The sequence below is a fragment of the Pseudomonas sp. GM55 genome, from assembly GCF_000282395.1.
GTDB lineage: Bacteria > Pseudomonadota > Gammaproteobacteria > Pseudomonadales > Pseudomonadaceae > Aquipseudomonas > Aquipseudomonas fluorescens_CC.
On sequence record NZ_AKJJ01000036.1, the window covers coordinates 57,672 to 115,056 of the forward strand.

Annotated in this window: 48 protein-coding genes and 4 pseudogenes (2 of these 52 only partly in view); 18 read left to right on the forward strand and 34 right to left on the reverse strand. The window is 58.0% G+C overall.

The window, feature by feature from the left end:
• On the reverse strand, positions 1–736 hold the 5' portion of the coding sequence (locus PMI31_RS07640; protein WP_008017281.1) for a GNAT family N-acetyltransferase. Its footprint begins 137 nt before the window's first position; only the first 736 of its 873 coding nucleotides appear in the window; its start codon is at positions 734–736; its stop codon lies beyond the left edge, outside the window.
• 491 nt (positions 737–1,227) lie between these two features.
• Here PMI31_RS07640 and PMI31_RS31270 point away from each other — a divergent pair.
• Both PMI31_RS31270 and PMI31_RS07645 read left to right on the forward strand, forming a co-directional pair.
• Positions 1,228–1,375: pseudogene (locus tag PMI31_RS31270) on the forward strand (diguanylate cyclase); the annotation flags it as partial.
• A 198-nt stretch (positions 1,376–1,573) separates the two neighbouring features.
• Positions 1,574–2,800 (forward strand): RtcB family protein, encoded by a 1,227-nt coding sequence (locus tag PMI31_RS07645; RefSeq protein WP_008017284.1) that lies wholly within the window; start codon positions 1,574–1,576, stop codon positions 2,798–2,800.
• 514 nt (positions 2,801–3,314) lie between these two features.
• On the opposite strand, the gene PMI31_RS07650 is transcribed toward PMI31_RS07645, so the two are convergent.
• Positions 3,315–4,670, reverse strand: coding sequence for a dicarboxylate/amino acid:cation symporter (locus tag PMI31_RS07650; protein ID WP_008017285.1), 1,356 nt, complete (start codon positions 4,668–4,670; stop codon positions 3,315–3,317).
• A gap of 107 nt (positions 4,671–4,777) precedes the next feature.
• Positions 4,778–5,833 carry a tartrate dehydrogenase gene (locus PMI31_RS07655; protein ID WP_008017286.1) on the reverse strand — a complete coding sequence of 352 codons (1,056 nt, stop codon included), beginning with the start codon at positions 5,831–5,833 and terminating at the stop codon, positions 4,778–4,780.
• Between the two features lie 136 nt (positions 5,834–5,969).
• Between PMI31_RS07655 and PMI31_RS07660 the strand changes: the two genes are divergently transcribed.
• Together PMI31_RS07660 and PMI31_RS07665 are read left to right on the forward strand one after the other, a co-directional pair.
• Positions 5,970–6,893, forward strand: a complete 924-nt coding sequence (locus tag PMI31_RS07660; protein WP_008017287.1) for a LysR substrate-binding domain-containing protein — start codon at positions 5,970–5,972, stop codon at positions 6,891–6,893.
• A gap of 76 nt (positions 6,894–6,969) precedes the next feature.
• The gene (locus tag PMI31_RS07665) at positions 6,970–7,428 is read left to right on the forward strand and encodes a metallophosphoesterase family protein (protein ID WP_008017289.1); all 459 of its coding nucleotides are present in this window, start codon (positions 6,970–6,972) and stop codon (positions 7,426–7,428) included.
• A 94-nt stretch (positions 7,429–7,522) separates the two neighbouring features.
• Here PMI31_RS07665 and PMI31_RS29795 read toward each other — a convergent pair whose 3' ends face one another.
• Positions 7,523–7,936 (reverse strand): hypothetical protein, encoded by a 414-nt coding sequence (locus tag PMI31_RS29795; protein ID WP_008017290.1) that lies wholly within the window; start codon positions 7,934–7,936, stop codon positions 7,523–7,525.
• Between the two features lie 303 nt (positions 7,937–8,239).
• Between PMI31_RS29795 and PMI31_RS07675 the strand changes: the two genes are divergently transcribed.
• Positions 8,240–8,995, forward strand: coding sequence for a tetratricopeptide repeat protein (locus PMI31_RS07675; RefSeq protein WP_043302262.1), 756 nt, complete (start codon positions 8,240–8,242; stop codon positions 8,993–8,995).
• A 16-nt stretch (positions 8,996–9,011) separates the two neighbouring features.
• Here PMI31_RS07675 and PMI31_RS07680 read toward each other — a convergent pair whose 3' ends face one another.
• Positions 9,012–9,350, reverse strand: a complete 339-nt coding sequence (locus tag PMI31_RS07680) for a hypothetical protein (protein WP_008017292.1) — start codon at positions 9,348–9,350, stop codon at positions 9,012–9,014.
• A 316-nt stretch (positions 9,351–9,666) separates the two neighbouring features.
• Between PMI31_RS07680 and PMI31_RS07685 the strand changes: the two genes are divergently transcribed.
• Genes PMI31_RS07685 through PMI31_RS07705 form a run of 5 tightly spaced genes read left to right on the forward strand, consistent with a single transcriptional unit; the run spans position 9,667 to position 14,710 of the window.
• Positions 9,667–11,139 carry a cytochrome c oxidase subunit II gene (locus tag PMI31_RS07685; RefSeq protein WP_008017293.1) on the forward strand — a complete coding sequence of 491 codons (1,473 nt, stop codon included), beginning with the start codon at positions 9,667–9,669 and terminating at the stop codon, positions 11,137–11,139.
• A 49-nt stretch (positions 11,140–11,188) separates the two neighbouring features.
• On the forward strand, positions 11,189–12,964 hold the full coding sequence (gene ctaD, locus PMI31_RS07690) for a cytochrome c oxidase subunit I (protein WP_008017294.1): 1,776 nt from the start codon (positions 11,189–11,191) through the stop codon (positions 12,962–12,964).
• Complete coding sequence (locus PMI31_RS07695; RefSeq protein ID WP_008017295.1) at positions 12,961–13,653, forward strand: cytochrome c oxidase subunit 3; 693 nt, start codon at positions 12,961–12,963, stop codon at positions 13,651–13,653. Before ctaD ends, PMI31_RS07695 begins: the two co-directional genes overlap by 4 nt.
• Positions 13,654–13,659: 6 nt before the next feature.
• Positions 13,660–14,379, forward strand: a complete 720-nt coding sequence (locus PMI31_RS07700; RefSeq protein ID WP_008017296.1) for a heme-copper oxidase subunit III family protein — start codon at positions 13,660–13,662, stop codon at positions 14,377–14,379.
• A gap of 13 nt (positions 14,380–14,392) precedes the next feature.
• A complete protein-coding gene (locus PMI31_RS07705) occupies positions 14,393–14,710 on the forward strand; it encodes a cytochrome C oxidase subunit IV family protein (RefSeq protein WP_008017298.1) in 318 nt (105 codons plus the stop codon).
• Between the two features lie 32 nt (positions 14,711–14,742).
• Here the strand turns inward: PMI31_RS07705 and PMI31_RS07710 are convergent, their stop codons facing one another.
• The 4 genes from PMI31_RS07710 to PMI31_RS07725 all read right to left on the reverse strand — a co-directional run bounded on the left by PMI31_RS07710 (position 14,743) and on the right by PMI31_RS07725 (position 17,389).
• Complete coding sequence (locus PMI31_RS07710) at positions 14,743–15,303, reverse strand: hypothetical protein (RefSeq protein WP_008017299.1); 561 nt, start codon at positions 15,301–15,303, stop codon at positions 14,743–14,745.
• A 194-nt stretch (positions 15,304–15,497) separates the two neighbouring features.
• Positions 15,498–15,788: a hypothetical protein gene (locus PMI31_RS07715; RefSeq protein ID WP_008017301.1), complete on the reverse strand. Its 291-nt coding sequence runs from the start codon at positions 15,786–15,788 to the stop codon at positions 15,498–15,500.
• Positions 15,789–15,942: 154 nt separating this feature from the next.
• Positions 15,943–16,365 (reverse strand): MAPEG family protein, encoded by a 423-nt coding sequence (locus PMI31_RS07720; protein ID WP_008017302.1) that lies wholly within the window; start codon positions 16,363–16,365, stop codon positions 15,943–15,945.
• A 70-nt stretch (positions 16,366–16,435) separates the two neighbouring features.
• Entirely contained in the window at positions 16,436–17,389 is a 954-nt protein-coding gene (locus PMI31_RS07725; RefSeq protein ID WP_008017303.1) for a diiron oxygenase, read from the reverse strand.
• A gap of 199 nt (positions 17,390–17,588) precedes the next feature.
• On the opposite strand from PMI31_RS07725, the gene PMI31_RS07730 reads away from it, so the two are divergent.
• Positions 17,589–18,545 (forward strand): AraC family transcriptional regulator, encoded by a 957-nt coding sequence (locus tag PMI31_RS07730; RefSeq protein WP_008017304.1) that lies wholly within the window; start codon positions 17,589–17,591, stop codon positions 18,543–18,545.
• 160 nt (positions 18,546–18,705) lie between these two features.
• Here PMI31_RS07730 and PMI31_RS07735 read toward each other — a convergent pair whose 3' ends face one another.
• The 7 genes from PMI31_RS07735 to PMI31_RS07765 all read right to left on the reverse strand — a co-directional run bounded on the left by PMI31_RS07735 (position 18,706) and on the right by PMI31_RS07765 (position 28,615).
• Positions 18,706–21,603: a multicopper oxidase domain-containing protein gene (locus tag PMI31_RS07735; protein WP_008017305.1), complete on the reverse strand. Its 2,898-nt coding sequence runs from the start codon at positions 21,601–21,603 to the stop codon at positions 18,706–18,708.
• A 476-nt stretch (positions 21,604–22,079) separates the two neighbouring features.
• Positions 22,080–22,868, reverse strand: a complete 789-nt coding sequence (locus PMI31_RS07740; RefSeq protein ID WP_008017306.1) for an SDR family oxidoreductase — start codon at positions 22,866–22,868, stop codon at positions 22,080–22,082.
• Between the two features lie 43 nt (positions 22,869–22,911).
• Positions 22,912–24,459 carry an amino acid ABC transporter permease/ATP-binding protein gene (locus PMI31_RS07745; RefSeq protein ID WP_008017307.1) on the reverse strand — a complete coding sequence of 516 codons (1,548 nt, stop codon included), beginning with the start codon at positions 24,457–24,459 and terminating at the stop codon, positions 22,912–22,914.
• 64 nt (positions 24,460–24,523) lie between these two features.
• Positions 24,524–25,318, reverse strand: coding sequence for an ABC transporter substrate-binding protein (locus PMI31_RS07750; protein WP_008017309.1), 795 nt, complete (start codon positions 25,316–25,318; stop codon positions 24,524–24,526).
• Positions 25,319–25,364: 46 nt separating this feature from the next.
• Positions 25,365–26,435, reverse strand: a complete 1,071-nt coding sequence (locus PMI31_RS07755) for an isopenicillin N synthase family dioxygenase (RefSeq protein WP_008017310.1) — start codon at positions 26,433–26,435, stop codon at positions 25,365–25,367.
• Positions 26,436–26,449: 14 nt separating this feature from the next.
• The gene (locus tag PMI31_RS07760; protein ID WP_008017312.1) at positions 26,450–27,301 is read right to left on the reverse strand and encodes a sugar phosphate isomerase/epimerase family protein; all 852 of its coding nucleotides are present in this window, start codon (positions 27,299–27,301) and stop codon (positions 26,450–26,452) included.
• 480 nt (positions 27,302–27,781) lie between these two features.
• Positions 27,782–28,615 carry an alpha/beta fold hydrolase gene (locus PMI31_RS07765; RefSeq protein ID WP_008017313.1) on the reverse strand — a complete coding sequence of 278 codons (834 nt, stop codon included), beginning with the start codon at positions 28,613–28,615 and terminating at the stop codon, positions 27,782–27,784.
• A gap of 493 nt (positions 28,616–29,108) precedes the next feature.
• Between PMI31_RS07765 and PMI31_RS07770 the strand changes: the two are divergent.
• Positions 29,109–29,594, forward strand: a pseudogene (locus PMI31_RS07770) (transposase); the annotation flags it as partial.
• Between the two features lie 130 nt (positions 29,595–29,724).
• Here the strand turns inward: PMI31_RS07770 and PMI31_RS07775 are convergent.
• The 10 genes and pseudogenes from PMI31_RS07775 to PMI31_RS07820 all read right to left on the reverse strand — a co-directional run.
• Positions 29,725–29,976, reverse strand: a pseudogene (locus PMI31_RS07775) (hypothetical protein); the annotation flags it as partial.
• A 210-nt stretch (positions 29,977–30,186) separates the two neighbouring features.
• Positions 30,187–30,570, reverse strand: a complete 384-nt coding sequence (locus PMI31_RS07780; protein WP_008017318.1) for a VOC family protein — start codon at positions 30,568–30,570, stop codon at positions 30,187–30,189.
• 81 nt (positions 30,571–30,651) lie between these two features.
• Positions 30,652–31,770, reverse strand: coding sequence for an S-(hydroxymethyl)glutathione dehydrogenase/class III alcohol dehydrogenase (locus tag PMI31_RS07785; RefSeq protein ID WP_008017320.1), 1,119 nt, complete (start codon positions 31,768–31,770; stop codon positions 30,652–30,654).
• Positions 31,771–31,827: 57 nt separating this feature from the next.
• Positions 31,828–32,967 carry an FAD-binding oxidoreductase gene (locus tag PMI31_RS07790; protein ID WP_008017321.1) on the reverse strand — a complete coding sequence of 380 codons (1,140 nt, stop codon included), beginning with the start codon at positions 32,965–32,967 and terminating at the stop codon, positions 31,828–31,830.
• Between the two features lies 1 nt (position 32,968).
• Positions 32,969–34,042, reverse strand: a complete 1,074-nt coding sequence (locus tag PMI31_RS07795; protein ID WP_008017323.1) for an aromatic ring-hydroxylating dioxygenase subunit alpha — start codon at positions 34,040–34,042, stop codon at positions 32,969–32,971.
• 263 nt (positions 34,043–34,305) lie between these two features.
• Entirely contained in the window at positions 34,306–35,427 is a 1,122-nt protein-coding gene (locus tag PMI31_RS07800; RefSeq protein WP_008017325.1) for a DUF2817 domain-containing protein, read from the reverse strand.
• A 70-nt stretch (positions 35,428–35,497) separates the two neighbouring features.
• Entirely contained in the window at positions 35,498–36,265 is a 768-nt protein-coding gene (locus PMI31_RS07805; protein ID WP_008017326.1) for an ABC transporter ATP-binding protein, read from the reverse strand.
• A gap of 27 nt (positions 36,266–36,292) precedes the next feature.
• Positions 36,293–37,006 carry an ABC transporter permease gene (locus tag PMI31_RS07810; protein ID WP_008017327.1) on the reverse strand — a complete coding sequence of 238 codons (714 nt, stop codon included), beginning with the start codon at positions 37,004–37,006 and terminating at the stop codon, positions 36,293–36,295.
• The gene (locus PMI31_RS07815; RefSeq protein ID WP_008017329.1) at positions 37,003–37,692 is read right to left on the reverse strand and encodes an ABC transporter permease; all 690 of its coding nucleotides are present in this window, start codon (positions 37,690–37,692) and stop codon (positions 37,003–37,005) included. Before PMI31_RS07815 ends, PMI31_RS07810 begins: the two co-directional genes overlap by 4 nt.
• Before the next feature lie 137 nt (positions 37,693–37,829).
• Positions 37,830–38,600 carry an ABC transporter substrate-binding protein gene (locus PMI31_RS07820; RefSeq protein ID WP_008017331.1) on the reverse strand — a complete coding sequence of 257 codons (771 nt, stop codon included), beginning with the start codon at positions 38,598–38,600 and terminating at the stop codon, positions 37,830–37,832.
• 210 nt (positions 38,601–38,810) lie between these two features.
• Here PMI31_RS07820 and PMI31_RS07825 point away from each other — a divergent pair, with 210 nt between their 5' ends.
• The gene (locus tag PMI31_RS07825; RefSeq protein WP_008017333.1) at positions 38,811–39,740 is read left to right on the forward strand and encodes a LysR substrate-binding domain-containing protein; all 930 of its coding nucleotides are present in this window, start codon (positions 38,811–38,813) and stop codon (positions 39,738–39,740) included.
• 317 nt (positions 39,741–40,057) lie between these two features.
• Here the strand turns inward: PMI31_RS07825 and PMI31_RS07830 are convergent, their stop codons facing one another.
• From PMI31_RS07830 to PMI31_RS31050, 3 genes are all read right to left on the reverse strand, one after another.
• On the reverse strand, positions 40,058–41,170 hold the full coding sequence (locus PMI31_RS07830; protein WP_338010032.1) for an NAD(P)/FAD-dependent oxidoreductase: 1,113 nt from the start codon (positions 41,168–41,170) through the stop codon (positions 40,058–40,060).
• Between the two features lie 140 nt (positions 41,171–41,310).
• Positions 41,311–42,486 carry a PAS domain-containing sensor histidine kinase gene (locus PMI31_RS07835; RefSeq protein ID WP_008017335.1) on the reverse strand — a complete coding sequence of 392 codons (1,176 nt, stop codon included), beginning with the start codon at positions 42,484–42,486 and terminating at the stop codon, positions 41,311–41,313.
• A gap of 522 nt (positions 42,487–43,008) precedes the next feature.
• Complete coding sequence (locus PMI31_RS31050; RefSeq protein ID WP_008017336.1) at positions 43,009–43,824, reverse strand: hypothetical protein; 816 nt, start codon at positions 43,822–43,824, stop codon at positions 43,009–43,011.
• 630 nt (positions 43,825–44,454) lie between these two features.
• On the opposite strand from PMI31_RS31050, the gene PMI31_RS07845 reads away from it, so the two are divergent.
• The 3 genes from PMI31_RS07845 to PMI31_RS07855 are packed head-to-tail and all read left to right on the forward strand — an operon-like array spanning position 44,455 to position 47,860.
• Positions 44,455–45,552 (forward strand): alpha/beta hydrolase, encoded by a 1,098-nt coding sequence (locus PMI31_RS07845; RefSeq protein ID WP_008017337.1) that lies wholly within the window; start codon positions 44,455–44,457, stop codon positions 45,550–45,552.
• A gap of 60 nt (positions 45,553–45,612) precedes the next feature.
• Positions 45,613–46,668 (forward strand): alpha/beta hydrolase, encoded by a 1,056-nt coding sequence (locus tag PMI31_RS07850; RefSeq protein WP_008017338.1) that lies wholly within the window; start codon positions 45,613–45,615, stop codon positions 46,666–46,668.
• Positions 46,669–46,687: 19 nt separating this feature from the next.
• Positions 46,688–47,860 (forward strand): (R)-mandelonitrile lyase, encoded by a 1,173-nt coding sequence (locus tag PMI31_RS07855; RefSeq protein WP_008017339.1) that lies wholly within the window; start codon positions 46,688–46,690, stop codon positions 47,858–47,860.
• On the opposite strand, the gene PMI31_RS07860 is transcribed toward PMI31_RS07855, so the two are convergent.
• From PMI31_RS07860 to PMI31_RS07870, 3 genes are all read right to left on the reverse strand, one after another.
• The gene (locus tag PMI31_RS07860; RefSeq protein ID WP_008017340.1) at positions 47,848–48,741 is read right to left on the reverse strand and encodes a LysR family transcriptional regulator; all 894 of its coding nucleotides are present in this window, start codon (positions 48,739–48,741) and stop codon (positions 47,848–47,850) included. The genes PMI31_RS07855 and PMI31_RS07860 overlap by 13 nt on opposite strands.
• Before the next feature lie 145 nt (positions 48,742–48,886).
• Positions 48,887–50,026: an ATP-binding response regulator gene (locus tag PMI31_RS07865; RefSeq protein WP_238539271.1), complete on the reverse strand. Its 1,140-nt coding sequence runs from the start codon at positions 50,024–50,026 to the stop codon at positions 48,887–48,889.
• Between the two features lie 30 nt (positions 50,027–50,056).
• On the reverse strand, positions 50,057–54,931 hold the full coding sequence (locus tag PMI31_RS07870; protein ID WP_008017344.1) for a HAMP domain-containing protein: 4,875 nt from the start codon (positions 54,929–54,931) through the stop codon (positions 50,057–50,059).
• A gap of 221 nt (positions 54,932–55,152) precedes the next feature.
• On the opposite strand from PMI31_RS07870, the gene PMI31_RS07875 reads away from it, so the two are divergent.
• Positions 55,153–55,794, forward strand: coding sequence for a response regulator (locus PMI31_RS07875; RefSeq protein ID WP_008017345.1), 642 nt, complete (start codon positions 55,153–55,155; stop codon positions 55,792–55,794).
• A gap of 209 nt (positions 55,795–56,003) precedes the next feature.
• On the forward strand, positions 56,004–56,303 hold the full coding sequence (locus tag PMI31_RS07880) for a hypothetical protein (RefSeq protein ID WP_008017347.1): 300 nt from the start codon (positions 56,004–56,006) through the stop codon (positions 56,301–56,303).
• A gap of 424 nt (positions 56,304–56,727) precedes the next feature.
• On the opposite strand, the pseudogene PMI31_RS29815 reads toward PMI31_RS07880, so the two are convergent.
• Both PMI31_RS29815 and PMI31_RS07885 read right to left on the reverse strand, forming a co-directional pair.
• Positions 56,728–56,880: pseudogene (locus PMI31_RS29815) on the reverse strand (GMC oxidoreductase); the annotation flags it as partial.
• 98 nt (positions 56,881–56,978) lie between these two features.
• Positions 56,979–57,385, reverse strand: partial view of a glycine zipper 2TM domain-containing protein gene (locus PMI31_RS07885; protein ID WP_008017348.1) — the 3' portion only. It continues 52 nt past the right edge of the window; the window shows 407 of its 459 coding nt (coding positions 53–459); the start codon falls outside the window, past its right edge; its stop codon occupies positions 56,979–56,981.

The window sequence follows — 57,385 nt, forward strand, 5'->3', positions numbered from 1 at the left end:
TCTCCGGGGCATCGAGAAACAGCGGGCCACCCGCCGCAAATTGCGCCAGGCGCGCGTAGAGGGCATTGGCTGCCAGGGCGTCATCGGCGAACAAGGGGCCGATCTTGTAGCCTTCCCGGCAGCGCCTTACGACGCCATAGCCGCTTAGCCTGTCCTCGCGCCGGCAACCCACGGCGAGGGCATCGGCCTGGGCTATCCACCCGCTCAGGAAGGTTGCGCGCGCGGCGGGGAAGCAGGTGCGGTCGTAATCGACAACCTGATCGAACGGGAAGGTGGCCAACGGGACGATGTCCTGGTCGTCTGCCTGCGAGGTCGCCGGGTGTTTGGTGATCTCGGCACGAAAACGCATGTTGCGATGGGAGAAGACGAAGCCACCCTTGGCGTAGTAGTCCTGCATCGCGAAGACGCCGTCCATGCCGATGCTCGCGCCTGGGCGCAGGCGGGCGAGGAGTCGCTCGCGGCGTGCGTGCCAGAGGGTATTGCCCAGACCTAGACCGCGATATTCAGGCCGGACGATGAAAAAACCCATGAAACCGAATTCGCCATTGTAGGAGGTGATGGCACCGCCGCCGATCAATTCGCCGCCCCGGGACGCCGCGATGAAGGCGGCAGGGTCCGTAGCCCAGAACAGCTCGGCATCGTGAAAGCCGGGATTCCAACCCTCACGGGCAGCCCAATCGACAAGCTCGTCCAGCTCGGGACGGGTCATGTTGCGTATGACCAGCTGATTCGACACCGCGAAGTTCTCCTCAGTCGCTAATCGAGCATGTGGTCCATTCCCACTCTGAACCCTTTCGGTATAGCTTCAACCCGGGTATTGATCCAGATCGTCATGTCACGTGCAGAACATGTTTGTCGCCATTGTACTGTCCTGAGCGTGACGCCCGGTTGTTGTCAGAGAGGGCGGAACATGCACCTGCAGGAGAGGCCAGACGTTTATTCCGCTCCCGCCCCAAAGCTGCCGGTGGGAACCGGCAGAAACCGGCCAGGAGCGGAAGCGCGGGAAGTTGCATTGCATTTGAGTATCTACGGACTAACCTCACTCACGCCAGGTTACTGGGCAACTGAATTGGGGACGTAAAAACGCCGGTAAGCACGTGGCCCGCCGGCGCAAGGGGTAACCGCTCTCGTCGCAGGAAAATACGGTTGCTACGGATGAATCACGTGCGGGGCATTGCTCGAATCAGAAATCTTGCGACGTTGGGCGCAAGACGATCTCGTTAATGTCTGCACTACCGACAGGTGTTGGGACGAGTGCTTCGGCGCATGGGTGAGGCTGACGACCAGGCGTGGTTGTTTGTGTTAGCGGAGCCAACGCTCCAGCAATTTTCCCTGCGTATTGCCGATGACTTGCCAGAAGATATGCCAGTTCTGAGCTATGCTCATGCGCCTTACACGGATGCCTGTTCGACAGCTGATGATAGTGCTGCCGGCAGACAAGATGGGGAGCTTGAAAATTGTGGCTCCGCGCTTACCAGTGTCCTATCACCAGCAAGCAGGGCGAGCTGGCTTGCCAGCGATAGGGCCCGCCAGAACACTGTAAAATATTCCTGCCCCCGCGGAGGAATCCCCCATGCCAACCCCCACCTACGAACTCCTGGAAGTCCCCGGCGGCAAGCCGATCAAGCTCTGGACCCACGGCGTGCCTGTCGAACCCGAGGCCAGGGCCCAACTGATCGCCACCGCGAAGATGCCCTTCATCTTCAAGCACCTTGCCGTGATGCCCGACGTGCACCTTGGCAAGGGCTCGACCATCGGCAGCGTGGTCCCGACCGTCGGCGCCATCATCCCGGCCGCTGTGGGCGTGGACATTGGTTGCGGCATGATTGCCGCGTGCACCTCACTGACCGCCGCCGACCTGCCGGATAACCTGGGCCGCCTGCGCAGCGCCATCGAGAAAGCCGTACCCCACGGACGCAGCTTCGGCCGAAACAAGCGCGACACGGGAGCCTGGGACAACGTACCCGGCTCGGCGGAGCATGCCTGGAGAGCGCTGGCCGGGCGCTTCAAGGCGATCACCGACAAGTACCCGCGCCTGGAAAAGACCAACAATCGCCAGCATCTGGGCACCCTGGGTACCGGCAATCATTTCATCGAAGTCTGCCTGGATGAAGCCAACCGTGTCTGGTTCATGTTGCACAGCGGTTCACGCGGGGTCGGCAACGCCATCGGCTGCCTGTTCATCGAACTGGCCCAGGCCGACATGCGCCAGCACATCGCCAACCTGCCCCACCGCGACCTGGCCTATTTAGAGGAAGGCAGCCGGCACTTCGCCGATTATGTGGAAGCCGTGGGCTGGGCCCAGGATTTCGCCCGGCAGAATCGCGCCTTGATGATGCACGCGGTCATCGGCGCGGCGCGCCAGGTCATTGCCAAGCCTTTTGATGCAGAACTGGAGGCAGTGAACTGCCACCACAATTACGTGCAAAAGGAGTGGCACTTCGGCAGGGAGGTATTGGTCACCCGCAAGGGCGCGGTGTCGGCGCAAAAGGGTGAACTGGGGATCATCCCGGGCTCCATGGGCGCCAAGAGCTTCATCGTCCGCGGGCTGGGCAACGAGGAGTCGTTCTGCTCCTGCAGCCACGGCGCGGGCCGCGTCATGAGCCGGACCCAGGCGAAAAAGCTGTTCACCGTCGCTGACCAGATCCGTGCCACCGTGCATGTCGAGTGTCGCAAGGACGCTGACGTGATCGACGAAATCCCGATGGCCTACAAGGACATCGACCGCGTCATGGAAGCCCAGCGCGAGCTGGTGGAAGTCGTGCACACCCTGCGCCAGGTGGTGTGTGTAAAGGGATAGTTGAGCGCTGTCTCAGGCGTCCTTCGCAGCAGACAACCGTTACACCTTCCGCACAGGCCCCGGGTACTGCGCGATCATTGCATCAGCCGTCAGCAGCGTTACCCCCTCAACCATCGCCTGCGCCACCAGGATGCGGTCAAACGGGTCCTGGTGTAATGGGATGGACTCGCCCGCTCCGAGGCGTCAATGCGCCACGGTGGCAGTCTAAGAAGCCACCGACAGCGAGGGCGAGTCCATGAAAAGGCCTACGACGGTTAAACAGTCCCTGTCTTGAATCGACCTGTCGGCCTGTACGACGGTGGCGGTCGATCTTGCCAATCTGTTGCGTCGACCGGTTGAATCCACAGCCGTTTGCTGCCCCTCCGCACAGGCAGCAATCGGCCAGAAACAGGCATTCGGTAGCGTCCAGGAAATCAGGGACAATTCATTTGGCATTGCCGGGGACTTCTTTTAACAGGGGTGATGGTGATCCTGTCCATGCCAGGAAAACATCGCTACATCCAGCGCCACACGCTTACGCCCGAGCGGCCTTTTCAAGGCTGGGCAGCAAGGGACTGCCCGTCACTGATGAAGGGGTATGGACAGCATCCACCTGTACAACTTCGGGCTTCTGTTCTTCTACCTCGCCATTGAGCGCCTTGTGCATTTTAACCGTGTCCAGCGCCCCGACCCATTTGGCAATCGCCATGGTGCCGACACCGTTGCCAATGGTATTGGTGATTGCACGAGCTTCCGACATGAAGCGGTCGACACCCAGCAGCAAGACCATGCCCGCCACCGGAATGGTGCCGAGGGATGACAGCGTGGCCGCCAGAATGATGAAGCCGGAACCGGTGACACCCGCCGAGCCCTTGGAGGTGAACATCAGCACCGCCAGCACGATCAATTGATCGGTCAGGGTCAGCGGCGTGTTGGTCGCCTGGGCAATGAAAATCGCGGCGATGGTGTAGTAGATCGCCTGCCCGTCCGGGTTGAAGGTCAAACCGGAGGGAATGATCATCCCCGCGACAGGTTTGGATACGCCGGCCTTTTCCATCTTGGAAATCATCTGCGGCAGCACTGATTCCGAGGAACTGGTGCCCAGCACGGTGAACAGTTCTTCCTTGATGAACTTGAGGAACTTCCACAGGCTGAAACCGCTGTAGCGACAGATCGGCCCGAGCACGAAGATCACGAATACGGCGCAGGTCAGGTACACACAAGCCATCAGCTTGCCGAGCGAGAACAGCGAGCCAAAACCGTATTTGCCGATGGTGAATGCAATGGCGCCGAATGCGCCGATCGGGGCCAGGCGCATGACCATGTTGACGATGCGGAACATGCCCTGCATCAGGCTGTCCAGGGTGTCGACAAATGCTTTGCCGCGCGGACCGACGTGGGCCAGGGCGATGCCCAGCAGTATGGAGAACAACAGGATTTGCAGGACATTGCCCTTGGCGAAGGCATCGACAATGGTATCGGGAATGATGTTCATGACGAAGTCCATGAACGAGGCATGTTTCACCGCGGAGGTGTAGGTAGCCAGGCTGGACGTGTCGAGGGTGGCGACATCGATGTTCATGCCCGCGCCTGGTTTGAACACATCGACCACCACCAGTCCGACCACCAGCGCCAGCGTCGACACCACTTCGAAATACAGCAAGGCGCGAAAGCCGACCCGGCCCAGTTCCTTCATGTTTTCCATGCGGGCGATCCCTGTGACTACGGTCAGGAAGATCACCGGTGCGAGGAGCATTTTGATCAGTTTGATGAAGGCGTCGCCCAAGGGTTTGAGCGCAGCTCCGGTTTCAGGAACGAACACTCCGACAATGGCGCCGAGGATGACCGCAATGAGCACTTGTACGTAGAGTTTGCCTAATATTCTTTTCATGACAGGGCCCTGATTTTTTATTGTTGTCAGGAAATGCCAAGGAGTCGGATCCAGTGATCTGCCCCTTGGCGTTGTGCCGCAGTACTACTTTGAATCGCTGAAAAACATCAGCGGTTGATCAACGCGATGACCGCATCCGTGATCTGGCGGGTGGTAGCCGTACCGCCCAGATCAGGGGTATGCAGACCGCTTTCGGTCACGGCTTCGATGGCTGACATCAGCTGTTTGGCCGCAGCGGCTTCGCCCAGGTGTTCGAGCATCATTGCCGCCGTCCAGAAGGTTGCAATCGGGTTGGCTACACCTTTACCGGTGATGTCGAAAGCCGAGCCGTGGATCGGTTCGAACATCGAGGGGAATTTACGCGACGGGTTCAGGTTGGCGGTCGGTGCGATGCCCAGACTGCCGGACAACGCAGCGGCCAGATCGGACAGAATGTCAGCGTGCAGGTTGGTGGCGACGATCACGTCCAGGGTCGAGGGTTTGAGCACCATGCGCGTGGTCACGGCGTCCACCAGCTCCTTGTCGATCTTCACGTCCGGGAAGTCCTTGGCCACTTCGTAGAAGATCTCGTCCCACAACACCATGCCGTGACGCTGGGCGTTTGACTTGGTGACCATGGTCAGGTGTTTGCGCGGGCGGCTTTGCGCCAGTTCGAAGGCAAAGCGGTGAATGCGCTCAACTCCTGCACGGGTGAATACCGACACTTCAGTGGCAACCTCTTCCGGCAGGCCCCGGTGCACACGACCGCCGTTGCCGGAGTACTCGCCTTCGGAGTTTTCTCGCACCACCACCCAGTCGATCCGGTCACCGTTGAGCAGTGGGCTTTTCACCCCTGGCAGCACGCGCGCCGGACGCACGTTGGCGTACTGATCGAAGCCCTGGCAGATCGGCAGGCGCAGACCCCACAGGGAAATGTGATCCGGTACGTTGAGCGCTCCCACGGCACCGAAGAAAATCGCGTCGAAGGTTTTCAGTTCTTCCAGGCCCCCTTCAGGGATGTAGTAACCGTTTTTCAGGTAGTTATCCGAATTCCAGTCGAAGTGTTTGAAATCCAGTTCGAAGCCGGATCTCTCCGACAGGGCTTGCAGCACCTCGACGCCCGCGGCGATCACTTCAATACCGATGCCATCACCTGGGATCGCTGCAATCTTGTATGCGCTCATGGTCAACTCCACTCTCGTAACGTTCTTGTTTTGCCTGTCGAACGGGCTGTTCAATCAGGGTGTGAGCGGAGTATATGTAGTGAACAAATAGGTGTGAGTTACTCAGAATCACTACATAAATAACTTTGAGTTACGAATGAGCCAGACTCTGGATTTGTCATTTTTCTACCTCCTGGCCAATAAGGGCAGCCTCGCTGCCACGGCGCGGGAACTGGGCATCACACCGCCGGCGGTGAGCAAGCGTCTCACCTCGCTGGAGGCTCGATTGGGCATCCGCCTGGTCAATCGCACCACACGTTCAATGAGCCTGACTTCAGAGGGCGAACTGCTTTTCTCGCATGCCGCTCGCATCCTGACGCAGATAGAAGAGGTCGAGCAGTTGATCAGCAGTAGTCGGGCTACGCCTAAAGGCCTGATACGGGTCAACGCATCGCTGGGGTTTGGTCGCCGCTACATCGGCCCGGCACTGGGCGCGTTTTTCGCACAGTACCCGGAGGTGGAAGTGCAGCTGGAAATCAGCGATCACCCCCTTGACCTGACGACGCACGGGTTTGATCTGGGCATTCGTTTCGGTACGTTGCCGGACGCCGCCTTCCATGCACGCAAGATCGCGTCCAATCGCCGATTGTTATGCGCCTCACCGCTGTACCTGGAAAAACACGGCGTACCGCAACGCCTCACGGATTTACAGCAACACAACTGCATCTTTCTGCGGCAGAACGAAACGCCTTACGGGGTGTGGAGTTTTACTAACGGTGGGCGTACACAAAACATCAAAGTCCGTGGCGCATTGGGCTGCAATGACGGTGAAGTGGCCCTGAACTGGGCGTTGGAAGGCCACGGTATTCTTCTGCGGGCAGAATGGGATATCGCCCGCTATGTGCGCAGTGGCCGCTTGCGATTAGTGCTGGAAGACCAGACACCCACCCGCGCCGATGTTTTCGCGGTCTATCCGCAACAGTTACACCTGTCGGCGCGAGTGCGCAGCCTGATCGACTTTCTGGTTGAGCGCTTCAAGCACATTGATCACCTGGACGAAACAGAACCTGCGTACGACTGAGCAGGATCAGCGAGGAGACGCTTTGCCAGTTGCGCTGGATACTGTGGCAGATTCCTGTATCTGTCCTGGAGCTTGCATGAAAGTTGGCGTGATATCCGATACCCACGGCTTGCTGCGTCCCGAAGCGTTTGCCGCCCTGCAGGGGTGCGAGCGAATCATTCATGCCGGCGACATCGGTGCCCTGGAAGTCCTTGACCGACTGGCCTCTATTGCGCCCCTGCACGTCGTGCGCGGGAACAATGATCAAGACCTGGCATGGGCAGAACATCTCCCTGACTTTCTGCGTTTCGACCTCAATGGTTGGCAGGCGTTGCTGGTGCATGACATTGCCGATGTCCCGGTCGAACTGGAAACAGGCGTAAAGCTGGTGATTACCGGCCACTCCCACAAGCCACGCATGGAATGGCGTGGGGAGCGATTGTTTCTCAATCCCGGCAGCGCGGGGCGACGACGCTTCAAGCTTCCGGTGACGCTGGCGCTGCTTGAGGTATCGGCGACTTCAATTGAGCCTCGGTTGATTGACCTGTTGGAGTGAGCCCCACAGCGAAGGGGATCACGGTCGATGCAACACACTGGATTCTGTGTATGCAGGAGGCGTGTTGCAGGCGGATTGATCCCGTGGCTTGGCACTAGCGACGATAGTAGCGGCGATCGTCCTCGTAGCGGTATCGCATGTCACGATCCTGGTGTCGCTCCCAATAACGATGGCGCTCGGCTTCGCGGCGGGCCTGCTCTCTACGCCATTGATATCTACGCCAGTCGTCTCGGCGCCAATCGTCTCTGCGCCAATCATCTCTGCGATAGTGCCAACGACCGTCATGCCAGTATCGGTCGTCATGGGCCAGCAACGGCCCTGGCTGCTTGCCGGCCATACTGGCCAAGGTCGGCCAAGGGTTGTCGGCAGCCTTGACCGGAGCCTGAACGGCTGCGACTTCAGTTGCGAGAACAGGGGTTGGGGTCTTCATTTGTGTTGCTGATGCCGAGCCCACTGCCGCGAGCGCGAACAGGCCGAAGAGCACCATCCGTGGGTCATGGAATTTCATGAACGAAGACAACCTCTGATTGACAATTGGACGTGTGGCCATCTGGCTGCGGGTTCGCGCTTGCCGGGTGGATGGGCCTATCCACATAGACCGATAAATAGGGAAAAGTTCTAGAGAGCCGCTGTTTAAATAGCCGATGGCCCCAGTGTTCGGCGCCTTTGAGGTATTGGCCGCGACGGCCTTTACAGCGGGAACTTCAGGGTACTGGCCAGGTCAATAGGGGCCCTGTATCGCAGAAGCCGAACAGCGCTGGTGGCCTGTTTTCGGACAGTGCCGTCCGAGATCAGTCGAGTCCGTCCCCTGATGCCAATCAAGATTTTTCTACCGGGTGTCCTTTTGGCGTTCTGCGCAGTCGCGTCGCAGTGTTCCGTTGCTGCCGAGCGAAGCGCGCCCACGCAAAGTAACCGCGCGTCTACCACCCTGATCGAAACCGCCTCGCGGCAGTATGAAAATGGCCAGCTGGACCAGGCCGCTGCCTCGCTGGAGCGTGCCCTGCATATTCAGCCGAACAATCCCGCGACGCTGCATTACCTCGGTGTGTTGCGTCTTCAGCAGGGGCAGTACCAACAAGCTGAAACATTGGCGCTGCGCTCGAACGTGCAGGTTGGAAGCAACGTCGAGTTACGCAACCGCAACTTCCAATTGATCCAGGCGGCCCAACAGGCTCTGGCCTCGAATACCCCACCCCAAGCCAGGGAGGGCCTGGTTGCGGTACAGAAGGGGCAGGATGAGCAGGTCCAGGAAGCACAGATGGCGTCTGTTGAACAACCCGCAGCGGACACTGGGCAACAAGCTGGCATTTTTGATCGGGTAAAGGCTGCGTGGGCATCGGTTTCGCCGACGGCTGTCAGACCACAGCCTGAAGAAGCAGTGCAAATGGCTTCCGTCGCGCCAGCGCCCGTGTCCGATGAGGTTGTGATTCCCCGTGGCCATTTGCCGCCTCCGGGGAAATGCCGGATCTGGTTTCCTGATCGCCCGCCCGGGCATCAGCCGGCACCCGGTCGCTGCAAGAAGCTGCGACATCGGGTTCCGCCGGGAGCCTTTCTGTTGCACGGTTGAGGCTGCGGGCGAGCCGCTATTCAAGCAACTGATCGATCAACACCGCGTTGGTATAGATCAGGCTGCCATCGCTCGCACGGTGCCCGACCAGGTGAAACTGACCGCGTTCGTGGTGCAAATAGACACGCATCTGACAGTCTGACAAGGGCGCGTATCCCTCGGGCATGATCAAATCCATCGAGCCCATATCGACATCGACCATGGCTTCACGCTCGTGGGACTTCTGCAAGCGCTCTTCGGCGTCCTCCAGACGGACATGGAGAGGGCCGTCGACGTAAAAATGGATCTCACCGATCGGGATGGACTTCTGGTCGGGGCTGGGCTTGCACCAGCCTTCGATCGTCAGGGCACTCATGACGAAACCTCCCATGTGGGTTGTCGGACTCTATTGGTTTGCGTCCCTGCTCATTGCGATCACTCATGTTTGACGACTGTACAAGGGCAGGGTTCGCACTTTGTGGTCGCTTCTGGCCGATCGCTGCCGTCCGTCATCAGAGTTCAAGTATAGCTGGCAACCGGAACTCCCTTGCCAACCTCACGGTACAAGCCGATGGCTCTATACTCCTTACTGACTTTACCGCCCGGACGGGTGGTATTTGTCTGGCCTGCTTGGATGTCAGTGGCGATGCTTTTGCATAACCAATGAACATCAGGAATAGGATGAAGAGCAAATGGCAATAGCAATTATCCTGATACTAATCGTTATTGCATCAGTGCTATTCCACATACTAGCGCCCTGGCATGCGACACCGGCCGCGTCCAACTGGGGCTCCATAGACACCACCCTGTTCATCACCCTGATCATCAGCGGAATATTCTTCATTGCCATCGTCGTATTCATGGCAGTAGCGGTGATGCGGTTTCGTCACAAGGAGGGTGCCCGGGCGGCCTACCAGCCCGAAAATAAAAAGCTGGAATTATGGTTGATCATCGTCACCTCGATAGGCATTGCCGGGATGTTGGCGCCAGGCCTGGTTGTTTACGACGATTTCATCCGGGTGCCGAAAAATGCCTACGAACTTGAAGTGGTCGCCCAGCAGTGGCAGTGGGCCTTTCGTTTTCCCGGTCAGGACGCAAAGCTGGGCAAATCGGATATCAAGTTCATTGATTCCACCAATCCCCTCGGCCTTGATCCCAAGGATCCTGCAGGACAGGACGACGTGCTTGTAATGAACAATGAAGTTCACCTTCCGCTCGACCGGCCGGTGAAAGTTTTACTGCGTTCCAAAGATGTTCTGCACGATTTTTATGTGCCGCAAATTCGCAGCAAGATGGACATGGTGCCAGGGATGGTGTCGTATTTTTGGTTTACGCCAACTAAAACCGGAAAGTATGAAACCCTTTGCGCTGAATATTGTGGCGTAGGCCATTACAACATGCGCGGCCATATGATCGTGGAGGAGCAGGGCGTCTTCGATCAATGGCTAAAAGGCCAACCGACTTTTGCGCAGACATTGACCACAGCTGCCAGGCCAGGTCGGGACAGCCTGTTGGAAAAGGGCCGCCTGCTGGTCGAGAAATACGGTTGCAGTGCCTGCCATAGCCAGGATGGCAGTACCAGTCTTGGCCCTGGATGGAAGGGGCTGTACGGCCGCACTGAGCAGATGGCCGATGGCTCCAGCGTGCAGGTCGACGAGGCCTACCTGAAAGAGTCGATTCTCGATCCGAAGGCCCGTCTGGTACAGGGCTACCCGCCGGTCATGGTGGCCTATACTCTCTCTGACGATGAACTGGGTGCGCTGGTCGCCCTGATCAAATCACTGGGTGCTGCGCAGCAGGGCGATGAAGCTTCTACTGGCGAGGCATCGGGCCCAGGTGAAGACCTGGTGGCGCAGGGACAGCGGCTGGCCGGTTCGTTTGGCTGTCTGGCCTGCCACAGCGTCGATGGCAACAAGGGCGTCGGCCCCAGCTGGCAGGGCCTGTATGGCAAGACCGAAACCCTTGCCGACGATACGAGCGTCAAGGTCGATGAGGGTTATCTGAAAGAATCGGTTCTTGATCCCGCTGCCAAAATCGTCAAGGGTTACGCAGCCGTCATGCCGGCCTTGAAACCGAGCGACAAGGAGTTGGATGCGCTGATCGCTTTTATCAAATCCAAAGCGAATGCCAACGCTGATGCAAGCAAGGCGGAGCCAGGGAAGTAGCCGCAAAGCAGCCAGTAATACACTGAAACTTCGACAGGAGGATGACGTGATGGCCTATGCGGAGCAAGCCGAAACAGAAGCACTGCACGAGCCCAAGAGCTTCCTGACCAAATATGTCTGGAGTCAGGACCACAAGGTCATAGCCATTCAATATTCCTTGACGGCTTTGTTCGTGGGTCTTATCGCCGTGGTGTTGTCCGGCTTGATGCGCATGCAGATAGGTTTCCCCGGCAGTTTGCCGTTCATGGATGCCAGTACTTACTATCAGGCGATGACCATGCACGGCATGATCATGGTCATTTACTTGCTGACGGCCTTGTTTCTGGGGGGCTTCGGTAACTATCTGATCCCGTTGATGGTGGGCGCCCGCGACATGGTCTTCCCCTATGTCAACATGCTCAGCTACTGGTTCTACCTGGTGGCGGTAGTGGTGTTGCTCGCCAGTTTCTTTGTCCCTGGCGGCCCCACAGGTTCCGGCTGGACGCTCTACCCGCCACAGTCCATTGCCCAGGGGACACCGGGGGTCGAGTGGGGCATCGTGCTGATGCTCGTCTCACTGGCGATTTTTATTGTCGCCGCCACCATGGGCGGGTTGAACTACGTCACCACGGTGTTGCAGGCGCGCACCCACGGCATGACATTGTTTCGCATGCCGCTCTCGGTATGGGGAATCTTCATGGCCTCGATCATGGCCTTGCTGGCTTTCCCGGCGTTGTTTGTCAGTGCGGTCATGATGCTGTTCGACAAGCTATTGGGCACCAGCTTCTTCATGCCGGCGATGATCTCGCTGGGGCAGCAGCTCGATCACCAGGGTGGCAGCCCGATATTGTTCCAGCACCTGTTCTGGTTCTTCGGCCACCCGGAGGTGTACATCGTTGCGCTCCCGGCGTTTGGCCTGGTCTCGGACTTGATCAGCACCCATGCACGTAAAAATATCTTCGGTTATCGAATGATGGTGTGGGCCATCATTGCGATTGGCGTACTCAGTTTTGTGGTCTGGGCACACCATATGTATGTCAGCGGAATGAACCCGTACTTCGGCTTTTTCTTCGCCGTCACCACTTTGATCATCGCAGTGCCGACCGCGCTGAAAGTCTACAACTGGGTGCTGACCCTGTGGCGCGGCGACATCCATCTGACCGTGCCGATGCTGTTTGCCCTGGCCTTTATCGTCACCTTCCTGGTCGGCGGTCTGACCGGGTTGTTTCTCGGCAATGTGATCGTGGATATACCGCTCTCGGACACCTATTTCGTCGTGGCTCATTTCCATATGGTCATGGGCGTCGCGCCGGTGCTGGTGGTGTTCGGCGGCATCTACCACTGGTTTCCGAAAATAACCGGGCGCATGACCAACGACACCCTGGGCAAGCTGCATTTCTGGATTACCTTTCTGGGCACCTACGCCATCTTCTTCCCCATGCACTACCTGGGTTTCCAGGGCATGCCGCGCCGTTACTATGCCTATGAAAACTACGCGTTCATCCCGCAGTCGGCGCAAGAGTTGAATGCCTTCATTACGGTGGTCGCCTTGACCGTCGGCGTTTCCCAGTTGCTGTTTGTGTTCAACCTGGCCTGGAGCGTATTCAAAGGCAAACCCGCGGGTAGTAACCCCTGGGGGGCGGCCAGCCTGGAATGGCAAACGCCGAACACCCCACCGGTACACGGTAACTGGGGAGCGAAGATGCCGGTGGTGCATCGCTGGGCCTATGACTACAGCGTGCCGGGGATAGAGCAGGATTTCGTGCCGCAAACGGTCTCCGCCGAGGAACTGGAGCAAATGCGTCAACTCGGTGCCGGAACCAAAATAGCGGACGTTAAAACATGAACAGACTGCTATTGAGAAACGCCGACGGCGCTGCCCCCGGCGGCAGTTGGAATCGCGATCCCGAGGGCATTCAGGCCGGCGAGGGCGCCGATGGGGGCCAGACCGCAAGGCTAGGCCTGCGCTTGTTTCTGGTGGTGGTGAGTTCGTTATTCTTTCTCTTTCTGCTTGCCTTTATTGCCCGCTCACAAATGGTCGACTGGCTACCCCTGACAGAACCCATGGCGCCACTGGCCAATCCATGGCAGCTGTGGGTGAATTCGGCTTTTCTGGTATTGAGCTGCGTCGCACTGCAGTGGTCGCGCATGGCCGCCCGCCGGGCTCGAATGGACGCCACGGTCATCGCTTTTGTATTGGGTGGCGGATTTGCCATTGCCTTTCTGGCGGGGCAACTCTGGGTCTGGCAGCAGTTTGTCGCCTGGGGCTACTTTGTCGCCAGCAATCCGGCCAACAGTTTCTTCTACCTGTTGACCGGCGTGCACGGCCTGCACCTGTTGGGCGGGTTGATTGCCTGGGGCAGAACCGTCGTTAAATTCCTGCGTCATGTGCCGTTGCCGCAACTCAGCGCCAGCGTAGAACTTTGTGCCATCTACTGGCATTACTTGTTGGGTCTCTGGTTTGTGCTGTTCGCGCTGCTGACCAGCACGCCGCAAACCTATGAAACCATCGCCAGATTCTGCGGCCTGAGGTGAAAAGCCATGGCATCGCACCTGCAAGCCCAAGCCCAAGCCGAGACCAGTTCAGCCAATCCACCAGGCTCGCCACCCGCACCGGGATGGGCGGGCATCGCCAGCGACTGGTCCTCGGATAAAGAGGCCTTCAAGCAGGTCCACTGGGGCAAGGCGATGATGTGGATATTCCTGCTCAGCGATACTTTCATCTTCACCTGTTTTCTGACCGGCTACATGTCGGTACGCATGACCATCACCACCGCCTGGCCGAACCCCAGTGAAGTGTTCGCCTTGACGATCGGCGGCAGGGAAATTCCGCTTATTCTGATCGCCATTATGACCTTTGTGCTGATCAGCAGCAGCGGCACCATGGCCATGGCCGTCAACTTCGCCTATCGCCGTGATCGCGCGAAAACCACGGCCCTGATGCTGGCGACCGCGGCCTTGGGTGTGACCTTCGTCAGCATGCAGGCATTTGAATGGAGCAAGCTCATCGCAGAAGGGGTGCGCCCCTGGGGGAACCCCATGGGGGCGGCGCAATTTGGTGCCACTTTTTTCATGATTACCGGTTTTCACGGGCTGCATGTGTCAATTGGCGCCCTCTACCTCAGCATCGTGGCGCGCAAAGTACTGCGCGGCGATTATGAGCGCTCCGGAAATTATCAGAACGTCGAGATAGCCGGGCTTTACTGGCACTTCGTGGATTTGGTGTGGGTGTTTATTTTTGCTTTCTTCTATTTGTGGTAGAGGAGCACGGGTGATGGCACATGCTCAGGGTCAGCAACATCCAATCAGTCTGTATCTCAAGATATGGGGACTGTTATTCGTCCTCAGTACGATGTCGTACCTTGTCGACTATTTCCACTTCCATGGCTACCTTCGGTGGTTCCTGATTATCACGTTCATGTTGTTGAAGGCGGGTTTGATTGTCTCCATCTTCATGCACATGGCCTGGGAGCGGTTGGCCATGGTCTACGCGATATTGGTCCCACCTTTGTGTTTACTGGTGCTCGTGGGACTGATGGCCACCGAGGCGGATTATGTTTTCCTAAGTCGGGTCATATTCTTCGGTCAATAAGCCGCCTTCGAATGGCCTTGAGTCTCCAGGAGCTAACCCGATATCACTCGTTTGAACTGATGCCACTTGTGTTGCCAGGCTACTGTCCAGTGGGGGGCTGCTGCTCCCGTGCCGGCGATCGTCAGCTTTGGATGATGTCCGATGACCTGATCCAGTATCGACTCCTGATTCGGTTCAACATCCACGAAGAAGATATGTTTACCGTCTTTTACCACCTGGCTGAAATTGCGGAAGTGAGTGTTCGGTACCTGGAACCCGAAAAAGCCGCCTTCCCAGATGCAGAAGCCAAAAACAACAATGGCAAGGAAGATAAAGGGCATCCAGCCTACGACGGATTCGGTCCAGCCCATCCAATAGGCGCCAAGCAGGATCAGCGCCGCGAGTGGCACACCGACCACCGCACCAATCTCACCGGAGTGAACAGCATCCTGTTCCATTAACGAACTGATCTCGTGGAGGTGATGTTGTTCAACATCGGCAACTTTCTCACTGAGCACATGAATCTGTTCGGAATTGATGCCGCTGGCTTCCAATTCATTTTCAACGGTTTCAAGTTCGTTGAGATTGTCACTGATGTAATAGTGTCGATTCATGCCACACCTCCGATCTAGAGTTTGCTGTAGACCTCCTTTGTCCGGCAGCCGTTAACCAGGATTTTGCAGTCGGTATCTGTACCAAGGGGAACGTTGCACACTTCATGCAATCTGAGCGAAGTATAGCACTCGCCAGCAGGCGGGCCGGCTACTTGCGACACCGGTAGTGTTGCGAGATCAACCGCAAGGGCTTGCTAGTTGATCTGCACAATGACCGGACCTTCGGTCACGATCGGCGGGTTCGCCCGGATATTCGAGGTGTTTTTCTGAATCCACTCACGCGCGACTTTCGAGCTCGCATCACTGCCGGCCTTGTCCTTGCAAACAGTCACCGACGTACCACCATCTCCCGTATTCAATAGTGTGTAGCTGACCAGGCCAGGTACTGTCCGCAGGGTAGCGTCTATGTCGACATTGCGTTCTTCCAAAAGCTTGAAAAGCTCCTTTGCTCCAGCACCCAGGTAGGTTCGTATAACCGCATACATGGTCGTCTCCTTTGGGACTACCGATCTGTTGATGGTCGCAATCACTCAGGTTTCAGCTCGCCCTGATTTATTAAGCTTAGCCAAATGCCGGCGACAATCTGAATGCAACGACCACCGGCTACTTCTGGCCGTTTTCTGCCTATCGCTGAAGATTTCATGCGCCGTAAAAAGCGGCTATTGCAATGAGCGCAAGAAAACAGACCAGTTGAACGCAAAAGAAGGTAAACCGGACTGCGACGAATGCATTGGTTTGCACATGGGATACGTGAACCAGTGACTGGCACACGCGAGCGATCAGGACGAGCATGGACAAGTAGTTCACCGCTGGGCCGTTGATATCAAGGGCGGAAATCACGAACACGATGACGGCAAAGACAGGCAGGTTTTCCACACAGTTGGCGTGTGCCCTGGTCCCGCGCTGGTACCAGTCAGCGCCTTCGAGCTGATCGCTTCGGAAAGAGGCGATCGGAGCACTCGAGAACAGGATGGCAACCCAGCGATAAACGCCGACGGTTGCCATCAACAGCAGCAAAGTCCAGGTTGCAAACCCAAGCAGCATCCACATCGGTATCGTCATGGCCGCCATCCTCGAAAGATCGTCATCCCGCAGCCGCGCGGCCGATGAGCAGTCGGTCGCGCGCGGTCACTCAATTGCTCATGATGGGGGCCAGTGCGGCCTGAATCCTGGACATCTGTGCAGGCGTTGTCATCTGCGTCAACAGCCGGCCAAAGTGTGGATGCTGTACGCCCGAGACAATGTATTGCCAGCGGTACGCGCCCAGCACACAGGCTTTGATTTGCGCGGCCTCGTCGCCACTGAACGAACGTGAGACATTACCCATGAAGTAGTCGGCATCGGATGCCGACTGTGCCAACAGGATTGCGTCGACGGCCGCTACCAGCGCAATCAGGTCATTCACCGCCTGGTCGCGCTCGGCTGGCGAGAGCTTCGCGTGCTCCGCCTGCCACTCCAGTTCATCGAGTACGACGTGCCGGCTTTCATCCCTCCAGTGAAACTTGAAGACATCCTTGAACAGCGGGCACAACTCCTCGCGCGGGGCGATGCTCTGTATGTAGTGCGACTGAACGAACAGCTCGATATGACAGGTCAGTGCCAGCACCGACCAGGTGCTGGCCGACAGTACCGCGCGCGCCACTTCGTTTGGATCGGCAACTTGACGATAGCCCGCAGGCAATTGCGAACCCATCATTGTCTCAATGCGCCGGAACAGCTCCTGGTGCTTGATCTCGTCGTTGGAAAAACGCACCAGCGCTTCGAGTGCGAGTTGATTGTCAAATACATGGGCCCGACCTTGATCGAGCATTTTGGCACTGATAAAGCGCTCTACCAGGCCAAAGAGATACGCATAGGTTCGGCCCTGAATCTGACTGAGCAGGCGTGCCTCGGCCGGGGTGATAAAGGTCAGGCGGTCGATCTGCGACAGTCCGTCGGGCAGGAATTTTCGCGAGAAGTCGAAACTCCGGTCCTGCAGCAAATCGCGATCGATCTGCCATTCGTTTTTTTTCGATGACCTGACAATCCGGGCATAACGGGAAGCGTTGCCCGAGTCTGAGCCGGGTAGGGTAGCGACGGTGTTCATATGGATCTCCTGTTGCCCTGGTTGAGTTGGAGTGGGGCAATTACGATTGACGCCGGAGCCAATGACCTTGGGTGAAGCCTCTGGGAACAGTCTCGATCTCTGAGTCCGCGCTGGTGCTAATCTAGGTCTCGCGGTTCAGGCGGCAAATGACTGGAGCACCTGATTACATGCTCCGGACTCCGGAAAGGAGGGCTGGCAATTGCTGGATGCGCTTTCTGATGTATTGCGGGTGATTCGGCTGTCTGGAGGGGTGTTCCTCGAGGCGGAACTCACTGCGCCCTGGTGTATCAACGGAAGGCTCTCGGCGAATGATTGCAAACCGTTCCTGGCGGTACCCCGGCATATCATTGCGTCGCATTTTGTCGCGGCGGGGCACATGCAAATACGCATCGACGGTGACACCGCCATCGACGTGGGGGCGGGCGAACTCGTTCTGCTGCCTCGCAATGACGCTCACTCTTTTGGCAGCGACCTGAGCGTTGCGCCCATGCCGGCGAGAGAAGTCATTCAGCCGCCGCAAGTCGGTGGGATTTCACGGATCAAGTACGGCGGGGGCGGCGAGGCTACGCAGTTGTTGTGCGGATTCCTCGGCTCTGAAACACCCTTCAGTCCGTTGCTTTCGTCGTTGCCTTCCTTACTGAAACTGGACGTGCGCGCGACGGCTTCGGGCGCCTGGATCGAAAGCTCGTTCCGCTTTGCTGTCAGTGAAATCGCGGCGGGGCGGGTCGGTTCGACAACGGTCATCGCCAAGCTTTCCGAGCTGCTATTCGTCGAAGCCGTCAGCCAGTATGTCGCCAGCCTCCCCGCCGAGCGGCGCGGTTGGCTGGCGGGTTTGCGGGATCCGCATATCGGGCGTGCGCTGGCGCTACTCCATGCTCGTCCGACCGAAGGCTGGACTGCTGAAGCCCTGGCGCTTGAGGTGGGCATGTCGCGCTCGGTTTTCGCGGAGCGATTCACGGCGTTGGTCGGACAGCCACCGATGCAATACCTGACGCTCTGGCGTATGCATGTGGCGGCTCAACACCTGCGCGAAGGTCGCGGCAATGTGGCGCAAGTCGGCTTTGCAGTTGGTTATGAATCCGAAGCCGCGTTCAGTCGCGCATTCAAACGCCAGTTCGGCACATCCCCGGGCACCTGGCGCAGACAGTCGGCATGAGAAGGTCGGGTGTCGGTGGACACCCTGAAAAAGCCAGGCAGTCAATGTCTGGCCATCGACCCAAAGTCGACTGTGGTGTCAGGCGGCTTTGGGTTGAAAGGGGCATGCAAGCGGTTTCTTGCGTTTGCTGACGACGTGATCAGCCGTTTGATAGACAACGCTAGCCTTTGCCCTTGCCTCCGCTACCGCTGCTGCCACTGCCACTGCCACTGCCACTGCCGCTGTTATCTCCCTGGTTATTGTTGCCCTTGACCTGTGGCCCGACACCATCTCCCGTACGGAATGTCGGTAACGCAACCGAGTTCACGAATTTCACGCCGTCCCAGCTGGGCAACGGTGTGGGCATCAACTGGAACTGGCCAGGGTGCTCAGAGTCCCAGCGCAGCAGCATCGCCGTGTCCTCATGCTGAGTGTTGTGGCAGTGCTCCATGTAGGTACCGGCAAACTCACGGATGTGTATGGCCATTTCGACATTGTCTCGGCTCTCAGGATGGCGGCCTATATCGTACATATCTTTGCGCGCGCCTTTTTCCCATTCTGGTGGTGGTCTGCCACCTCGAGTGAGAATGATCCCTTCCTCGAAGTGCACATGCACCGGGTGACTCCAGCCATTGCCGCCGTTCTGGATCTTCCAGATTTCCAGCGTGCCTTCACCCTTGAACCCGGCCGGGGTCGGGCCAGTGGCCAGTTGTGGCGCGGCTGAAATCCGGCGCGGGTCCATGGGGAAGCCTCGGCCGCCATCGGTCTTGATCGTCCATGGTTGTTCGTCGGTGCCGTTGGAGCGGCCAAAGATAAAGGTGCGGTGCCGCGCCTGGGCAAGCCGGGCGATATCGGCAGGATCATCACGGTGCAAGGGCAGGGGGATCATGAACTTGCCCTCGGGCTTGCCAGGCTTGGCGGGCTCGAAGTCGACCGGATTCATGCTGACATCCTGGCCGGTGTAAGGCTGGACGTTCAGTTGCAGGAACAGGCCCACGCCCGGGTCACCGTTGACCCACTGTGGCCCGTGGCTGGTTTGCCTGACAACGGGCAGGTACTTCTCGGAGAGTACATCGGCCAATGGAATGTCACGTTTTGGACGCTTGCCGTCTTCATGCTCCTCGATGTTGACGAAGAAAATCTTGTCGCCCACCTTGATGCCGTTTGCCGCGAAGTCGATGACGATGTCAAAGCGCTCGGCAATGCCCTGTATCGGCAGAATGGCATTGTGGTTCTGTGTGTCGCCGTCGCCATCAAGGTCCAGGCTGCCATCGAACGGCACCGCGTGCTCCATGATATTGCCGTCGTTGGCAATCATGTGGAACGGCACCCGGTTATAGGAAACCCCGGAGTTGTTCGGGCCAGGAAACTCGCCGCCATTACCATCGACCTGACGCACCACCGCCAGCTTGAAGTAACGAGAAACCGATCCGTTGAGAATACGGAAACGGATGCGGCGGGCACGTACGTCCAGGAACGGCTTGTATTCCCAGTTGGTCAGCACCTGGTCACCGAGAAAACCGTCGGTGTTGAAGGGGTTGAACCACAACTGGCCGGTCTGGTCCCAGGCCTTGTCGGCGATCGTCAGGTTGATGTCATAGTCGCGGTTACCCCAGCTCAGCGCCGAACCGCTGGGCAAGCGCAGGTTGACCCCGTCGTCGACCGCCTCGTTGCCACGGTCCAGGGCGCTGTAGTAGTTCATCATCGTCGCGTTGCCCTTGTAGACATTCTGCGCGGTGAAATCGAGCATGTGGTCGTGGAACCAGTGGGTGCTCATGGTTTCGCGCCAGTCGCCACGGATCTTGATGGTGCCGTGGTCGCAGGTCTTGAAGCCGGGGGTGGCGTCGTTGACGAAAAGTATTTCACCGGGGTCGCACGGGAACGCTGCCCGTGGGTCCTGCGCAGTGGTGTTGATGGTGTCGTAACCGGCCAACTGGATCGGCCAGCGATAGTCGTAGTACTGGCCCGGAAAGAAGAACGCGTTGGTAAAGCCGTCGCTTTCCGCGGGGGTGTGGCCGTTGTGTTCATGGGTGGTGAGGGTGTGCAGGCCAAAGCCCCGGTTGGCCGACGGGTCAATCGGCAAGGCATCGTAATGACGCATCAGCATCGCCTGGCCATAGCGTACCAGGAGCAGTTTGGGCGGAAAGGTGCCGTCGAAGGTCCACAACGCATTATGGTCCTGGACCGGGAAGTTTTCATGAAACTGCACTTGAATGCCCTTGGTGGTGCCCTCGTTGGCCGGGTTGCCGTTGGTGTTGTGATAGAGCCCGCCTGGCGCAAATTCCCCCACGGCGTAGTTATGCCGTTGCATGTGATCACGCAAGCCACTGTTGACGTGCGCGCCGGCTTGCACAGTCTTGAAGGCGTCGCGCGGGAAAAACTCATTGAAACGCTGGTGCGACCAGCCTTTTCCCGGTGGCCGGCCTTCTGCAGGCGAATCGACCCGGCGATTGAGGAAAAGCTCGATCTGCGCCTTCCAGGGGTTGCGGTCCAGTACATTGGAGAACTCTGTCGGGAAGGGCGTCAATGCCGGCTGCCTGAGAAAAGCATCCAGCGCATCCGGCGACGGGCCGCTACGCGCCACGTTCAATGGATCCTGCGCCGGTGCGGGGCCCACCGTCGGGACCGGAAACGGAACGGGTGATGGCGGGTCGGTCGCATCCAGTTTGTTCGAGCCGAACTCCTCGAAAAGTTCAAGCTTCTGTGTGAACGGTTGAACCCCGAATACCGGGCTGGCATTACCGTTAGTGGGGATATTGAAGCTGGGTTGCAGATCGGGTGGCAGCACATTGTCGACCAAGGGGGTCTGGCGATTACCGACCACTCCATTGGGCAAGTCGAAGGCGCCGACGTTTGCCGGAGGCAACTTGAGCAAATCCCGCAATGCGGCATCGGGGTCGGCCGGCGGATTGGTGAACGCCGATGGATCGGTAGGAGGCGGTGGATCGGTGTTGTCGAGGGGGGCTGCCTGGGTGTGGGACAAGCCCAACCCCAGCATGATCGCGGCAGCAGAGATACTCAACGCCAGCCTGGTTTTGAACAATGGACTAGGAGTCAACCTTGCGGTTTCCAGTTTCATCGCAAACACCTCTGACGGGATCCCTGGAGCGCGTGGTTATACCTGGGTAACGAGCCACGGCTTCCAGGCCGGCTGGCGAAATGTTTTATTTCGAGCCGGGCTGTTGACGACGCAATTTTTTTGCCAAAAGTGAAAGGAATTGATTAATGGCTCTGCGCCACATCTCTATTGCTTGCGGGCTTTGAGCGGGCGAATCAGAAGCTGGGGGAAGGCCCCCGATAATGGGGAATACCCCCCCCCAATACAGGGTAATGGTGTTAAGCCAAGGGCCCTTCTGTAGGAGCGAGCTAGCTCGCGATGGACTCAAGAGCGCTGCGTTCAGTCAGGAAACACGCGGCATCGTTAACGACCATCGCGAGCAAGCTCGCTCCTACAATGGATCATGCTCGCATTACCCAATACAGGTTGCGATTGTGTGGGGTATTCGGGTTAAGAGAAGTGGCCGTTTACTGCCTGTCCCATTGTGCCTGTCGTCATTATTGACTGGATCGAACGGCTCCTCCGTCGATCAACAGGTTCTGCCCGGTCAGGTAGCCGGCATGGCTGCTGCAAACGAAGGCACACAGCGCACCGAACTCCTCGGGTGAGCCAAAGCGTTTGGCAGGGATTTCGGCACGGCATTCGCCAAGGAATACCTCACTGTCTTGCCCCGACGCTTCGGCGGCTGCGACCAGGTTGTCACGCAGTCGATCGGTATCGAATGAGCCTGGTTGCAGGTTGTTGATCGTCACATTGCGACTGGCAATGTTTTCTTGCCGGGCAAGCCCTGCGATGAACCCCGTCAGGCCACTGCGCGCGCCATTGGACAGGCCCAGGCTTTCGATGGGGGACTTCACGGCACTCGACGTGATGTTGACGATTCGGCCAAATCCGCGTGCCGCCATACCGTCTATCGTTGCCTTGATCAATTCGATAGGGGTCAGCATGTTGGCATCCAGCGCCTTGAGCCAGGCGTCGCGATTCCATTCGCGGAAATCCCCGGGGGGAGGGCCTCCGGCGTTGTTGATCAAAATATCGAAATGCTCATGGGCCTCGAGCGCTGCCGCCCGACCCTCGGGCGTCGAAATGTCTCCGGCCACGGCGATGACAGTCACTTGCGGATTTATCGCTCTGAGCTCACGGGCCGTTTCATTCAGCGTGTGTTCGCCCCGTGCGGTGATCACCACGTTCACGCCTTCGCGCACGAGTGCCTGTGCGCAGGCTTTACCCAGGCCTTTGCTGGCGGCGCAGACCAGCGCCCAGCGTCCTGCTATTCCAAGATTCATGCGGGTTTTCCTGAAAGGAAGCTCAAAGAAAGTGATTGTCTGTTCATGCATGGTCCACCGTAGCAGACAGGCTTGGCGATCGGGCGGCGATTCCCATGAAGCGCCGTACTCGCTCGCCCTTGGCATCGCATCGTATGGTTTCAGGTGCGGCATCGAGTTGAATATTGCCGTTCTCCATGAAAATCACCCGGTCGGAGATCGACATGGCAAAGTCCATTTCGTGGGTCACGATCAGCATGGTCATGCCTTCCTTCGCCAGGTCGCGGATCACGTTGAGCACGTCGTTGACCAGTTCCGGGTCGAGGGCCGAGGTCGGCTCGTCGAACAGCATGATCTGCGGCTCCATTGCCAAGGCCCGAGCGATCGCCACACGCTGTTGCTGCCCGCCGGAGAGCTGGTGCGGGTACTTGTGGGCATGGGCCAGCAGGCCGACCTTGTCCAGCAGCGCATACGCACGATGCTCGCTCAGCTCGCCCGGTTGACCGTGGTAACGCGGTGCCAGCGTGACGTTGTCGAGAATGGTGCGGTGCGGGAACAGGTTGAAGTTCTGGAACACCATGCCGATGTGCCGCACGCCTTTGCGCAGGCGGGAGCTGTTGGGTTTGTCCGATGCTTCGATGAATTTTTCGCCGAACAACAGAATGTCGCCGGTATCGATGGTTTCCAGGCCGTTGACCGTGCGGATCAGTGAAGTCTTGCCGGAACCGGATGGCCCGATGATCGAGACCACCTGGCCATAGTCGACATTCAGGTCGATACCCAGCAGCACCTTGTGCGTGCCATAGCTTTTCTGGATGTTCTTCAGTTGCAGGATGGGCGTCGCGTTGTTGCCGGCGGCTTTGCGCGCAGTGTCGGGCAACGCTTCGGCGCTGGCCTTGAATTTGGCAATGGTGGCCGCGTCGAGTGTGTGCGGCTTGCGGAAGTTCAGGTCCAGGTAGCGCTCCAGGCGCTGCAGGAAATAGCCGAACACGGTGACGATCAACACGTAGTAGACGCCTACCGCCGCCAGGGTCTCCATGACCAGGAAGTTGGTGGCATAGAGGCGTTGGCCGACCGTGAGGATTTCGGTCAGGGAGATGACCGAGACCAGCGATGTCAGCTTGACCACAGTGATGTATTCGTTGATCAGGGTAGGCAGCGAAATACGGAAAGCCTGGGGGATCACGATCAGGCGTTGCATGCCGAACAGGCCGACACCCAGCGCGCGCCCGGCTTCCTTCTGGCCCTTGGCCACGGAAATCAGACCGCCACGATGGATTTCCGCCATGTACGCCGCCTCGGTGACCACCAGGGCCAGCAAGCCGGAGTAGAAGGGGTTGGACAGGATCGGTCCGCTGCCGGGAAACAATTGCGGCAGGTTGTAGACGAACACCACCAGCACCAGCAACGGGATGCTGCGGAAAAACCAGATGTAGACAGCTGCCGGAATGCGCAGCAAGGGCGATTGGGACAGCTTGGCCGTGGCCAGGACAAAACCCAGCAGCATGCCGATGAACCAGGCCAGGGCGCTGAGCTGGATCACCGTGACGCAGGCTTTCCAGAAGTCTGGCAGGGAGAACAGGGAGAGAAAGTACGACCAATCGAATTGCATAGGGCACCTCGATCTGCCGCCCCCGTGCAGGGACAGCAGATGACCAGACTACAAGGACAGACTCTTAGTTGGCAGTCGGTTCTTCCAAGCCATATTTCTTAAGGATAGCGGCGTATTCACCGCTCTTTTTCGTCTCTTCGAAGGCCTTTTGCAAAGCCTGGAAGGTGTCGTCGTTGCCTTTCTTGACGAAGATGCCCAGGGTTTGCTGATAGATCGGGTGCTCGGTGGTGATCACTACCCGACCGTTGGTTTTTTCCGCGATCATTTTTGCGGCGCCGGCGATTTCAACCTGGGCCTGGATGTTTTTGGACAACAGGGCCTGGGTCACTTCGGGCGCGGAAGGGTATTCGCTGACGGTGATCGCCCCTTTGTTGTTCGGCACGCAGTAGTCATCGGACAGCTTGCGGAATTCCTTGACCCAGGTAGTGCCCTGTTCCAGGCCCAGTTTCAAACCGCACAAGTCTTCAGGCTTTTTCGCATTGATCTCGCTGCCCTGGGGCACCATGACCGCAGCACCAGTGTTGGCATAGGCGATGGTCTGGGCTTGAGTCTGGCGCTCCGGCGTGATGTACATGCCGGAAATGACTGCGTCGTACTTGCCGGAGTTCAAACCCAGAATCAGGCTCGGGAACTTGGTGTCGACGAACTCCACCTTGGCGTTCATGTGCTTGGCCAGTGCCGTTGCCAACTCGGGGTCCGAACCCACCACGTTCTTGTCCTTGTCATAGGACTCGAAAGGCGGGTAAGTGATTTCCATGCCGACCTTGAGCGTGTCTGCCGAGGCCATGCTCAGCGAGGCACCGAGCATGCCGGCTGCCAATACAGTCAAGCTCAACAGGTTCTTTTTATTGTTTTTCATTATTTACTGACTCCGGCGTAGGTAAGGGTTTGACTGAAAACTTCAATCAGGACGGTTGAGCCTGATTTTTCAAATGTCCAAAACTGGCGGGCTTGCGTGCCTTGCCTGGCAGTTGAACTTCCCCATTGGCCACCCTCTGGCGCAGATACTGATAGGTCTGCAGCGCCTGGCCATACATGTGTTCGCCGATCGTGATTTCTTCGTAGTCATTGCCGGCCTGGGCGAACCCGGGCAGCGGTTTGATCTGGGTGTGATAGTCGCAGGCATAAAACAGCGGGAAGGAATAACGCTCCTCCTTCACGCTGCGCACCCGGTGCGCAGTGGCAACGAATGCGCCTGCCGTCATCACTTCCAGCATGTCGCCGATGTTGACCACAAAGGCATCGGCGATCGGTGGTGCATCGATCCATTGACCAAGGTTGTTCATCACCTCAAGGCCAGGTTTGTCGGCCAGGAGGATGGTGAAACACTCGTAATCAGTATGGGCGCCCAGACCCGGTGCGTCATGGGCGGCACCGTCGTAGGGGTAGTGGATCAGCCGGAGCTTGGACGGCGGACGGCTGACCAGGCTGTCGAAATAGTTTTCGTCCAGGCCCAGGGTCAGGGCGAAGCCGCCGAACAGGCGCCGGCCCAGGGCGAAGATCGCTTCATAGTAGGCCTGCACCGATGCCTTGAAACCTGCCAGCTGCGGCCAGTCGTTGGGCCCCAGCAATGGCGTATTGGCCAGCACCAGCGGGTCATCGGCCGGGACTTCGAAGCCGACGTCGAAGGCCTCCTTGTGGTCCGGCTTGCCTTTGGAATAGACCTCTTCGCCTTCGGGCACAAAGCCCTTGTGGGTTTGCGAGGTACCGATGTAGTGCCGCATCTTGGTGTCGAAGGGCTGGTCGAAAAAGTCCTTGGCCGCCTTGCGCAGGTTGGCGATCAGTTGCGGGTCGATACCGTGATCGGTGATATAGAGGAACCCGACTTCGCTGGCGGCGCGCCCCAATTGTTCGGCCACGGCCAGGCGGTGTTCCAGTTCAACGCTGAACAGACCGGCGATGTTGACCACCGGGATGCTATTGAAGTTGGCTTTGTGTGTGTCATTGCTGGCGCTGTTGTTTTTATTGTCAGGCATGACGCATCGGCTCCCTAAGGATGGCTTGAGTGTTGGAAACGCTCGAAGTGTTCGCGCTCGGTCTGGCCCATCCACAGGTTCAATGACCACAGGTCGGCGACCGGGACATTGGTGAAAGGCAAATGATGCAGGTAGCCGTCGGCGCCGAATTCCGGGGTCAGGGTGCTGACCTGGTAACCGCGGGCCTGCTGCGAGCGCCAGATGCTTTCCCAGTGCTGCTGATGGAACGCCAGTTCTTTTGCATATTCGGGAGCCGCCGGGTGCGGAACCTGCGGGCCCTGGTCGTAACCGACCCGCGCCTGGATATGGTGAACCCGCTCGATGAACGCGCTCAGGTCATCGGCCGGGTCATTCAACAGACGCTCGCAAGTCACCACCCAATGGCTGATGTCACTGGTGAACAACAGATCGGGCAATTGCCGGATCAACTCCAGGGTCACCCAGGGATTGAACAGCGAACGCGAGCGGTGAGTTTCGAAACTGCAGACCTGGCCGTGCTTGCGCGCCAGATCCAGCGCCTGGCCAAAAAAATCCACTTGTTGTGGCAAGGACCAGCGGTCGTTGCCCGCCAGTACGTTGACGAAGCGTGGACCGAGTTCGGCGGCCCAGGCGAGCTTGCGGTCCAGGTCATCGAGGTGGACGGCAGGCGTTGCCGACTGGTCGGGCAGCACGTCGTACGCGGTAAAGACGGTACTGATATAGCCCAGGCGGTTGGCCTGGAGAAACGCGCCAAACTCGGCCCGTTCACCGGCGTCCAGTGGCAGGCGTGCTTCCATGCCATCAAAGCCTGCCCGCAGCAACTCATCGAGCGCCTGAGCCTTGCTCGCGGTGTAACCCCACAACGTGCGAAAGATTTCCAGCTTCATCGGTGATCCTCAAAAATCCCAGGGCCTGGTGCAAAAGTACTTCGACGGCACCAGACGGCTTGGCGATCAATGGTCAGCGGCAGCAGGGGACTTTGGATCCGGGTCTCTGCGTCATCTGATCCCACTGAGCGTTACCGAGACTGGTTCGCTGTGGGGTCGATGTTAGGCACAGGCGGTACGGCGAAAGAATCTGAAAATTCAAATGAATACTTCAGGCTTTCGTTAACAAATAGCTGGCTACTTATCGCGCTTGTCAGGAGGGATTTTTGCGGCGAGTACGTGTCTATGTTGGCTGTTAGCGAGGTGTGCCTGCATTACGGCATCATTTTGAAGAGTCCCAAGCGACAGCGCGCGCTGAGGCAGGGCGCTCCAGGCCGACTTCTGCCTGATATCGAAGACAAAAAAGCCCGCCATCGAGACTTGCGCAAAGCGCTGAAACCCACGGTTGGCGTGGGTCAGCTCGAGGAAGAGATGGCAGCCTCAATGCTCCATGACATAGGTGCCAGGTGCGGGGCAAAGGAGCGGGTACTTGCGCGAGCCGAGCTTCTTCGGCGCCGGCAGTCTGTCGCCCGAGCGCTGCCCGATCCATTCGCGCCAATGCGGCCACCAGCTGCCTTGCTGGCGCTCCCCGGCGTTCTGCAGCCAGGTTTCCGGGGACTCGGCAGCAGGCGCAGCGTAGTAGAACGACTTGGGGTTGCCCGGCGGGTTCACCAGGCTCTGCAGGTGGCCGGCGTTGGACAGTACGTAGGTTGTGTCCTCGCCAAACAACCGGGCGGTCCCGTAGCAGCCCTGCCAGGGGGTGATGTGGTCGGTGGTGCCGCCAACCACATAGGCTCCTACCTTCACCTGGGTCATGTCGATCGACTCGCCGGCAATCTCCAGTGAGCCCGGGTTGCTGTAGGGGGTGTGCTGGATCAGGTCGAGGTAGTCCGCGTGCAGTTGGGCTGGTAGACGCGTGGTGTCGTTGTTCCAGGCCAGGATATCGAAGGCCGGCGGCTTGTTGCCCAGCAGGTAGTTGTTGACCCAGCAGTTCCAGATCAGGTCGTTGGGCCGCATCCAGGCGAACATGCGGGCCATGCCCTGGCCGCTCAGCACGGCCTTGAGCAGGTAGCCGGCCGAGCTGACCAGGTCCGCCGCCCGCACGCTGACCAGCGGATTGCCTGCCAGGGTCTGGTTGGCAGCCGTGCCGATCAGCTCTTGATGCCGGGTGTTGTCCGGGAGATCGCCATCCTTGCGAGCGCGCCGTTTTCGGCCGGTCGCCTGGGGGCGCTGGGTGGAGGTTGCGGTCTCGCTCGTTCGGGTGGATCTGCTCATGGCGGCTCTCGTGTTTCCGGGCGCTGTATTGTTTTGTTCCGACTCTAGGGCAGCCGCGGCCGTGGCCACCGCTCATCGCACGACAGCGAATTTTCATTTCATGACAAGGGCAATCGTGGGCCGACGAGATGAGCGGGTGGCCTGCGGGACAGTTCGCGGCCACTTAGAGGGGGAAGGGGGATAGGTATATTTAGAACCGCACCTGCATTTTTCCTGATTGCATTCGATCCAGAGCGGGCCAAGGTGAATCGACCACGTTTCTGCAGTCAGCTTCGAGTGGCTGCTCCTGGCCGATTACTGCCGGCCTCCAAAGGCTGCAGTCGACCCATAGCAGCCGCTCAGCATTGGCAGAAATTGGCCGATTTCTGCCTGTCACGACTGACCGGTTTTGATTGCAGCCCTTCGTGAAGGACAGCTATAGGCCCTGAGCGTGTAAAAACACCTCCGCGAGCCCTTGCTATGATTTCTGAGGGTTTCATCTCAGGGGTCGCCCATGAAGCGCTTCATCCAAGGTGAACATCGAGGCCAAGGCACCTTACTTCCCGAAAGCGTCGACGACTACGTCAACGATACCAATCCGATTCGCATAGTCGACGTCTTCGTCGATGAACTCGACCTAGTCAATCTGGGTTTTGACGGTGCTATTCCTGCTGACACAGGCCGGCCTGCTTACCATCCTTCAATCCTGCTGAAAATCTAGATCTACGGCTATCTCAACCGCATTCAGTCGAGCCGGCGGCTGGAACGAGAAGCTCAACGCAACGTTGAGCTTTTGTGGTTGACCGGGCGTTTGATGCCGGACTTCAAGACCATCGCGAACTTCCGAAAAGGCAATAGCAAGGCCATCCGAGGCGTCTGTCGCTAGTTCGTTGTGCTGTGTCAGCAGTTGGAACTGTTTGGAGAGAATCTGATCCCCATCGATAGCAGTAAATTCTAAGCAGTCAACAACCGCGACCGCAATTTCACGAGCGCCAAACTGTAGCGGCGAATGGGAGAAATTGAATAGAGCATCATCCCTTCGGGACGCTCAAACAGTAGATGGGTGCAACGCACTTCCTGACGCGAAAGCTGGCCGGGGTCCTCCCTCAACGTGGAGGACAAACCATGAAGATTATTGAACCGACCGGGAAGTGCAGACCATCGAGCAGGTTGTGCCCGGCGACAATGAGCAGTCCAAGAGCAAACAGGGTTGGACTTGGCAGCCAGACCAGTATGGCGAGGGCAATCATGCTTACACCGATGGCCCAGATCACCTGCATGTTAATCACACTGGGTGGGAACTGGAATGTCCAAGCGAAATTCACCGAGGTGAACTCCAGCAGGGCAAGGAATAGGCCACGCTTGAACAGGAAGGCGTAGATCAGGCCCTGCAGCAGATATATGAAATCCAAGCGGACCGTCCGACCGAGGTCTGTGAAGCACCGCTGTTCGAGCCAAGCGAGGCGTAATTGCGCCTGAAGTCTGCATCCTTACGCCGGCACCATAACCGGCGAATAGAAGTCTCTCAGATGACTCTGAAAAAAATCAGAGGCGATTCAATCTGGAGACTTCTAAGGACGCAGGATCAGCGTTTAGGCTGGTTTAAAGCAATAAACAGCCAATTTATTGCCGTCGAGGTCGCGGACATAGGCGGCATAAGCATTCGGCGCCCAATCGCGAGTTCCTGGCGCTCCTTCATCGGTACCACCGGCCGCCAGTGCTGCTGCGTGGAAAGCATCAATCGAGGCGCGATTCGGAGCTGCGAAGCTGACAGTAACCCCGTTACCTACGCTGGCAGGGGCGCCATTGGCTGGTTTTAAAACGAAGAAAGAGGGGGCGTTCTCACCCCAGATCGAACCATTGTCGGCCAGATCGGCGATGCGCTTATGGCCCAACTGACCCAAAGCACTGTCATAGAAAGCACGGGCTTTGTTCAGATCGTTGGTGCCGACGGTAACGTGGGTAAAGATGCTCATCTATTTACTTCTCCGAGTGTAAACACAGTGGGTGGTGCAGTTATGTCAGGGCAACCCTGACGAACGTCGCTGCGCCCAAGCTCAGCGATCAAAATGAATGACGGTGCGAATGCTTTTGCCTTCGTGCATCAGGTCAAAGGCGTTGTTGATGTCATCGAGCCCCATGGTATGGGTGATGAAGGTATCCAACGGGATTTCGCCCTTTTGCGCTTTCTCGACATAGCTGGGTAGCTCACTGCGCCCCTTCACGCCGCCAAAGGCCGAACCGCGCCAGACGCGACCGGTCACCAGTTGAAATGGCCGCGTGCTGATTTCCTGGCCAGCACCGGCGACGCCGATGATCACCGACTCGCCCCAACCCTTGTGGCAGCTTTCCAGCGCCGCGCGCATCAACTGAACGTTGCCGACACACTCGAAGGAGTAGTCGACGCCGCCTTCGGTCAATTCAACGATGACATCTTGAACTGGCTTGTCGTAATCCTTCGGATTGACGAAGTCGGTGGCTCCCAGTTGTTTGGCTATCTCGAACTTGGCCGGATTGATGTCCACTGCGATGATCCGCCCCGCCTTGGCCATGGTGGCGCCGATGATGGCTGCCAGGCCGATGCCCCCCAAACCGAAAATCGCTACCGTAGCGCCTGCTTCGACCTTGGCGGTATTGAGCACTGCACCGATGCCGGTCGTGACACCGCAACCGAGCAAACACACCTTCTCCAGCGGCGCTTCCCTTGGGATTTTCGCCAGCGAGATTGCTGGTAGTACGGTGTATTCAGAAAAGGTCGAACATCCCATGTAGTGATAGATGGGCTCGCCTTTGTATGAGAAGCGACTGGTGCCATCAGGCATCAGGCCTTTGCCCTGAGTGGCGCGGATTTTCTGGCAAAGGTTAGTCTTGCCGGACAGACAGAACTTGCATTCTCCGCACTCAGGGGTGTAGAGCGGGATCACGTGATCACCCACCGCTACTGAAATAACGCCCTCGCCAATCGCCTCGACGATACCGCCGCCTTCGTGACCGAGAATGGTTGGAAAGAGGCCTTCCGGGTCAGCACCGGAAAGGGTAAAGGCATCGGTATGGCAGACCCCGGTAGCGATGATCCGCACCAGTACTTCACCCGCCTGGGGCGGTGCGACATCGACTTCAACGATTTGCAGGGGCTGGTTGGCTGCGAAGGCAACGGCGGCTCGCGATTTGATCATGTTCTTGATTCCTCAGTGCAACGAAGGCGGTAGCGGTGTTGATCGTGATTGGGCCGATCACTGCCGCAGGTCCACCGTCACCGCGGTGGTCGGGCGGGTGCAACAGAGCAGAATTCGGCCGCATTCAGGGGTATCCAATGGCTCTTCGAAATACTCGACAGAACCTTTCCGCAGGGTGACCTGGCAGGTGTTACACAGGCCTGCGCGGCAATTGAATGACGGAGTCAGGCCGTTCTGTTCGGCAAGTTCGAGCAGTGATTGGCAATTCTGATCCCATGCCACGCGCCTACCCGATGGTAGAAACTCCACGGTCAGGGCCCCTTCAATCGACGCGGTCGGCGCTTTGAGTACAGGCGACGCGCGAGGAGGGGGCGCCACTGGTACGACTTCATCCTCTTCGAGGATTGTCGCCGGGCCGAAGAACTCATAATGAATGCGCTGGCTGGCGATCCCGAGGTCGCGCAACAGGCGCCAGTTCGCCTGCATAAAGAACCGGGGGCCGCACAGATAGACGTCGTAGTCGTCCAGTGGAAGAAGCCTTTGCAAGGTTTCTCGGCTTACCAGACCCTGGCTGTGAAAGGCCGCGCTGGCCTGATCGTCGGCATTCGGGTTGCGATAGCAGAAATGCACGCTGATCCCTGGGCGACGGCTGGCCAGTGCCAAAACCTCATCGCGAAAAGCATGTACCGCTCCATTTTCGCAGGCATGGATGAAATACACCGGGCGCGACGAATGTGTACTCAGTTGATGGAGCATACTCAGCATCGGAGTGAGTCCCACGCCACCACTGAACAACACCACTGGCCTGGGGCTTTCTTCGTCCAGCACGAAGGTGCCAGTGGGACCGGCGATCTCCAGGAAATCGCCGATCTGCACATGGTCGTGCAGGTGGTTGGACCCTTGACCCGGTGGCAGCTCTGGCTGGTCGAACGGTGCAGGCTCACGTTTGACCGAAATGCGGACGCGCGCAAGGTCATTGGCGTCTCCGGATAGACTGTAGTTGCGCAGCACCTTGACACCGCCGTCCAGGGCGAGGCGAACGATGAGGTACTGCCCCGGGCGAAAGCACAGGTTGGAAACGCCGTCGCTTGCCGTCAGGACGAAGGAGGTGATGACTGCGCTCTCTTGTTTTTTTTCAATCACCCGGAAGGTCTTGAAACCTGCAGAGGAGGACAGCGTTTGCAGTTGAGTGCCCATCTCATGCCTCCGTCTTTTGTTCCGCAGTGTGCCGTTGGGTGAGCGGAATCAAGCTGCCAGCCTGTTCCTGGGCAATCAACTTATCGAGGTTACGGCGAAAACGTAGCGGCCCCGAGTCGGAAGCCAGATCGATGTTGGGCGTGCTTTTATTAGCCATGCCCTTATGCACAGCACTCAGCACTACCCGATCTTCGGCAAAGGCGTGCCGGACGTCTTCGTCGAACTGGCGTGATACATCTTCATTCTCGGTATCGAAATTACGGACCTGGAACCAGTAGTAACGCGTGTTCGATTCGTCGATCGGGGTCATGAAATTGTAGGAGTTCATCAGGAACACATGTTCGTGCAGTTCACCTTCATCGCCACCCGTTCCAGCTGGCGTGAACAGCGCCTTGATAATGGCCTGGGACGGGTAGTGCACTTCGTAGTGCTGCTTGCGATCACAATGACCACTGAACTTGACGAACTTGGCATAGAAGGGTGCCACCTCGACATCGCGCATCCAGCGCGAAACAATCACACCGACATCGGTTACCGTGGTTTGCAACGGTTCCTCTGCGCAGGCTGCGTTACCAAAGGAAGATTGATGCACCCACGCGACATGTGCGGGGTCCAGCAGGTTGTCGGTCATGTACAGGTAGTTGCACGGGATAACCATGCTGTCGCCGCGATTGAGCCCCCACGCGGGGTCACCCCATTCAGGCACGTGACAAATTTTCGCTTCGTCTGCCAGTTCGAGATCACCCATCCAGATCCAGATCAAACCGTAGCGCACGGCCAGGGGGTAGCTGCGAACCCTGGCGCCTTGGGGAATGCGTTGACTACCGGGTGCGCGGACGCAGCTACCCGAGCAGTCGAAGGTCAAGCCGTGGTAACCACATTCAATGTCATCACCTTTGCGACGCCCCATTGACAGTGGCAGCTTGCGGTGAGGGCAGGCATCTTCGAGGGCTACCGGGGTGCCGTCACTCTTGCGGTAAAGCACCACAGACTCACTGAGAAGAGTCACCGGGAAGAGATCCTCTCCCAACTCGGCTTCACTGGCGGCTACATACCATGCGTTTCGCAAAAACATGGGCATTTCTCCTTATTATTTTGTTGTTCGCCCTGTGCTGGCGAACGTTGGCTAACAAGGAGGACAGGTTACGAGGATCTGCTTGAGTAAGAATAGATGTCTAAATCTGTTTGTTAGTTTAGATCTACTAACAGGTCATAGGATTGAATGAGTGCGCGGAACCTGGACTTGAACTTGCCTCAGGCAACGCATTCAAGACCGCGCAAGGCAGTCTTGAATGTGGGGTATCGCGATGGATTTCGGCCGTTGTGGTGGGCCGGGATTTATGGGTGGGATGGAGGCTGAATGAGTGGCAGTGCCACCAAGGCACGCTCCCATATTTGTCGAGTGCGCTGCCAGACGACGGCTTGCCAATCAAGATCGGCTGGGTAGAACTGTTCGAGCAGCTCCCGTTTGATTTGCCCGGCAACTGGATCCGTGAAATCCCCGTGCAGGTGCAACCAATGGTCGTTGCGCAAAACGGTATGGATCTGTTCTCCCGGATACGTGCCGCATTCAATGACGAATGGCATCAAGTGTACGTGCGGTAGCGCGTCAATGATGGCTTGTGATGTGTAGCCAGTCGCTGTTGCGGCTACGCCCGTATCACTCTGGCTGCCAGGTCCGGTGATCAGGGTGTACAGCCAAGGCCCATAGATCGCTTGAGCATCGGCAAGCGCTGGATAGGAGGACTGGGCAATCGTCATCAGCATGGGGTGGCCATAGTCCCCGGCGCCGGTGTGAAGGTCAAAACACATGACCGTGTCGCAGCGGTGCAGGTGCTCCTGCAAAATCGTATGCAGGGTTTTGTTCGTCCAACTTGCAGTTTGTCCGCCGTAGTAAAGACCGTCAGGGTGGTTGTACTGGCCGGCCTCGACAATCGACATCACCGCTGCCCAGCCTTCTGTGCGAACGCGATCGTCGAGCAGGGCGTCGGCCTTTTCGCGCGATGGCCCCGACAGCTGTTCGCAGGCATAGATAGCGTGTAGTGACTCGTACTGGCGGTTATCGGGCAGTCCTGGAGTGAAGTCCGGATAGTTGCGATTGATGTCGATGTTGTCTTCATTGACGCGGCGCATCCAGGCCGTACCCCAGGGGTTGATGAGGTGGATCATCAGCACCGCGACATCGGCAGGCAGGGTCCTTTTGTTGAATTCCTGTAACCATCTGATCTGACAGTTCGAGCCATAGTAACCTTCAACACCGTGGGTGCCACTGAGGGCGACCAGCACTTTGCTGGCGCGTGGATCGCCAAGCCAGGCAACATCGGTACTCAGTGGCTCGCCAAAGGGCCCGTTCAATGGGTGGGGGTAGGTTGTCAGGCTGGCATCTGCCGCTTTAGCGGCAGCCAGAAATTGCTCGCGTTGGCTGTTGTAACTCGGATGCGTGGGAAAACCTGTGCTCATGGTCATCTCTTGTCGATCGCTGGCACCGGACGCTCATGGAGCGTCCGGTGCGAGGGTTTTGAACGAAGCGCTATTTCAAGCGGCCGGAGAGAAACTGGGTCAATCGTTCACTTTTCGGGTTGACCAATACTTCGCCGGGATGTCCTTCTTCTTCTACGCGACCTTGATGCAAGAACATGACGTGGTTGGAAATGTTGCGGGCAAAGCCCATCTCGTGGGTGACCACGACCATGGTTCGGCCTTCCTCTGCAAGCGCTTGCATCACTTTCAACACTTCGCCGACCAGTTCCGGGTCGAGTGCTGACGTCGGTTCGTCGAAAAGCATCACTTCCGGTTCCATCGCCAGCGCACGCGCAATCGCCACGCGCTGTTGCTGACCGCCCGAGAGATGCGAGGGATATTTACTGTCCACGCTTGAGTCCAGGCCAACCTTGCGCAGGTACTGGTGGGCTCGCTGCACAGCTTCCTTGCGCTTGATGCCAAGGACATGAACGGGCGCTTCGATGATGTTTTCCAGCACCGTCATGTGCTGCCACAGGTTGAAGTGCTGGAACACCATCGACAGTTTGGTGCGTATTTTTTGCAGTTGGCGCGGATCGGCCACACTCATGGCGCCGTTGATATCCTGTTTCGTGCGAATTTCCTCGTTGTTCACGGTAATTCGCCCGGCGCAGGGCTGTTCGAGGAAGTTGATGCAGCGCAGGAAGGTGCTCTTGCCCGATCCGCTCGAACCGATGATGCTGATGACATCACCTGCTTTGGCTTTAAGCGATACACCCTTGAGGACTTCATGAGGGCCGTACTTCTTGTACAACTCATCTATTTTCAGTTTGTACATTATCGATGCTCTCCAGGTAGCGGCAGATCAATGAGCTTGAGGTTTCAAGAAGGCCAGCCAGCGGATTTCGCAGCGACGAAAAAGCCAGACCAGGGTAAACACCATCAAGGCATAGAGCACCGCCGCTATCCCGAATGCCTCGAACGAGGAGTAAGTGGCCGAGTTCACATCACGGGCGACCTTGAGCAGATCAGGAACGGTGGCGGTGAATGCAAGGGTGGTGGAGTGCAGCATGAGGATCACCTCATTGCTGTAGTACGGCAGCGCACGACGTAGCGAAGACGGCAAAATGATTCGTCGATACAAGGTAAAGCTGGACATGCCATAAGCGCGTCCGGCTTCGATTTCACCGTAAGGTGTGGCGCGGATCGCGCCGGCGAAAACCTCTGTGGTGTATGCGCAGGTGTTGAGGGCAAAAGCCAGTAACGTGCAGTTGATCCCTTCGCGAAAGAAGGCATTCAGTTCCGGTTGGGAGCGGACCATTTCCAGGCTGTAGACGCCGGTGTAAAGAAGCAGCAACTGGATATACAGCGGCGTACCCCGGAACACATAGGTATAGAACCAGACGGGCCCACGGATGAACGGATTTCTTGAGACGCGTGCCACTGCCAGTGGCACAGCGAAGACGCCGCCGATGGCGATGGAAACCACCAGCAGCCACAACGTCATGGCAACGCCGGACAGTTGATAGCCGTCGAACCAGAGGTAGGATTGCCAATACTCCTGGATGATTTCGATCATAGCTGCGCCCCTCTGACACCGGCAGAGTAGCGGCGCTCCAGCCACATCAGGATGCCGTTGGACAGGGTGGTAATCGCTAGATAAATCAGAGCGCCGATCAGGCTGAAGTAGAACAGTTGCATCGAGTGTTTGCCGGCATCCTGCGTGACCTTGACGATATCGATAAGACCGATAATCGAGACCAGCGCGGTCGCCTTGATCAGCACCTGCCAGTTGTTGCCGATGCCTGGAAGTGCGAAGCGCATCATTTGTGGGAACAGGACCCGCACAAATAGTTGTCGACGACTCATTCCATAAGCGATAGCGGCCTCAAGCTGGCCGCCAGGTACGGACTGAAAGGCGCCACGAAACGTCTCGGTGAAATAGGCACCGTAGATGAAACCAAGGGTAAAAACCCCGGCAACAAATGGATTGAGATCAACCTGCTCGAAGTGCATCCGTTCGGTAAAAACATTCAACAAAATTTGCAGGCTGTAGAACAACAGCAACATGATCACCAGATCAGGAACACTGCGGATCAACGTTGTGTAACCTGTTGCCAACACTCGCAAGAGGCGCTGGTTGGAAAGCTTTGCCGACGCACCGATTAAACCGAGCGAAACAGCCAGCAACATCGAGAGCAACGCCAGTTTGATGGTTGCGAAAGTACCTTCGAGAATCAACGCACCATAACCCTGTAAAAACATGTTCTGTCTCTCCTTCGGCAATAGTGGTCCGTAAACCGTCTATTTAGAGGCTTTGAAATCAGGGGGAATCGCGGGGGGGCATGGCCAGGGCTCTTGATCACCCATGCATGGAGATCAGAGCCCGCCAGGACAAGGACTCAGTTATAGATATCGAAGGTGAAATACTTTTTCTGAATCGCGTCGTAAGTTCCGTTCTTGTGTATTTCTGCAAGCGCACCATTGATAGCCTGGACAAGTTTTTCGTCATCCTTGCGCAGCCCAATCGCAATCCCTTGGCCTAGTAGCTCTTCATGCTGAACAGTGTCGCCGGCAAAGGCGAACCCATTGTTTTGCGGTGTTTGCAAAAAGCCGATATCCGCGACGACCGCGTCTGTAAGGGTGGCATCGATACGGCCGCTGACAAGGTCTGGGTAGAGCAGGTCTTGATTGGTGTAAGACACAACGGTAACGCCGTGTGGTGCCCAGATTGCCTTGGCGTAAGCTTCTTGAGTGCTGCCTTGGGCGACGCCGACACGCTTGCCCTTGAGCGACTCCACGGTGGGGAGCAAACCACTGTCAGCCTTGGCGATCAGACGATTGGGCGAGTTGTAGAGCCGGTCAGAGAACGCGATATTTTCTTTGCGTTTTTCGTTGACCGTCATCGCCGAAAGGATGCCATCGAACTTCTTCGCCTTGAGTGCCGGGATGATGCTGTCGAAAGCGACTTCGACCCAGACGCACTTGACCTTGAGCTGAGCGCAAATGGCATTACCCAGATCAATATCGAAACCGATTAATTGACCACTGGGCTCCTTCGATTCGAAAGGCGCGAAGGTCGGATCTACGCCGAAGCGAAGCGTGTTCATGTCGTTGGCGAACGCGTAAGTCGAAGCGAGAGCAAATACTGTGGCGAGAATTATTTTTTTCATTGTTCTTTGCCTTTTTCAGTCATTGGAGTGTGCGCAGGGCTAATGCAAGGTCAGGGTGCAAGGCTCATCGTGTTGCCCTCGCTGCCTGCAATCAGCAGCGCTGGCAGGACCAGAATACGAGAGTCTGAACATTCGAAAAGATGCCTAAAACTGTTGCTTTGTGTAGCTGAGCTAAAGTATTAATTCGCACTCGCTTTTCTGGAGGTGCCTATGAACAACTTGCCTTCTCTACGGGCCATACAGGTATTTGAAGCTGTTGGACGCTTCGGCGGGATTGTCGAAGCGGCAAGGCGATTGGGCATTTCGGCAGGGGCTGTCAGTCAGCAAATGAGATTGCTGGAAGACAGTCTGGGGATGAGCTTGACCTTCAGGGTGGGCAAGCGTATTCGCCTGACTGCTGCGGGGCAGCGATACCACGATAGCTGCGTGGCGGCGTTTGAAGTGCTGCGTATTGCTCAGGTAGAGGTCGAGCGAGCGAAGAGTGCCACCAACTTGCGAATCAGTGCCTTGCCATCGCTGCTTTCAGATTGGCTGGCTCCGCTCATCTACACTTGGCAGAGCGACCACCCGGATATTAATCTGTTCCTTGATGGCAGCCATGCGGAACCCTCACCTGACGGCTATGAAATCGATTTTCGGGTGACATACGGAGATTATGTGGCAACCGAGCACGCCATCGAGCTGTTCCGCGATTGTGTCGTTCCGGTCTATAGCCCTCACATGTTGCGTGCCGATATGCCGTTACGGACTCCGGCAGATCTGTTGGCTTATCCGCTATTGTCTATCGATTGGTTGCCCAAGTTCGCCTCCCCACCTTCCTGGCGAGATTGGTTCAGCACGCAACAAGTCGACTGTTCTCAGATTTGTGACGGTTATCGTGTCTATTCACTGTCGTCAATGGCAATCCAGGCGGCGATCCTTGGGCAGGGCGTGGTATTGGCACAATACTCAATGATTGCCGATGCCGTGGCGGATGGGCGTTTGATCATGCCGTTCGCGCAGGGGCTGCAAATGCCTTCGTCGTATTTTTTAGTGGGTGCCAAAGATGCTTTCGATAAAGCCCACTGTCGCGACTTCCATCGATGGCTGGTAGCCCGTGGACGGGATCAAATGGCAGTAAGTGAGCGACTATTGACCTGACCATAAGTGAAAAGAATAGTTACCACTTGACCTCCCGTTTGCATTCGATCTGACCACCGATTGCATCGGATTTGACCAGCACGCTTCGTAACCATGACCGGCAGAGAGTGACCCTTAGCTGCCAGTGGCGAAAAGCAGAGATCGGCCAAAAGCGGATATTGCACTCGGTCCGCTTTTGGCCGATTCCTGCCTGTCACGCCCGACCGGAATCGATCCATGGCAGCCGGTAAAAGGTTGCGAGATTTGGCCAGAAGAGCGCAGTTTCGAGCTCAGGCTGGTGATCACGAGTGTTGGACTGAGGATAAAGACAAGTGCCCCTACGTTTGGAAGAATCGCTCGGGACGGCACGGGCCAAGGGCAGCAGATGCCTTGTCGTCAATGATCTCCTCGCTGGCAAGTCGGCCCACTATCGCCGCCAGAGTGACACCAGGATGCATCGAACAAACGTACACACCGCCAATATTGGGTAGATAGCCGATGATGGGGGTGCCATCGACAGGTATTGGCCTTAGTCCGACACACGCCAATTCAGGCTCAATGGAAACAACCCCGTAGAGTTCGTTCTGGATGGCCCCGGCGGTTCGTAGCGCTATCGCTTCCGGCCGGTTTTCCAAAGCGTCTCCCAAATAATCTTCCGCCGCCAGTAACGTACCATCCGTGCTTTGCCTCACTTCCATTTCAGGGCTGGAGATGATGGTGTTCACGAGGTTGGGCTGTGTCTTGTAGCGGATGAATATTGCAGGAGAGGTTTCTATTGGAAGGGATGCGTTCAGCATCTCTGTCAGCTGTGTGATGCCGGTCCCTGCTGCCAGTACGACAATATCGGCCTCAATGTTGCCCATTGCGGTTTCAACACCGGTCACCTTTGCACTCCGGGTCATAAAGCCGAGCACTCGAGACTGTGTGAAAACCTTCGCCCCATGAGCCTGGGCACCTGCGATCAAGACATGGGTTGCTTGCACGGCGTCCAGCGCGCCTTCTTCGGCTTCATACAAGGCATGCTGAGGGGGATTCTTGAGGTTGGGCTCCAGGCCGAGAATCCGGGAGCGGGATACCAGAGTTGCCGAAGGCTGTTGACCTGAGGCTTGCTGCACCTCACCCAGGCTCGCGCTGTAGGACAGAGAGCCCGTCCATCGTGCCTCCAGACTGGGCAGCTCGGTTTGGAGTCGGCGGTACTCTTTGATGGCCGCACCGCGCAACTGCGCGATGGAGTCGGGCCCGTTGTGGGAGGTGTTGATCCATGCGAAAGAGCGTCCTGTCACGCCGGACGCTATATCTTCAGCCTCGACCAGGATGACATTGGCTCCTTTGCCCGCCAGGTGATACGCCAAGGACGCGCCCACTATGCCTGCGCCAATGACAACAACTCGTTTGCCTGCACCATTTCTCATATCAACCTCCGTTCTGTCGACCTGACGATGGTACGACAGCCGGAGGATTGATTGACGTGAAAGCCTGGTCGTCCGTGACTTCTTTGAGTGACCGCTTCAACCCGCAGCGGCCAGTCACGCCAAGCTATCGTCGGCTGGTAATGGAGGGGCGATGGGGCTGAGAGAGGGATCAATCCAGGCTAATTCAAGGTGCGAGGAAAGGTTGCAGTAAATGTTGTGCCGGTGGTGAGAGTAGACGTGACAGCCACTTCGCCGTAGTGCGCCCTTGCGATCTCCCGAACGATGAACAGACCCAACCCGACACTTCTGAGTTCGGCATTGTCATGACTGCCTCGGATCATCGGCTCGAACAAATCCCCAAGCAACACCTCAGGTATTGGGGTGCCAAAATTGTGCACGGTAATAATGGCCGCTTGATCTTCAAAGCTTGTAGAAACGGTGACTTCGCTATCGGCGGCGCCGTAGGCGACTGCATTGGCGACCAGGTTGCCGATGAGCTGATAGAGCCGATCACTGTCTGCAGAAAAATCACCTTGGCCATACCGCAGATGGGTCAACTCATGCCCGGGGAAAGCCAGGCTCAACTCGTCCAGGCAATCGGCCACCAGTTCGTGTAAATCGACGGGTTTGGGCAGGACCGAGATACCTCGCCCGACCTGAGTCAAGGTGAAATCCAGCAAATCGGCCACCAGGCGCTGCGCACGCTCTGCCGAATGGGTGATGTGGCCAAGTATCTGCACCTGTTTAGCATCCATCTCCCTGCGGCCCAGCAGTTCCGTCGCCATCTTTATGGCTGATAACGGGTTGCGCAGGTCATGACTCACAATTCCGATAAGCTGCTCGGCGAACAGGGCTCTGTCCTCAGCCGCAGCGTACGTGATGCGCAACTTGTCCTGGGTCATATCCAGTACGCGTTGGTCCTTGAGGTGTTTGGCCAAATGCCTTTCGGCAAGCATTCGGGCATTGAGCAGTTCGCGCTCGTACCTTTGGCTATCCGCGGCTTTGAACAGCGTCATTTCATGAAATATGCCAGCAGAATGCTCACAGCTGATGGCGCTGAGCATCATCGGAATGGAATGTCCGTTGTAGTGAACGAGCTCGAATTTCACGTCAGCCACGACGCCCTGGATCTGCATGAGGGGCGCCCAGTACATCTTGTGGAACGTCCTGCCCTCGAGGCTCATCAAGTCCTGGATGTGACGACCGAGCAGCTCTTCTCTCCGGTAGCCTAACCAACGGCAGAACGTGAGGTTGACCTGTACGATCTCGCCATTTTCTGCGGTCAGCAGTAAGCCGCAGTCAGCTTCGTCGAAGAGAACGTCAGAGCCGGGCTGAGAATTGTCATCTGCGGGCATTTGTATTCACTGACCAATGGGGCCGATATCTGAAAAATTATAGGCACGACTTGCGCAAGGCCCCTCAGAATTTACCCCTTTCGCAGTGATCGGCCTCGACATTCGGGGGGTTATTTTGATTTGACCCGGGTTCCCCAGGTAAATCCGAATGCCAGACTCCTGGTCTATCACATTGAAAAAACTCATCTCGTTAAACCAGCCGATCGGCTGAGGGGCGATGCTCCAATGGGTCAGGTTGAAGTGTTTGCTCAAGGCATGCCTTGGTCCTGGTACTTATTTGTTGAACTCGGGCAGAAAGCACTCCTCTAACATAAACGTGGGAAAAATTCCCGCGCAATGATACTGACTGGCTTTGAAGGATCGTGCGGAAACCGCAGCTGCTCGTTAATGCTGCAGATTGATGTTCGTGCCGGTTGGCTGGCCGCTCCAATGGGCGGCCGGGAACTCACTGGACATTGCGTTCGATACGGAGATGACGACGCAACTCCAAGCGGAGGTTGCAACATGCAGCTCAAAAAATGTTTATTGGCGCTGGCAATTGGCGGAGTCCTGTCGGCATCGACTGTCCTTGTGCCCGATTACATCGGTAGTTTCTCCAGCGTGTATGCCAAAGATGGCGGCAGCGGAGGTGGTGGCGGGGGGCACGGTGGCGGTGGCGGTGGCTCCGGAGGCGGAGGTCACGGCGGTGAAGGCGGTGGCGGTCATGGTGGCGGCGACCATGGAGAGGGTGGCGATCATGGTGCAGCAGGCCATGGCGGTGACGGTCATGGCGGGCTGGGGCGTGGCGACGCTGACCATGGTGGCATGGCCGGGAACAGAGGCCCAGGCAATGCGCGTGACAACGACAACGCGGATGATAACGACAACGATGCCGCACATGCAGCCAGGGACGCTGCCAGAAACGACGCCGATGCAGCCCGGGATGCGGCAAAAGCTAGTGCAAATGCAACCAGAGACGCCGCCAGGGCTGAGGCGGATGCAGCCAGAGACGCCGCAAAAGCTGCTGGCGTAGTAGGCGCAGATGCAACCAGAGATGCTGCCAGGGCCGCTGCAGATGCAGCCAGGGACGCCGCCAAGGCAGACGCCGATGCAGCCAGAGATGCTGCCAGGGCTGCTGCAGATGCAGCCAGGGACGCCGCCAAAGCTGACGCGAAAGCAGCCAGAGAGGCTGCCAAAGCTGAGGCGAAAGATGCCAGACAGGCTGCCAAGGTTGAGGCGAAAGATGCCCGAGAGGCTGCCAAAGTCGAGGCGAACGATGCCCGGGAGGATGTGGCGGACGCCCCGGATGTCGACGCGGTTGAGGTACACAACTAGGCCGGCACGTTCCGTAATGAACACGGCAGGCCTGGCCGTAGAAAACGTCCCGGGAACTTGAGGGGCGTATCGCCAATGAGTCGCAAGCCCTGAAGCGTCGTGGGGCTTGCGATTTTTTTTCGAAATCTGTCGCACAGTCCGAAATACTGACGAGGATGGCGGCAATGGGGGCGGAACCGGGCGGGTAAGCAATCAATCCCAGTCGTTCACAAAAAACGGAGCCCTCCCGTTTTTTGTGGCGCAGGGGCGGGAAGTGGGACTCATCTGTCCACCGACTGCTTTTGGCCGACTCTGTTGAAAAAGTCGGCCATGGTTTGCGCATCAGAAAAGTACGCGTCCAAGATTGAAATACTTACTGTTGGCAGAGGCTTCCCTGACTCGGATTTCACGCAGCAGCGTGCAAAAAAGGCGTTTTCACCCGTTAATGATCAGGCAATTTGGGCAGAGCGATTTTTTCAACAGAATCGGCCGATTGCAGTCTGATGCCAAGGGCTGCATCCGGCCCAGGTTCACCACTTGCGCAAGTGGTGAACTGTTCGTTCTACCAATCAGACTTATGTGAATCTGGTATTAGTGCTATGTGATTGGCGCGCTTTATCGATTAATCGTTGAAAGGTAATTTGCTTCTCGGCGATATCAAACCGAGAGCAAGCCATGATCCAGAGCCTCATCCGTCAATGCGTGCCCGCCGCGGCAAAGGCCGGCAGTCTTTGTTTTGCACTGGGCGCCACCAGTGCGTGTGTCTGCGCTGACGATCACGCCCCGCTGATCATCAAGGATCAGGGCAGCCTCATTGCCGGCGGTGGGGCGATCACCCAGCCGGGAACCTTCGACCCCTACAAACCGTTGATGCCCGATGGCCAGACCTATCACGGCGACCATGTGTATGCGTTCTATCAGGTTCCCGTCGGCGCTCGTCCGCTGCCGATTCTCATGCTGCATGGCGCGGGGCAGTCCGCTAAGTCCTGGGAGACAACGGCCGACGGCCGTGAAGGGTTCCAGAACATTTTCCTGCGGCGAGGATTCTCCACGTACCTGATCGACCAGCCGCGCCGTGGCGATGCGGGACGCAGCCTGGTTGAAACGACGATCAAACCGCTGCCGGACGAGCAGTTGTGGTTCAACCAGTTCCGCATCGGCCTGTGGCCCGAGAGCTTCGAAGGCAGCCAGTTTCCACGTGGGCAGGCGGCGCTGGAGCAGTTCTTCCGGGCGATGACGCCCAATACCGGGCCCTACGACGTTGAGGTCGTATCCAATGGCGTTTGCGCTCTGTTGGAAAAGACCGGGCCGGCCATCTTGTTTACACATTCCCAGGGCGGCGGCCCCGGCTGGCTGGCGGCGATCAAAAGCTCAAACGTGCGGGCCATCGTGGCGTTCGAACCGGGCAGCGGTTTCGTGTTTCCAGAGGGGGAGGTGCCTGCACCGATTGCCAGCGCGTTCGACACGCTCTCTGGCCTGGCCGTATCGGCGCAGCAGTTCAAAGCACTGACCCGAATCCCCATCGTTATCTTCTACGGCGACAACATCCCCGACCAACCGGTTCGGCTACCGGCCCAGGACAGTTGGCGCGCGCGGCTCGAGATGGCGCGCCTGTGGCGCGATACGGTGAATCGCCATGGCGGTGACGTCAGGCTCGTTCACTTGCCGGAGATCGGTATCAAGGGCAATAGCCACTTTCCTTTTTCGGACATGAACAACGTCGAGATCGCGGATCTGGTTTCGCGGTTTCTCGCTGAAAAACATCTGGATTGACCGAGAGCGCGGCGATATCGGCCATCCCTCTCACACACTTGAAACGTCAGGAGTATCCCTATGCTGCGAACCACGCTGAAGGCCACGTTGATGGCCGCCATGATCGGGATGTCGGGCGTCGAAGCCGAGGCTGCGGACTACAAGCAGAATCCATTCACGCTGACCTACGGTGGCGCGCTGACGAAGAACGAACCGGGCAAGGTCAACATCCACCCGGTCACCTACAAACTCAATGGCCTGGACATTGCCGCCAACGTTTACACCCCGGCGAACTATGATGCGGCGAAAAAGTATCCGGTTGTTGTCGTGGCGCACCCCAATGGTGGGGTGAAGGAGCAGGTCGCGGGCCTGTATGCCCAGCGTCTGGCGGATCAGGGTTACATCACGATCACGGCGGATGCGGCGTATCAAGGGGCCAGTGGTGGTGAGCCGCGCAATGTGGACAAACCGGTGCATCGCATTGAAGACATCCATGGCATGGCGGACTTCATTGCCGGCTATCCCGGCGTCGACAGCAAGCGTCTGGGCTTGCTGGGTATCTGCGGCGGTGGCGGATATTCCTTGGCGGCGGCGCGAACCGACAAGCGCTTCCAGTCGATTGCGACCTTGAGCATGTTCAACTCCGGGCTGGTTCGCCGTAATGGCTACCAGGATTCGCAACTGTCGACGATCCAGCAACGCCTGCAGCAGGCGTCGGCGGCCCGCGCCCAGGAAGCGGCGGGTGGGGAAGTGCTCTACGTCGGTGATGCCAGGCTGACTGATGAGCAGATCGCCAGGCTGCCGTTTGACCTGTATCGACAGGGCTTCGAGTACTACGGCAAGACCCACGCTCACCCCAACTCGACCTTTCGTTACACCCAGAGCAGCCTGATGGACCTGATGAGCTTCGATGCCACGGATCAGATCGAGCTGATCGACAAGCCGTTGCTGATGATCGCGGGCAGCAAGGCCGACAGCCTGTACATGTCGCAACAAGCCTTTGCCAGGGCCACCGGTACCCAGGACAAAAAACTGTTCACCATCGATGGCGCGACCCACATCGACACCTACTGGGTGCCGGCGTATGTGGACGTCGCAGTGGACCAGTTGACCGCGTTTTACGCCAGAACGCTCTGACTTGAAGGGATATGTCCTCATGAAGAACACCTTGATAGGCATCGCGGTGTGCGCCGCGGCGCCTTTTGCCGACGCCGCCGGTGCAGGCAATGCCAGTGAATCCCGGACCGCGCAGCAGATCAGCCGGGCGGGCACTCAGACTTCGGTTGCGGGACCCACGGACTACTTCACCGGGCGGGTACGCGTCGATCCCTTGTTCCCCGCCACGGACGAGATCAGTGCTTCGGGTGCTTATGTCAGCTTCGAAGCGGGCGCGCGCTCGGCCTGGCATACCCATCCAGCAGGACAGCGATTGGTGGTGACTTCCGGCGTGGGAAGGGTCCAGGAATGGGGCAAGCCGATGCAGGAAATCCGCCCGGGTGACGTGATCGTCTGCCCTCCGGGCGTCAAGCACTGGCATGGCGCCGCTCCGACGAGCGCCATGACGCACCTGGCCGTGACTGGCTCGGTGGATGGCAAGAGTGTGCAATGGCTGGAGAAAGTGACCGACGAGCAATACAACGCCCAAGGTTCGCAGGTAACGCAAGCCAAGCCTGCGGCGCAACCTCTGTCCGAGACGCTGTCCGCCAGGCAACAGGCCATCCCGTTGATGGCCGCCGCCATGGCCACGAGCAACATGTCCGGGCTCGATAGCGCATTGAATCAAGGGCTGGATGCCGGCCTGACGGTCAGCGAGGCGAAGGAAATTCTGGTGCAACTCTACGCCTACAGCGGTTTTCCACGCAGCCTCAATGCACTCGGCGAGCTGATGAAGGTGGTCGAGGCACGCAAGCGACGCGGCGTTCAGGACGATCCGGGGCGCGAGCCCGGTCGGGGCATTCCCGTCGGCGATGAACTGCTGGCGGCGGGCAAAGCCAATCAGACGCGAATCGCCGGGGCGCCGGTGCAGGGCCCGTTGTTCGACTTCGTTCCCGTCATCAACCAGTACTTGCAGGCGCACCTGTTTGGCGACATCTTCGAGCGCGACAACCTGGACTGGCAAAGTCGTGAACTGGCCACCGTCGCGGCTTTAGCCGTCACTCCCGGTGTCGAGCCGCAACTGCGCTCGCACATGGCTGCCAGCCTGCGGGTCGGCCTGACGGCTGCGCAGTTACGTCAGCTGGTTCAACTGCTGGCTGACCAGGGTGATGCCGCCGCGGCCAAGCGTGCCGCTGAAGCGCTGGACAGTGTCCAGGCCAATCAACCCAAATAGCGCAGGGCTTCGCGCAGCAAGGTGAAGGCCGGTGAGCTTTGGCGCCGGCTCGGATAGTAGAGGTGGTAGCCAGAGAAGGGTTCGCACCAGTCTTTGAGCACCTGAACCAACCGACCTTGCGCGACATGCTCCAATACCAGGTCCTCCGGCATATAGGCCAGTCCCAGTCCCTGGAGGGCGGCCTCCAGGCGCATGGCGATGTTGTTGAATACCAGTTGGCCCTCGACCCGTACTTTCAGTTCTTGCCCGTCCTTTTCGAATTCCCAGAGGAACAGGCCGCCGTAAGTCGGCATGCGCAGGGTGATGCAGTTGTGCACCATGAGGTCACTGGGAATGACCGGCCTGGGGTATCGGGTGAAATACGCCGGGGAGCCAACCACCGCCATCCGCATGTCAGGGCCGATGCGCATCGCGATCATGTCCTTGGCGACTTGTTCGCCCAGGCGAACACCGGCATCGAAGCCTTCCGCGACGATGTCGGTCAAGCCGTAGTCGACGATGATTTCGATATTGAGATCGGGATTATCGGGAAGCAGCTTCGCCAGCACCGGATGCAACAGCGTAATCGCCGAGTGCTCACCCGCCGTGATGCGCAATTTGCCGGCCGGTTTGTCGCGGAACTTGCTGAGCAACGCCAGCTCACTGTCGATTTCTTCGAGCCGGGGAGCGATCACCCGCAGCAAATGCTCGCCGGCTTCGGTGGGTGAGACGCTTCGAGTGGTGCGAGCAAGCAACCTGACCCCCAGTCGCTCTTCCAACTGACGCATCGCCCGGCTCAAGGCCGGTTGAGACATGCCCAGCCTGGCGGCGGCGCGGGTGAAACTGCGCTCTTGGGCCACGGCCGAGAAGATCGCGAGTTGGTCATAGCTTTCGACGGTCATTCATGCGTCCCTGTTATAGACAGTTTGCGATTATGCCATCTGTGCGATTGATCGTCCGGTCTCTTGGGGGAGAGAAGATAAAAAATACCGACCCTGGTTGGCCCGTCCGAAGGGCCCGAGCCATAGCATTTCAATGCCATCCGGGTCAGTCGAGTGGCAGCGATATCGTCAATCTCGTTCCTTTGTGCGGTGCGCTGTCGATCGTGAATTCCCCGCCCAGCATGCTGATGCGTTCCTTCATCCCCACCAGCCCGAACGAGTTCAGTTTTTTGCGATCGGTCATGCCTACGCCATTGTCTTTGATCTGCAGGCAAAGCCGTCGACCTTCCCTGTAGAGTTCGATATGCACCTGTGTCGCTTGCGCGTGCCGGGCAATGTTCGACAGCGATTCCTGCACGATGCGGAACAGTGTCGTGGCGGATTTTTCATTCAGTTCGCAACGGAAAGTCTGGTCTTTCACCGACATCGTGCAATCGACCGCGCTGCGCTGGCGGAACTCTTCAAGTTGCCACTCGATCGCTGCCTGCAATCCCAGATCGAGTACGGGCGGCCGAAGTTCATTGATGATACTGCGGACACTGCGGATCGCTGTATCGAGGTGATTCAGCGCATCGCTGACCTTTTCGTTGAGCTTGGGGTGCGTGGTACTGGTGCGCGCCTGCAACATGGAGACATCGATTCGCAACGCCAGCAGACTCTGTCCCAGCTCGTCATGGATATCGCGTGCGATCCGCTTTCGCTCTTCTTCCTTGATGTGCTCCTGATAGGAGGCCAGTTCACGCAGCAGCAGCTTCGATTGCAGTAATTCTTCGGCCTGCATCGTCAGTTTGCGCTGCAGGTAGAACAGGTCGACAAACACCCGGATCTTGGCGCGAAGAACCTCGGCCACAATCGGCGAGAAGATGTAATCCACTGCGCCGTACGTATAACCGCGGAAGCGCTCGGTATCCGTATCGGCCTCGGCTGTGACGAAGATGATGGGCGTGTGGGCCGATTTCGGGCGGCCGTGAATCAGTGCCGCGGTTTCAAAACCGTCCATCACGGGCATTTTCACGTCGAGCAGGATGACTGCGAAGTCGCGCTGCAACAGCAGGCGCAGCGCCTCGCGCCCGGACGTCGCCGTGGCAACATCCAGGCCCATGTCGGCAATCACCGCGGCCAGCGCCGTAAGCTTGGCGGGATTGTCATCCACCAGCAACACCGATGCAGGCACGCCATCAGGCGGGAGCGGTTGCCGCACCTGGGCTGTGTCTTTGAGTACCGGGGGTTCCTGCTGCATATTCATGCCACTCGGTTTGTGCTGGCGCCCGCAGCGTCATCGATAGAGCCATTTGCGTATCAGTGACAGCAACTGGTCGGTATCCACCGGCTTGCTGACATAGTCCGATGCGCCTGCCTCGATGCACTTTTCACGGTCACCCATCATCGCCTTGGCCGTCAGCGCAATCATGGGCAGGGTTTCAAATCTTTTGAATGTACGGATCTGGCGCATGGTTTCAAAGCCATCCATCTCGGGCATCATGATGTCCATCAGGACGATGTCGGTATCGGGCTGCTGCTGCAGCAGTTCTATGGCGGTTCGGCCGTTTTCGGCCGTGGTCACCAGCATTTTGTTGCACTCGAGCACGCTGGTCAGGGCAAAGATATTGCGCACGTCATCGTCGACCACCAGGGCCTTTTTACCCTCCAGACTGTCCGAGCCCTCATAGAGTTTTTCCAGCATCCTGCGTTGGGTCTGCGGCAGCCTGGCTACGACGCGGTGTAGAAACAGCGCGGTTTCGTCGAGTATGCGCTCGGGGGATTGAACCGCCTTGATGACGCCCTTGCCGAGCAGTGTCCTGAATCGCTCGTGTTCCGGCTTGGTCAGTGTCTGCGCACCATAGACGACAATCGGCAATTCACGCATGGCGTGGTCTTCCTGCAACGCCTCGAGAAAGCTGATACCGGATGCGTCGGGCAGTTTGAGGTTGATTGCCATGCAGTCGTAGCGTTTCTTTGCCAGTTTCTTCAAGGCTTCAGCGCAGCTGTCGGTCGCTGCGATCTTCACGTCGCTATTGCCGAGTAGATCGAGGATGCGGGCGCGGCTGCCTTCGTCACCGTCGACGAGCAGCAGACTCCGGGTCTTGCGCCGTGCGAATGCCACGATGCCGACCAGCGCATTTTGAATCTCGTCGGCTGTGACCGGCTTGAGCAGGTAGTCGAAAGCGCCATAGCGCAGCCCGCGGGTGCGGTCGTCAGTGATCGAGATGATCTGGACCGGGATGTGACGCGTGGCGAAATTGCGTTTCAACTGCTCGAGTAGCAACCAGCCATCGATGTCTGTCAGGCCCGGGTCCAGGGTGATCGCGGCGGGTTTGAAGCGCTCGACAAGCTCCAGTGCATCCGCGCCACGGGTCGTGACGATAGCCTTGAACCCCTTCTGGCGCGCGGCCTCGAGCAGAATGCTGGCGAACCGGGCGTCGCCCTCGAGCATCAGCAGCACCTGGTCCCCGGGTTGGATAGACTCGCGGTCGTCCAGTATCTGTGCAGACGGGCCTGGCATGAGGTCGCGCCTGACCTGGTCAGGTACTGCCTCTGTCTCTGCCTCTGTCGCTGATTCGTCTAGCGACTGACGCCGGGTATCCGGTGTGCGCAAGGGCACGTACAGCGCGAAAATACTGCCCTTGCCGATCTCACCGGCGATCAGCCGCAGCTCACCGCCCAGCCGGTGTGCGAGCTCGCGACTGATCGACAGACCGAGGCCGGTGCCGCCGTATTTTCGTGAGGTTCCGGTGTCTGCTTGCTGGAACGCCTCGAAGATGAGTTTCTGCTTGCCGGCAGAGACGCCAATGCCGGTGTCGGTGACCACGAAGGCGACCACCGCATCGGCGTGATTCAGTTCGCTGTGATCCACGCTCCACCCGGACACAGCGGGTTCGATGCTGATCTTGACGCTGCCTTGCTCTGTGAACTTGAAGGCGTTGGACAGCAGGTTCTTGACCACCTGCAGCAGGCGCTTTTCGTCGGTCCAGATGACGGGGGGCAGGGTAGGCGCCAGTTCAATCGTGAAGGTCAGGCCCCGGCTTTCGGCGACCGGCCGGAAGGTGCGTTCGATCTGGTCGTGCAGATCGGCGAACAGTGCTTCATTCAGATCCAGTGTGACCGTACCCGACTCGATCTTGGACAGATAGAGAATCTCGTCGATCAGCTCCAGCAGGTCTTTGCCCGCGCTACGGATGGTCTTGGCATATTCAACCTGCCTGGGCGTGAGATTGTGTTGCGCGTTTTCGCTGAGCTGCTGGGCCAGGATCAGCAAGCTGTTCAATGGCGTCCTGAGCTCATGGGACATGCTGGAGAGGAATTCGGACTTGTACTTCGAGGTCAGCATCAACTGCTCCGCCTTCTCCTCCAGCGACAGCTTGGTGATTTCGACTTCGCGGTTCTTGCGCTCGACTTCGGCTTTCTGCTCCGCGAGCATTCCTGCCTTGTCCTCCAGTTCCTCGTTGGTCTGGCGCAATTCTTCCTGTTGCCTTTGCAACTCCTGCGCCAGCGATTGCGACTGCTTGAGCAGTTCCTCGGTACGCATATTGGCTTCGATCGTGTTGAGCACGATACCAATCGATTCAGCAAGCTGATCAAGGAAGGTTTGATGAATGATGCTGTAGCGCGTGAACGAAGCCATTTCGACGACGGCCTTGACCTTGTTCTCGAACAGGATCGGCAACACGATGATATTCAGCGGAGCGGCCGCACCCAGTCCCGATGAAATCGCGACGTAATTTGCGGGTACGTCGGTCAACAGGATGCGCCGCTTCTCGTAAGCGCATTGCCCGACCAGGCCCTCGCCAAGCCGCCACTCATCGTTCACATTGATGTTGCCCTTGTACGCATAAGCCGACAGCAGTTTGAGTTTCGCAGGATCGGGCGGGCTCTCGTTCATCATGTAGAACACACCGTGCTGGGCGTTGATCAGCGGAGCCAGTTCCGACAGCACCATCTTGGAGACAGCCGCCAGATCGCGCTGGCCCTGCAGCAGGCGGGTAAATTTCGCGAGATTGGTCTTGAGCCAATCCTGTTCCGCGTTCTGCCGCGTGGTTTCCCGCAGGTTGCGGATCATCTCGTTGACGTTGTCCTTCAATTCCGCCACTTCACCCTTTGCTTCCACCTCCACGTAACGGGTCAGATCGCCCTTGGTCACGGCAGTCGCCACGTCGGCAATTGCGCGCACCTGATTGGTCAGGTTGGCCGCCAGACCGTTCACGTTGTCGGTCAGGTCGCGCCAGGTGCCGGCAGCGCCCGGCACGTTGGCCTGTCCGCCCAGCTTGCCTTCGACGCCCACTTCACGCGCCACCGAGGTCACCTGGTCGGAGAACAGCGCCAGCGTATCGGTCATGCCGTTGATGGTGTCGGCCAGTTCGGCGATCTCGCCCTTGGCTTCCAGTGTCAGTTTCTTCTTCATGTCGCCGTTGGCTACCGCGGTCACCACTTTCGCGATGCCTCGCACCTGGCTGGTCAGGTTGGCCGCCATGAAGTTCACGTTTTCGGTCAAATCCTTCCAGGTGCCGGACACGCCTTGCACCTGTGCCTGTCCGCCGAGCTTTCCTTCGGTGCCGACTTCGCGCGCCACCCGCGTCACTTCGGCGGCAAAGCTATTGAGCTGGTCCACCATGGTGTTGATGGTGTTCTTCAGCTCCATGATTTCGCCCTTGGCCTCCACGGTAATCTTGCGCCCCAGGTTGCCTTTGGCCACCGCTGTCGTCACATCGGCGATGTTGCGCACCTGATTGGTCAGGTTGGCCGCCATGCTGTTGACCGAGTCGGTCAGGTCTTTCCAGGTGCCACCGACACCCGCCACCTTGGCCTGGCCACCGAGCTTGCCGTCAGTCCCGACTTCGCGTGCCATGCGCGTCACTTCGTCGGCAAAGGTCGAGAGCTGGTCGACCATTGTGTTGATGGTTTCCTTGAGCTGGAGAATTTCACCTTTCGCTTCGGCTGTGATCTTGCGCGACAGGTCGCCGTTGGCCACCGCCGTGGTCACGTCGGCAATGTTGCGCACCTGGGTGGTCAGGTTGGCCGCCATGCCATTGACCGAATTGGTCAGGTCCTTCCAGGTACCGGATACGCCGGTCACTTCGGCTTGTCCACCCAGTTTGCCTTCGGTACCGACTTCCAGCGCCACGCGTGTCACCTCCGCGGCGAAGCTGGAGAGCTGGTCGACCATCGTGTTGATGGTGTTTTTCAGTTCGAGAATCTCGCCCTTGGCTTCAACGGTAATTTTCTTGCCGAGGTCGCCACGCGCCACCGCCGTCGTCACCTGTGCGAGGTTGCGCACCTGGGTGGTCAGGTTGGCCGCCATGCCGTTGACCGATTCGGTCAGGTCGCGCCAGGTGCCTGATACGTCGCGCACTTCGGCCTGACCGCCCAACTTGCCTTCGGTCCCGACTTCCAGCGCCACGCGGGTCACCTCCGCAGCGAAGCTCGAGAGCTGGCCGACCATCGTGTTGATGGTGTTTTTCAACTCGAGAATCTCACCCCTGGCTTCGACGGTAATCGTCTTGCCCAGATCGCCTTTGGCCACCGCGGTCGTCACGTAAGCGATGTTGCGCATCTGGGTGGTCAGGTTGGCGGCCATGTCGTTGACGGAGTCGGTCAGATCTCTCCAGGTGCCGGACACCCCTTTGACATTGGCCTGCCCACCGAGAATCCCTTCAGTGCCGACTTCGCGCGCCACCCGGGTCACCTCGGAAGCGAAGGAGCCCAGTCGCGTCACCATGGTGTTCACGATCTCGGCGGATTTGAGGAACTGGCCCCGCAGTTTCAGGCCGTTGAGTACCGGCGGTACCTGCTGGCTCAGATTACCCTCGGCCACCGAGCCGACAACGCGAATGATCTCGTTCATCGGGCTGATGAGGTCGCCGGTGAGCGCATTGCTCGAGTTGATGATCTTTTGCCATGAGCCTTTCAACATCGGCAATTCGATACGCTCATCGACCTTGCCCTGCTTGCCGATCAATCGCGCCACGCGTTCGAATTCGGTGGTGGTGTCGGCCGCCATGTCGATGATTTCGTTGAGCGTGTCGGCGATCTTGCCCGGCATGCCGGTCCAGTCTTCCGGCATACGCGTAGTGAAGTCACCTTTGCGCAACGCCTTCAGCGCTGCCAGCAACGTCTTCATGTCGAAAACTTCGATCGGTGTCGTTACTGTGACCATGTCTGTGTCCAGTCAAAGTTGATGCCATGCAGTGTTTCCCAGGCTGAAAACCGAGCGTCAGCTTAGGGAATACTAGCAAGGTTGGCGCAATGCCCCGGATCCTGGGGAAATTGTCATTTTGCAATGCAATCGCGGCCTGCTAACGTCAAGCTCTGCAGCCGATTCCGTGGCTTGCCGGTCACTGGCCGCTGGGTTAGTGCGGGTACGAATGGAAAATACAGATGCCTGAGCAAAAAATCAGAGTCTTGCTGGTGGATGATCACAGCATCGTGCGCAACGGCGTGCGACGCATGCTGGAGACCGCCGGCGAGATCGAAGTAACGGGTGAAGCAGAGACGGCACAGGGCGCAATGCTCCTGATCCGGGAGCAGGATTTCGACGTGGCGCTGGTCGATATCCAGCTGCCCGACAAGACCGGCCTCCAGCTCCTCAAGCTCATGCGTGCGGAGAAGCCCAGGCTCGCCGTTCTGATGTTGAGCATGCATTCGGTCGAGGCCTATGCGTTGCGCGCCATCAAGCACGGCGCTGCGGGCTACCTCACCAAGGATATTTCCGCAGCCACCCTGGTTGCGGCAGTGCGCAAGGTGGCCTCAGGCGGCAAGCACGTCAGCCCTGAGCTGGCAGAAAAACTGGTCAACGCTATCGGTAGAGGCGACGCGGCCCCCCACGAAGCACTGTCCGACCGGGAACTTGAAGTACTCAAGCTGCTCGCAGCAGGCGAGAGAATTGTCCGCATCGCCCAGATATTGCACTTGAGCCCGAGTACCGTCACGACATACCGGGCACGCATCCTGGAAAAAACAGGGATGGACAGCAATGCGAAACTGGCCCGCTATGCACTCGAAAACGGCCTGCTAACCTAGAACGCCTTGCCATTCGACGCAGTCGATCCAGCCTGCTTGTAGTGGAAACACTACAAACTCTTGGCTGATATCTCCACAACGATGTCCAGCTAACGTCGATAGTGTGGTTCGTTCAACTCAAGCATAGTTACCGCTCTGCAAAATTCGTAAGTTGAGCGCGGAGTACGCGCTGCATTCATGTTGAATCAAAGTTCCAACTGGAGGACTACATGATGATTGGCTACTGGTTATGCGCGTTGCTGTGGGGTGTGGTATTGCTGGAAGAAATCCAAAGCATGCCCCTTCAAGAATGGAAAGACGAGGGTCTGAAAAAGGTTCTGTTGTTGCGCCGGACCAGAACCCGGACCAACTATTTTATGGCGTTGATCGCTGGCGCCTTGTGCCTTTATAGCGAAATCCGAGTGGCGCCGGTCGATCAGAACATTTTCAATCCGGAGCTGATGCTTGCCGTGTGTGGTCTACTTTGGGGTGCTTATCTTTCCGTAGTCTCCTTGAAGGGGAAACGATAGATGCCTGGCTCACTGACGACTGCGGGTAATTGATATTTCTCTATGGTCGGCCGGCAGCGAAACTTCCCCGGTCCGGCGCTCAACTCAGCATCCGAACGGCCGCAGCCTCCCTGGTTGCGGCTTGTCCTGTGAGGTTTTCTTCCAGGACTTGATGACCTCCAACCCCTTGTACGTCTGGCCTTCGTCGCGCACGGTGGCATCCCTGGTGAAGCAGCGCGTATGTGCAAGTACCACCCAAGGTGGAGTATCGGATGACAGAGTAGGGCAGGCGTTTTGTCCCGCACTGGATGCACTGTTGAAATGGGCGGAACTTCGGGAGACGCTCAAGCCAGCAGGTTGAACCACCCAGAGTTTGCAGCCCTGCCTGAGTGGCCGGTTCTGGCCGTTTGCTGCCTGTGGTGACCGTCTGAAAACAACCGTGGATTCAACCGCTCGCAGACAGCCAGTTGGCGGCGCGTTCGGCGATCATGATTGAGGCGGCATTGGTATTACCTCCCACCAGGGGCGGCATGATTGAGGCATCTACCGCGAGAAGCCCCTCGATCCCATGCACTCGTAATTGGCTATCCACCACTGCTTGAGTGCGTTCAATCGCGCTTGTCGGCGCTGGTTTTTCATGTCGCCGGCGCCAGGCGTCGCCAGTTGCTCGAATGAAACCGGCTCATGTTTCAGACTTTAACCGCCTTGCGGTACCACTCGTGCATCATTACCTGAACCCTCGATATAAACGTTCATGCCTTTACCCAGAGACGGATTGATAGGTTGGGTCACCGATACCAGTACGCCACTTTTGACCCGCACGATGATCTGTTGTGCCTCGACAGGTTGGTCGTACTTTTTCTTCTCTGCGTAATTGCCGCCAACAGCTCCGGCGAGCGCGCCTGCTACCATGGCGACATCGCGCCCGGTGCCGCGACCGATCAGGCTGCCGATACCGAGTCCGCCAAGGCCGCCGAGTACGGCGCCTACGCCACTGTCGTGATTGGTCTGCATCTGCGTCAGTGATATCTGCTCGATCTTCCCTGAGCGAATTTCGGTTTCACCGGCACCGCCATTGGTTGATCCCACAGCGGAGCAGGCAC

Excerpts from the sequence above, each read along its gene's own strand:
- PMI31_RS07645 (WP_008017284.1), top strand. The coding sequence starts at position 1,574 with ATGCCAACCCCCACCTACGAACTCCTGGAAGTCCCCGGCGGCAAGCCG.
- PMI31_RS07650 (WP_008017285.1), bottom strand. The coding sequence starts at position 4,670 with ATGAAAAGAATATTAGGCAAACTCTACGTACAAGTGCTCATTGCGGTC.
- PMI31_RS07655 (WP_008017286.1), bottom strand. The coding sequence starts at position 5,833 with ATGAGCGCATACAAGATTGCAGCGATCCCAGGTGATGGCATCGGTATT.
- PMI31_RS07660 (WP_008017287.1), top strand. The coding sequence starts at position 5,970 with ATGAGCCAGACTCTGGATTTGTCATTTTTCTACCTCCTGGCCAATAAG.
- PMI31_RS07665 (WP_008017289.1), top strand. The coding sequence starts at position 6,970 with ATGAAAGTTGGCGTGATATCCGATACCCACGGCTTGCTGCGTCCCGAA.
- PMI31_RS29795 (WP_008017290.1), bottom strand. The coding sequence starts at position 7,936 with ATGAAATTCCATGACCCACGGATGGTGCTCTTCGGCCTGTTCGCGCTC.
- PMI31_RS07675 (WP_043302262.1), top strand. The coding sequence starts at position 8,240 with ATGCCAATCAAGATTTTTCTACCGGGTGTCCTTTTGGCGTTCTGCGCA.
- PMI31_RS07680 (WP_008017292.1), bottom strand. The coding sequence starts at position 9,350 with ATGAGTGCCCTGACGATCGAAGGCTGGTGCAAGCCCAGCCCCGACCAG.
- PMI31_RS07685 (WP_008017293.1), top strand. The coding sequence starts at position 9,667 with ATGGCAATAGCAATTATCCTGATACTAATCGTTATTGCATCAGTGCTA.
- ctaD (WP_008017294.1), top strand. The coding sequence starts at position 11,189 with ATGGCCTATGCGGAGCAAGCCGAAACAGAAGCACTGCACGAGCCCAAG.
- PMI31_RS07695 (WP_008017295.1), top strand. The coding sequence starts at position 12,961 with ATGAACAGACTGCTATTGAGAAACGCCGACGGCGCTGCCCCCGGCGGC.
- PMI31_RS07700 (WP_008017296.1), top strand. The coding sequence starts at position 13,660 with ATGGCATCGCACCTGCAAGCCCAAGCCCAAGCCGAGACCAGTTCAGCC.
- PMI31_RS07705 (WP_008017298.1), top strand. The coding sequence starts at position 14,393 with ATGGCACATGCTCAGGGTCAGCAACATCCAATCAGTCTGTATCTCAAG.
- PMI31_RS07710 (WP_008017299.1), bottom strand. The coding sequence starts at position 15,303 with ATGAATCGACACTATTACATCAGTGACAATCTCAACGAACTTGAAACC.
- PMI31_RS07715 (WP_008017301.1), bottom strand. The coding sequence starts at position 15,788 with ATGTATGCGGTTATACGAACCTACCTGGGTGCTGGAGCAAAGGAGCTT.
- PMI31_RS07720 (WP_008017302.1), bottom strand. The coding sequence starts at position 16,365 with ATGACGATACCGATGTGGATGCTGCTTGGGTTTGCAACCTGGACTTTG.
- PMI31_RS07725 (WP_008017303.1), bottom strand. The coding sequence starts at position 17,389 with ATGAACACCGTCGCTACCCTACCCGGCTCAGACTCGGGCAACGCTTCC.
- PMI31_RS07735 (WP_008017305.1), bottom strand. The coding sequence starts at position 21,603 with ATGAAACTGGAAACCGCAAGGTTGACTCCTAGTCCATTGTTCAAAACC.
- PMI31_RS07740 (WP_008017306.1), bottom strand. The coding sequence starts at position 22,868 with ATGAATCTTGGAATAGCAGGACGCTGGGCGCTGGTCTGCGCCGCCAGC.
- PMI31_RS07745 (WP_008017307.1), bottom strand. The coding sequence starts at position 24,459 with ATGCAATTCGATTGGTCGTACTTTCTCTCCCTGTTCTCCCTGCCAGAC.
- PMI31_RS07750 (WP_008017309.1), bottom strand. The coding sequence starts at position 25,318 with ATGAAAAACAATAAAAAGAACCTGTTGAGCTTGACTGTATTGGCAGCC.
- PMI31_RS07755 (WP_008017310.1), bottom strand. The coding sequence starts at position 26,435 with ATGCCTGACAATAAAAACAACAGCGCCAGCAATGACACACACAAAGCC.
- PMI31_RS07760 (WP_008017312.1), bottom strand. The coding sequence starts at position 27,301 with ATGAAGCTGGAAATCTTTCGCACGTTGTGGGGTTACACCGCGAGCAAG.
- PMI31_RS07765 (WP_008017313.1), bottom strand. The coding sequence starts at position 28,615 with ATGAGCAGATCCACCCGAACGAGCGAGACCGCAACCTCCACCCAGCGC.
- PMI31_RS07780 (WP_008017318.1), bottom strand. The coding sequence starts at position 30,570 with ATGAGCATCTTTACCCACGTTACCGTCGGCACCAACGATCTGAACAAA.
- PMI31_RS07785 (WP_008017320.1), bottom strand. The coding sequence starts at position 31,770 with ATGATCAAATCGCGAGCCGCCGTTGCCTTCGCAGCCAACCAGCCCCTG.
- PMI31_RS07790 (WP_008017321.1), bottom strand. The coding sequence starts at position 32,967 with ATGGGCACTCAACTGCAAACGCTGTCCTCCTCTGCAGGTTTCAAGACC.
- PMI31_RS07795 (WP_008017323.1), bottom strand. The coding sequence starts at position 34,042 with ATGTTTTTGCGAAACGCATGGTATGTAGCCGCCAGTGAAGCCGAGTTG.
- PMI31_RS07800 (WP_008017325.1), bottom strand. The coding sequence starts at position 35,427 with ATGAGCACAGGTTTTCCCACGCATCCGAGTTACAACAGCCAACGCGAG.
- PMI31_RS07805 (WP_008017326.1), bottom strand. The coding sequence starts at position 36,265 with ATGTACAAACTGAAAATAGATGAGTTGTACAAGAAGTACGGCCCTCAT.
- PMI31_RS07810 (WP_008017327.1), bottom strand. The coding sequence starts at position 37,006 with ATGATCGAAATCATCCAGGAGTATTGGCAATCCTACCTCTGGTTCGAC.
- PMI31_RS07815 (WP_008017329.1), bottom strand. The coding sequence starts at position 37,692 with ATGTTTTTACAGGGTTATGGTGCGTTGATTCTCGAAGGTACTTTCGCA.
- PMI31_RS07820 (WP_008017331.1), bottom strand. The coding sequence starts at position 38,600 with ATGAAAAAAATAATTCTCGCCACAGTATTTGCTCTCGCTTCGACTTAC.
- PMI31_RS07825 (WP_008017333.1), top strand. The coding sequence starts at position 38,811 with ATGAACAACTTGCCTTCTCTACGGGCCATACAGGTATTTGAAGCTGTT.
- PMI31_RS07835 (WP_008017335.1), bottom strand. The coding sequence starts at position 42,486 with ATGCCCGCAGATGACAATTCTCAGCCCGGCTCTGACGTTCTCTTCGAC.
- PMI31_RS07845 (WP_008017337.1), top strand. The coding sequence starts at position 44,455 with ATGATCCAGAGCCTCATCCGTCAATGCGTGCCCGCCGCGGCAAAGGCC.
- PMI31_RS07850 (WP_008017338.1), top strand. The coding sequence starts at position 45,613 with ATGCTGCGAACCACGCTGAAGGCCACGTTGATGGCCGCCATGATCGGG.
- PMI31_RS07855 (WP_008017339.1), top strand. The coding sequence starts at position 46,688 with ATGAAGAACACCTTGATAGGCATCGCGGTGTGCGCCGCGGCGCCTTTT.
- PMI31_RS07860 (WP_008017340.1), bottom strand. The coding sequence starts at position 48,741 with ATGACCGTCGAAAGCTATGACCAACTCGCGATCTTCTCGGCCGTGGCC.
- PMI31_RS07865 (WP_238539271.1), bottom strand. The coding sequence starts at position 50,026 with ATGAATATGCAGCAGGAACCCCCGGTACTCAAAGACACAGCCCAGGTG.
- PMI31_RS07870 (WP_008017344.1), bottom strand. The coding sequence starts at position 54,931 with ATGGTCACAGTAACGACACCGATCGAAGTTTTCGACATGAAGACGTTG.
- PMI31_RS07875 (WP_008017345.1), top strand. The coding sequence starts at position 55,153 with ATGCCTGAGCAAAAAATCAGAGTCTTGCTGGTGGATGATCACAGCATC.
- PMI31_RS07880 (WP_008017347.1), top strand. The coding sequence starts at position 56,004 with ATGATGATTGGCTACTGGTTATGCGCGTTGCTGTGGGGTGTGGTATTG.